We start from the raw sequence: 40,768 nt of genomic DNA on the forward strand, positions 1-40,768 counted from the left end.
CAACAACTGCGGGATCGACGACTTCGGACTGGGCATCCTGCTGGCCGGCGGCCAGATCAAGAAGATGATCTCCAGCTATGTGGGCGAGAACAAGCTGTTCGCCGAGCTTTACCTCTCCGGCAAGCTGGAGCTGGAGTTCAACCCCCAGGGCACCCTGGCCGAGCGCATCCGGGCCGGCGGGGCGGGCATCCCGGCCTTCTTCACCAAGACCGGGGTCGGCACCCTGGTGGCCGAGGGCAAGGAAGTCCGCGAATTCGACGGCGAAATGTATGTGATGGAGCGCGGGCTGACCGCCGACCTTGCCATCGTCAAGGCGTGGATGGGCGATCACGAGGGCAACCTCGTCTATCGCCGCACGGCGCGGAACTTCAACCCGATGATGGCCACCGCCGCCAAGGTCACCGTCGTCGAGGTCGAGGAGCTGGTGGTCACCGGCCAGCTCGACAAGGACAACATCCACACCCCCGGCATCTATGTGGATCAGATCTTCAAGGGCGCGCATTTCGAAAAACGCATCGAACAGGCCACCACCCGGCCGCGCGAAAAGGCCAACACCTGATGTGGACCCGCGAACAGATCGCCGCGCGCGCCGCGATGGAGCTGCGCGACGGCTTCTACGTGAACCTGGGGATCGGCATCCCCACGCTGGTGGCCAACTACATACCCGCAGGCGTGCAGGTGACCCTGCAGAGCGAGAACGGCATGCTGGGCATGGGGCCGTTCCCCTATGAGGACGAGATCGACGCCGACCTGGTCAATGCCGGCAAGCAGACGATCACCGAGCTGGCGTCCTCGTCCTATTTCTCCAGCGCCGACAGCTTCGCGATGATCCGCGGCGGGCACATCGACCTCAGCGTTCTGGGCGCCATGCAGGTGGCGGCCAACGGCGACCTGGCCAACTGGATGGTGCCCGGCAAGATGGTCAAGGGCATGGGCGGGGCCATGGACCTGGTAGCCGGCGTCAAGCGCGTGGTGGTGGTGATGGAGCACACCGAGAAATCGGGAGCCTCCAAGCTGGTTGCGGCCTGCACGCTGCCGCTCACCGGGTTGGCGGTGGTCGACCTGGTGGTCACCGAACTGGGCGTCTTCGACGTCGCCCGCGGCAAGGCGCCGCTCAGATTGCTGGAGATGGCGCCCGGCGTCACCCTCGACGAGGTCAAGGCCAAGACCGAGGCGACCTTCGAGGTCGCGCTCGCCTAGGTTGGCGGCTTCCAATGCTCGTCATCACCCGGCTTGTCCGGGTGACCCATGATCTCGGCGGTGACGATCAGAGCGCCCCGGCGCCTCCGGATTCCGATCCTTCCAGCACGGAGATCATGGCTGGCCCGGACGAGCCGGCCATGACGTCACAAGAAAAGGGATTGCGCACAGCGCGCCGCGCTTCGATGGCCTTGTAACCGCTCGCGTCTAGGCATCGTATATGAGGCTGATCCACCTCCCTGGCCACCTGCACGAGAACGCCATGAAAACCCGTCTCTTCGCGACCATCGCCGTCACGGCCATGCTGATCGCCAACGCCGCGCCGGCCGCCGCGGGCGCCCTTAAGACCGCGGTCTTCGCTGGGGGCTGTTTCTGGTCGGCCCAGCACGACATCGAGCACACGCCCGGCGTCAGGGACGTGGTGGTGGGCTATGCCGGCGGCACGGGCAGGACCCCGTCCTACGAGAACCACGAGGGCTACCTGGAATCCATCCGGGTGACCTATGACCCGGCTGTGATCAGCTATCCGCAGCTGGTCAACGCCTTCTTCCACCACATCGACCCGACCGACCCGAACGGCCAGATCTGCGACCAGGGGCCCTCCTATCGCACGGCGGTGTTCGCCGCCGACGCCGCCGAGAAAGCCCAGGCCGAGCAGGTCAAGGCGCAGATCGGCAAGCAGCTGGGAACCAACGTCAGGACTCTGGTCCTGGGTCCGACGACCTTCTGGATGGGTGAGACCTATCACCAGCACTACGCCGACAAGAACCCAGTGAACTATATGGCCTATCGCGTCGGCTGCGGGCGTGACCGGGCGCTGCGGACGATCTGGGGCAAGGGCTGAGGCGCGGCCCTCGCGGCCTCCTCAGATCCCTTCCGGCGCCCGGCGCAATGGCGCCGGCGCCACACCTTGCGGCGTCCGCGCCCGACCGGGCCTGCGCGTAGCAAAACCGTCACCCAAACCGGCGATTTCCACGCTATAGGGCGAAATCAAGGCAGCGGCGCCGTCCGGGCGACGGTCCGGGCGCCACCAGAGGGGATCTATCATGACGGGAACAACGAGGCTGACCGCCGGCGCATCGCTGGCGGTCCTGATGCTGGCGAGCGCGGCGCACGCGCAGGAAACCACCTCGGCCGTCCACGGCACGGTCACCGTTGGCGGAAAGCCCGTGGCCGGCGCCTCGGTCGTGCTGCTGCACACCCCCTCCGGGACGCGCGCCATAACGGCGACCGAAGCCGGCGGCGGATTCGACGCCCGCGGCCTGCGGATCGGCGGTCCCTACACGGTGACCGCCACCAGCAAGGGCCTGCCGCCGCGCGTGTTGAACGGCGTGTTCCTCGAGGTCGGCAAGACCACCGACATCAATATCGACATGACTGGCGCCAACGAGGTCGAGGAAGTCGTCATCACCGCCGCCGGCATCAAGGACTCAGACCAGGGTCCGAAGACCGTGCTCAATCGGCTGGCCATCCAGGAGGTGGTCAGCGTCAACCGCGACCCCCGCGACCTGGCCCGGCGCGACATGCTGGTGGCCGCGGACCTGAACAGCGGGGCGCGGCTTGGCGTCAACGGCGGCGGCATCTCCATCGCCGGCTCCAATCCCCGCTACAATCGGATCGCCGTTGACGGCGTGTCGGCGCAGGATCAGTTCGGCCTGAACCAAGGGGGCCTGACCACCGCCCGCGGCCCGATAAACCTCGACGCCATCGAACAGTTCGCGGTGGCCGCGGTGCCGACCGACGTCGAAAATGGCGATTTTGTCGGCGGCGCCCTGAACCTGGCGCTGCGCTCCGGCGGAAACACCTTCCACGGGGCGATCTTCGACAACTACCTGAACGACGGCCTAGTCGGCACCAAGATCGAGGGCAACCGGATCAAATCCCCGATCTCGCAGACCAACTACGGCGCCTTTCTCTCGGGGCCGATCTGGCGCGATCACGTGTTCTTCGCCGCGTCGTATGAGACCTACACCACCTCCGACGTGACCCAGTTCGGCGTTGCCGGTTCCGGCGCGCCGAACACGTTCCTCAACAACGGCACCCAGGCCACGCTGGATTCCGTCGTCAACGCCTACAATTCCAGATACGCCAGCAAGTTCAATCCGGGCGGCGTGTCGGCCACCACACCGGTCCTGGACAAGAAATATTCGATCAAGCTGGACTGGAACATCACCGACGGCCAGCGGGCCAGCCTGAGCTATCGCTACGCGGAATCCTCCAACGTCCTGCGCCCGGCGCTCGGCATTACGACGATCCAGCTGGACTCGCAGAACTACACAAAATTCGACAGCGACAAGGCCGCGACGTTCGAGCTGCATTCCAAATGGACGGATCGCTTCTCGACCTTCTTCAAGGCCACGACCCGGACCTTCGTCGATATGCAGACGCCGCCGAGCGGCCAGAACTACGCCGATGTGCGGGTCTGCACCGCACCGACCTCGGACTCCACGCCGCTGAGCTGCCCGAGCAGCTTTGATCAGGTCAATTTCGGGCCCGACCAGTTCCGCCACGCCAATTCGCTCGGCGAAAAGGAGCTGCGGTTCCAGCTGACCGGCGAGTATTCGATGTCGCAGCACCTGTTCAAGTTCGGGGTCCAGGCCCGCCGGGCGCAGCCGCTCGACCTGTTCGTCAACCAGTCGCACGGCATCTATTATTTCGACTCCCTGGCCGATTTCACCGCCGGCCGGGCCAGCGAACTGCAATATCAGAATTCGATTACCGGCAATCCGAAGGACGCGGGCTTCGCCACCACCTATTGGGTCTATTCCGGCTTCGCCCAGGACACCTTGCAGGTCACCGACGACCTCAAGGTCGCGGCCGGGGTGCGGATCGATTCCTATGACTATCCTGACAAGCCGCTCACCAACCCCAACTTCGTCGCGCGGCAGGGTTTTTCAAACAACAAGACCATCGATGGCCTGCACGTGGTCATGCCGCGCGTCTCGGCGGAATGGCGGGCGACGCCCAACCTGAAGATCAGCGGCGGCCTTGGCCTGTTTTCGGGGGGCACGCCCGACGTGCTGACCGGCTCTCCCTTCTACAACACCGGCTACAAGACCACCCAGATCGACATCCGGCGCGGGGCGGGCGCGGCGGGCTTTACCGACAACTTCAACACGCCCGGCTTCAGCCAGGCCATCGGTTCGGCCGCGCTGGACAATCTCGCCAGCGACCCGAATTTCGGCTACCAGATTCCAAGCCTCGTCCAGCAGCTGCAGCAGGGCACGCTGACGGGCGCGCCGCAGATCTCACCGACGGGATCGGTGATCGCCCTGTCGCCGACCTATCAGATGCCCGCTCAGTGGAAGGCCTTCCTGTCGGGCCAATGGGAAGTCTGGGACGGGTGGCGTCTGGCGGCCGACCTGGTCGCCACCAAGGTGCAGCACGATCTCACCTTCTACGATGCGCGAGCCCAGCAGCTGATCATCAATGGCGTCCCGCAGTTCCTGCCGGACGGGCGGATCCGCTACGATGGCCTCGGCGCGGTTCCCGGCAAGAATTCCAATGGCGGCGCCACCCCCAACGGCGGCAACGACATCATCGAGGGAACCAGCAGCAAGGGGCGGTCCTACACCGCATCTGTCTCGATCTCGAAGTCCTGGGACTGGGGCGGAGATTTCAGCTTCGGCTACGCTCGCCAGCAGGTCCGCGACCTGACGGCCGGCCTGTTCTTCGGCACGACCGCCGGCTCGCTCTACAACTCGGTTCCCGCGGGTCTCGATCCAAACCACGACTTCCTGGGTCGCTCGGTCTACGAAATCCCCAACCGCTACAAGGCCGAGTTCGGCTACCACCACAACTTCTTCGGGGACAATGAAACCCGCGTCGCGCTGTTCGCGGAACGCCAGGACGGGCGGCCTTACGGCTTCACCATGTCCGACGCGGCCAGCGGGCGCAGCCAGGTCTTCGGGGTGACCCGAACCGCGCAGGCGCTCTACGTCCCGGACTTCAACGCCCCGATCAATCCGGCGAACCCGCTGAGAGTGGGGATCGTGACCTTCTCGAGCCAGGCGAACCTGGACAATTTCAAGCGCCACGTGACCAATTTCAAACTGCCCGTCGGCCTGGTTGATAAGTATTCGAACGACAACGCGGCTGTTAATCGCCTGGATCTGTCGATCAGTCAGCAACTCCCGAGCTTTATATCGGGTCACAAGTTCCGCATTCAGGCCGATATTCGCAACGTTCTGAACCTGCTCAACAGCAACTGGGGTCAGGTCGCCGAGTACGTCGACCCGGCGGGGACCTCGAATATCCAGCTCGCCCGGGTGCAATGCACCGACGCCGCCGGGGTTGCGACCACCTCCACCTCGGCGCCAAGCGCCAATCCGGTCTGCGCGGGATATCTCTACTCCAATGTGCCGACCTCGGTTTCCAAGGCGCGCAACTCCGGCCTGTCGCTCTGGTACGCGCAGATCAGCCTGCGCTACGAGTTCTGATCGCGGGCGCTGACTAGGACAGGGGCGGCCCGGCGACGGGCCGCCCCTTTGCTTGGGCGCTTGACGCAGGAACAGGCCGGCCCCATCTGGCGCGGCTCTTCGTTTCGAGGTTGCGATGCGCTTTTCCGTTCCCGCCGAATGGGCGGCCCACCGGGCGATGTGGCTGGGCTTCCCCAGCCATGCTGACCTCTGGGAGGACAATCTCGCGCCAGCCCAGGCCGAGGTCGCGGCCCTGGCGCGCGCGCTGGCCGGACCGGGCGCGGAGCGTGTGCGGCTGATGACCGGCTCGGTGCGGGGCGAGGCGGACGCGCGGGCCTTGCTCGGCGACGTGGCGGGGGTGGAGATCGTCGCGGGGGCCTTCGGCGACATCTGGCTGCGCGACACCGGCCCGATCTTCACGTCGGACGGGCGCGCGCAAGGCTTCCGGTTCAACGGCTGGGGCGGCAAGTACGCGCTGGAGCACGATGACACGGTGGCCGGTCAGATCGCCGCGGCGGCCGGCGCGCCCCGGGTCGCCCACGACTTCATCCTCGAAGGCGGGGCGGTCGATCACGACGGTGAGGGCACGGTGCTGACCACCGGTCAGTGCCTGCTGAACCCCAATCGCAACCCCGGCTGGACGGAAGCGCTGGCCGAGGCGGCGCTGGCCGAGGCGCTGGGCGCGCGCAAGGTGCTGTGGCTGGGGGAGGGCCTGGCCCATGACCACACGGACGGTCATGTGGACAACCTGGCGCGGTTCGTGGCGCCCGGCGTCGTCGCCTGCCCGGTGGCCTGGGGGCGCGGCGATCCGAACGCCCAGGCCTATGACGACGCCGCGCGCCGGCTGGCGGCGATGACCGATGCGGCGGGCAGGCGGCTGCGGGTCGTGCGCATTGCCTCGCCCGGCTGGATCGACGACGGCCAGGGCGCCGCGGCCCCGGCCAGCCACATGAACTTCCTGATCGCCAACGGGGCTGTCATCGCGCCGATCTACGAGGACCGCCCGGGGGCCTTCGCGGTGCAGGCGCTGGAGCAGCTGTTCCCCGGCCGCACCGTGATCGGCCTGCCCTCGACCGCGATCCTCAGCGGCGGGGGTTCGTTCCACTGCATCACCCAGCAGGAGCCCGCCGGATGAGCCGCAAGGTCACCGTCGCCGCGCTGCAGGCGCCCTTTAGCCTCGACCTGGCGGCCAACATCGCCCGCGTGGCCGAGCTGATCCGCGAGGCCGCGGGCCGGGGCGCCCAGGTGATCCTGCCGCCGGAGCTGTTCCAGGGTCCCTATTTCTGCGTCGCCCAGGAGGAGCGGTGGTTCCGCCAGGCCCATCCGTGGCGCGAGCATCCGTGCGTCACCGCGCTGGCGCCGCTGGCTCAGGAGCTGGGTGTCGTCCTGCCGATCTCGATCTTCGAGCGCGAGGGGCCGCACTATTTCAACAGCCTGGTGATGGCCGACGCCGACGGGAGCCTGCTCGGCGTCTATCGCAAGAGCCATATCCCCGACGGGCCGGGCTATATGGAAAAGTACTATTTCCGCCCCGGCGACACCGGGTTCCGGGTCTGGGACACGCGGTTCGGCCGGCTGGGCGTCGGCATCTGCTGGGACCAGTGGTATCCCGAATGCGCGCGGGCGATGGCGCTGATGGGGGCCGAGGTGCTGCTCTATCCCACCGCGATCGGCTCGGAGCCGCACGACGCGACGCTGGACACCGCCGCGCCCTGGCGGCGCGCGATGCAGGGCCACGCGGTCTCCAACGTGATCCCCGTCGTGGGCGCCAACCGCACGGGGTTCGAGCCCTGGGAGGGCTATCCGAACGGCGGCCAGCAGTTCTATGGCTCCAGCTTCATCGCCGACCATCGGGGCGACCTGGTCGCCGCGTTCGGACGCGAGGACGAAGGCGCGCTGGTGGCCGCGTTCGATCTGGACTTCCTTAGCGTCCACCGCGCCGCCTGGGGCTTCTTCCGCGACCGCCGGCCGGATCTGTATGGCGCGCTGACTGAGGGCCGGCCCGCTTGATCGAGACCGAGCGTCTCATCCTGCGGCCTCCGGAGGATCGCGACCGCATGGCATTGGCAGCGATGAATGGCGATCGACGGGTGGGCGATTGGCTGGGATCGACCCTGACGTCAGAGCAAAACGACGCGATGATCGACCGCGTTCTGGCCCACATCACCGAGCATGGCTTCGGGTTCTGGACGGTCGAACGCAAGGCGGACGGCGTGATCGTCGGCATGGCCGGATTGCTCGCCATGTCGGCGGACATGCCGCCGGGACCGGCCGTCGAGGTCGGCTGGCGTCTGTCACCGGCGAACTGGGGCCACGGCTATGCGAGCGAGGCGGCGCAAGGCGCGGTGGACTGGGCTTTCGCCGAGCTGAAGCCGCCCGAGGTAGTGGCGATCACTGCGCTTACGAACCTCAGGTCCCAGGCCGTCATGCGGCGCATCGGGATGACGCCTGAGCCGTGGCGCGACTTCAATCATCCGAGGCTTGCCGCCGACCATCCGCTGCGGCGGCACGTGGTCTATGCGCTCCGGCGTTAGACTCAACACCCTTACAGGATATTGAATTCATTATGGAACGTCATCGCCCGGCTCGTCCGGGCGACCCATGGTCTCCGCGATGAAGATTGAACGGGACGCCGCCGCCGGCTCCTTACTGATCGAGGCGGAGATCATAGGTGGCCCGGACAAGCCGGGCCATGACGAGCAAAGGGATATGGGTCCTCAACCTAGGCGGACGGGCAGTCGCGCGGTTGCGGCGCCTTCGCCAGCTCAAGCTTCGCCGCCCTGAGGTCGGCCTGGAAGGCGCGGTCGGCGTGCAGGCGGGCGACCATGGCGGCGCCCAGGTCGCGGCCGGCGGCGACGTCGCTGGGGAAATGCACCCCGCAGACCACCCGGCTCTGCCCGATCTCGCGGCCGGCGACCATCAGGGCGCTGGCCTTGGCGGGCGCGATCTCCGCCAGGATCAGCGCCCAGGCCCAGCCGGTCATGGCATGGCCGGAGGGGTAGGAGGCGTTGGTCTGCAGCCAGGGACCGCGGGGCACGCAGAGCGGCTGGCTGTCGCCGATCGGTGGGCGCAGGCGGCCATAGAAGTCCTTGGGCGGCGTGCCGACGGTGTGCACGTCAAGCTCGACCCGGTGCAGCAGCCGTCGCGTCCCGGCCAGGCTCCTGGCGGCCAGATCGCGTCCCATGGCGCAGGTGAGCCGCCGCTGCGCGCCGCCGGTCCACAGGTCGTTGTCCTGCTGGGCCTGTTTCCACCGGGGGGAGCCCTCCAGCGCACGGGTCGCCTGATAGGCCGCCCGGTCGGCCTTGTCTTCGGGGCTGTCGATCGCCGGCGGCGGGCCCAGGATGGTCTTGCCGTCCAGGGCGTCGGGTCGCAGATAGCCGGTCAGCCGCGTGGCGACCGGATGGGCCAGGGACGGATCGGCCACGGGCGCAAGCGGCGCCGCGCCGAGCGTCAGCACAGCCGCGGCGGCGGCAAAGGCGACGGGCCGGGTCAAAGGGCCTCCGGGGGCGTCAGGCGCGCAGGACGGTCTTGCCGTTCCTGATCACCTTGGCGTCCCGCGCCTTGACCCGGGCCTCGAAGGAGATGACGCCGCGGTCTTTCCAGAGGTCCACGGTGATGGTGTCGCCCGGAAACACCGGCGCCGAGAAGCGCGCCTGGTGGCTGAGGATCTGGTCGGGATCAAAGCCGGTTATCGCCTGCAGCACCGCGCGACAGGTGATGCCGTAGGTGCACAGGCCATGCAGGATCGGCCGCGGGAAGCCCGACCGCCTGGCCGAGTCCGGGTCGGAATGCAGCGGGTTGCGATCGCCGTTCAACCGGTAGAGCAGGGCCTGGTCCTCCCGCGTCGGTATATCCACCGACAGGTCGGGCTTGCGGTCGGGAATCGCATGCGGCTCGGGCTGGCCCTCGGACGGGCCGCCGAACCCCCCGTCGCCGCGCGCGAAGGTCGAGCCGGTCAGGGTGGCGACCTTCTCGCCGGCCTCGTCGGTCCAGACGGTCTCGTTGACGATCACCGCGCCCTTGTCCTTGCCCTTGTCGTAGGCGCCGATCGTGCGGCCCTGGGCGGTGAAGGTTCCCGAGGTCGGCAGTGGCCTGTGCAGCTCGACCTTCTGCTCGCCGTGCACCACCATCAGGTAGTTGATCACGCTTTGGCGATGCCCCGGTTTCTGGGCGGCCGGCTCGGCGCCGCGCGCCGGGCGGCCCAGGCCCGAGGCGAGCACCGTGGCCGCGGTGGGGATCACCTTGAGGTCCTTTTCGTAGGTGAACGCCAGTTCGCGCTCGTCCATCGGATCGTGGCTCATGCCGACGCCCAGCGCATAGAGCATCACGTCCTTGTCGCCATAGGTGAAGGTTCGCGCCGCGGTGGTCTGGTCCAGGATGTCCGGATAGAAGATGGGCAAGAGGCGTCCTCCGAAATGCGGGTGGCTCTGGCGGCCGGTCGATTATGCGGCGGATTGAAGCGCCTCGCCGAGGCTGGCGCAAGGGTTTGCAGGGCGCCTTCGGGGCCCAGTTTGCGGGGTGGGGCCTGATCGGCTAGAAGCGGCGACTTCTCGCGCGGACCGCTTTCCGCGCCGCCACCCTCCTCGTTCCTCGAAGGCGCTCCATGACGACCATCGGCCAGCCGGGCATCACCGGCAACGTCCTCTTCTACTCCAAGCCCGAGCCGCTCTCGCCGGAAATGCACGGCAAGCTGGGCGTCAAGCGCATGGACGGCCCGTTCGGCTTCGCCAGGGCCGGCCACGCCGTGCCGCTGACCGTGGGCGAGTTCCCGCTGGCCGCGGTGACCGGGCCGATCATCTTCGTCGGCGACGACAGGATGCCGATCGCCGTGATGGGCCTGAACGCCGGGGAAAACATGTTCCTGCGCGCCGACGGCCTGTTCGAGCCGGGCGTCTATGTCCCGGCCTATATCCGCCGCTACCCCTTCGTGTTCGCCAACGACGAAGCCAGCAAGCAGATGGTTCTGTGCATCGACCGCGCGGCCGAGTTCATCGTCGAGGGCGGCGACATGCCGTTCTTCGAGGGAACCGAGCCCAGCGCCTACACCAAGGGCTGCATCGATTTCTGCAACAACTTCGAGATCGAGCGGCAGCGCACCATGAGCTTTGTTCAGCTGCTCAAGGACCTGGATCTGTTCGAGGCCAAGACCGCCCACTTCACCCCGATGAATGCCGACGGCGCGGCGGGCGAGCCGCAGCAGATCGCCGAATATTTCGGGGTCTCCGAGGAAAAGCTCAACAAGCTGCCCGCCGACAAGCTGGTGGAGATCCGCGACAACGGCGCGCTCGCCCAGATCTATGCCCACCTGCTGTCGCTGGTCGGCTGGGACCGGCTGGTGGCCGTGGCCCTGACCCGAGCCCAACAACAGGCCCCGGTCGCGGCGAACAGCTAGAGCCCTTCCCGCTCAGGTTGGCTCGACCTGAGTGGAGGAGAAGGGCTCCAGATATAAGCGACGACCCTGTTCCTTCCCGGCTGACTTGATCCAAGTCAGCCGGGACAGGGTCTAGGCGCGCGCGAAGACGCTTCGCGTCAGGCAGGAAAAGACCAGCCGGCCGGCCTCATCGAGGAGGTCGTGCTGGGCGATGATGATGCCCTTGCCCTCGCCGACCGGGTCCTTGGCCATCACCGTCATGCGGCCGCGCAGCAGTTCGCCGGCGGGTGGATTGCGCACCCAGCGCAGGGCGTCGACGCCCAGGCGCTTGGTCTGCGGCCAGTCGGTGTGGGCGATCGCGTCGAGCTTGGCCCAAATGGCGTAGACCATGGCGTCGGGCGCCCCGCGCTCCACGGCCCAGCCGGGGGCGAAGGCGGTGACGAACGCCAGCAGCGTCCCGGGCTCCACGGCCGCGGCGCCCAGCGAAACCACCTGGCCGATCTGGATGTCGTCGAATGGCGCTGGCACGATCAGGGATCCTCTTGGTCCGCGGGGGGGCGGACGGGCCGATGATGGCCGTGCGCCGCCGCACAAGTCGAGCCCGGCTTTGCGCGCTCGCCAAGGCGGGCCATATAGCGCCGCAGTGGGGTGGGCCGCTGGCGAGGCGATGATGCGATTTCTGGCAGGCCTGATCCTGACCCTGGCGATGAGCCTTGGGGCCACCGTTGTTGCGGGCGCGCAGCCGGCCCGCCACGTGGCCACCGAGCTGGTCGCCGACCGCCAGGGCGTCGCGCCCGGCGAGACCCTCCATGTCGCTCTGCATCAAAAGATCCAGAAAGGCTGGCACACCTACTGGCGCAATTCCGGCGACTCCGGCGAGCCGACGCGGATCACCTGGGATCTGCCGGCCGGCTGGCGGGCGGGCGAGATCATCTGGCCGGCGCCGCGCCGCATCCCGGTCGGACCCCTGATGAACTATGGCTACGAGGATGACGTCCTGCTGGCGACGCCGCTGACCGCGCCGGCCAACGCCAGGCCCGGCGAGAAGGTGACGCTGAGAGCCCAGGTCTCGCTGCTGGTCTGCGCCGAGGTCTGCGTGCCGGAGGACAGCACGCTCACCCTCGACCTGCCGGTGACGGCGACCGGCGCGGCGGAGGACCCCAGGTGGGGCCGGGCGATCGCCACAGCCCTGGCCGCGGCGCCAAGACCCGCCGGCCTGGCGGCCGTCTTCCAGGCGCGGCCGGCCGGAGTCTCGCTGGCGGTCACCGGCCCGGGCCTCAAAGGCGCGGATATGGCCGGAGCCTATTTCTATCCGTTCGACTCCACGGTGATCGATCACGCCAGGCCTCAGGTCATCGAGCGCGGGCCTGAGGGGCTGACCCTGACGCTGGCGCCCGGTTACGCCTTCCAGGGCGGCAAGACGCCGGCCAGCCTGGCGGGCGTGCTGGCGGTGGGTGGCCATGCCTACGAGATCGCCGCCACCGCGGGAACGCTCCCGCCTGGCGCGTCTGGGCTCGGTCCGCCGCCCGCCCGGTCCGCCGGGGCGACGGATCTGGGGCTCGCCGCGGCGGCGCTCTTCGCCTTCCTGGGCGGTCTGATCCTCAATCTGATGCCCTGCGTCTTCCCGATCCTGGCGATGAAGGCCGCATCCCTGGTCGGCCATGGCGGCAGCGAGCGGACCGTAGCCCACCGGCACGGCCTGGCCTTCGGGGCAGGCGCTGTCGCCACCTTCCTGGCGCTGGCCGGCGGGCTGATCGCCTTGAAGGCCGCCGGCTCGGCGGTCGGCTGGGGGTTCCAGCTGCAGTCGCCGCCGGTGGTGGCGGTGCTGGCGCTGCTCATGCTGGCGGTGGCGCTGAACCTGTCGGGCCTGTTCGAGCTGGGGACGTCGTTGCAGGGCGCCGGCGCGGGCCTGGCCAGCCGGGGCGGGTTGGCCGGGGCCTTCTTCACCGGCGCGCTCGCCGTGATCGTCGCGGCCCCCTGCACCGCGCCGTTCATGGGTCCGGCGCTCGGCTGGGCCCTGACCCAGACGCCGGTCGCCGCCCTGACGGTCTTCCTGGCGCTGGGCGTCGGCTTTGCGCTGCCGTTTGTGCTGGTGGCCTTTGCGCCCGGCCTGCTGTCGCGGCTGCCGCGTCCGGGGCCGTGGATGGAGCTGTTCCGCAAGGCGCTGGCCTTCCCGATGTACGCCGCGGCGGCCTGGCTCGCCTGGGTGCTGGCCCAGCAGGCCGGCGCCGAGGACCTGGCCAGGCTGTTCGCCGGGGCGGTGCTGGTGGGCCTGGCCGCCTGGCTCGCGGGCCTCGCCCAGCGCCGCGCGGCGGCGGGCGACAAGGCGCTGTCCCTGACCCTGGCCGCGGGCCTCGCCGCGGGCCTGGCCCTGGCGCTGGTCGTCTGGCCGCAGAACAAGGCCGCCGAGCTGCGATCGGAGCCCTACAGCCCCGCGCGGCTGGAGGCGCTGCGAGCCGAGGGGCGGCCGGTGTTCGTCAACTATACGGCGGCGTGGTGCGTCTCCTGCCAGGTCAATGACAAGGTGGCGCTGTCCACGCACCAGGTCGCCAGCGCCTTCGCCCGCCACAAGGTCGCCTATCTGAAGGCCGACTGGACCAAGCGCGACGCGACCATCGCCGCGGACCTGGCCAGCCACGGCCGGGCCGGCGTGCCGCTCTATCTGGTCTATGGCTCGGGCCGGGGAGAGGGCGCTATCCTGCCCTCGATCCTGACGCCGGATATCGTGGTCAAGGCGGTGGAGGCCGCCGACAAGAGGTAGGAGAACGCTCCGTTGACCGCCATTTCGCGCCGCCTGGTTCTCGCCGCAGCGCTTGCGCTGGGCGGCGCAACGCGGGCGCGCGCCGCGGCGGTGCTGGGGGCGCCGGCGCCGGCTTTTCGGACCCTGGACGCCGACGGCCATGAACGCACGCTGGCCGAGTTCGCCGGCAAGATCGTGGTGCTGGAGTGGACCTCCAGCGACTGTCCCTACAGCCGCAAGCACTATGGGTCGGGAACCATGCAGGCGCTGCAGAAGGCGGCGGTGCGGGACGGCGTCGTCTGGCTGACCGTGTCGTCCTCGGCGAAGGGCCGCGAGGGCTATTTCACGCCGGCCTTGGCGCGCGCCTGGCGCGTCAGGGTGGGTTCGCACGCCACGGCGATCCTGCTCGACGGCGCAGGCACGATCGGTCGGACCTATGGCGCGAGGACCACGCCGCACATGTTCGTCGTCGATCGGGCGGGCCGCATCGCCTACATGGGCGGCATCGACGACCGGCCCTATGCCGATCCCGCGAGCCTGAAGGGCGCCAAGGCCTACGTGGCCGCCGCGCTGGCCGACCTGAAGGCCGGGCGGTCGGTGGCCGAACCGGTCAGCGCGCCCTATGGCTGCAGCGTGCGGTATGCTTCCGCGACCGCCGTACCTTAGGAGACGCAGCGCTTGTCAGGGATCGAAGCGGCCTGGGGCCGGCTGACCGCGGCGGGCGCCGCCGCCCAGGGCCGCCGCATCGCGGGCCTGTTCGGGTCCGAGCCCGACCGGCTTTCGCGGCTCTGCGTCGCCGCCGCGGGCCTCGACCTGGACCTGAGCAAACAGCCTTGGTCCCTGGACGACCTGGCCGTCTGCCTCGACCTTGCGCGCCGGGGCGGCGTCGAGGCCGCGCGCGACCGGCAGTTCGCCGGCGCCGTCGTCAACCGTTCGGAAGGCCGCGCCGCCCTGCACATGGCGCTGCGCGCGCCCAAGGGATCCGACTTCAGGGCTGAGGGCGCGCCGGTGTCGGCCGAGATCGACGCCATGCGCGACAGGATGGCGGCTTTCGCCGAGGCCATCCGGTCCGGCGCGCTGCGGGGCGCGACGGGACAGCCCTATCGCTCGGTGCTCCACATCGGCATCGGCGGGTCGGACTTCGGCCCCCGGCTGGTCTGGGAGGCGCTGCGGCCGGTGGCGCCGACCATCGACCTGCGCTTCGTGGCCAATGTCGATCCCGCGGAGATCACGTTCGCCCTGGCCGGCCTCGACCCCGCCGAGACCCTGGTGGTCGTGGTCTCCAAGACCTTCACCACCCAGGAGACCATGACCAACGCCCAGGCGGCGCGGGCCTGGCTGCGCGCCAGCCTGGGCGGGGGCGGCGACGCCCATCTGGTGGCGGTCTCGGCGGCGCCGGACGCCGCCCGCGCCTTCGGGGTTCCGCAAGACCGGGTGTTCGGCTTCCGCGACTGGGTCGGCGGGCGCTATTCGCTGTGGTCGGCGGTGGGGCTGTCCAGCGCGATCGGCCTGGGCGGCGCGGCGTTCGAGGCCCTGCTGGCCGGCGCGGCGGCCATGGACGACCATTTCCGCTCCGCGCCGCTGGCGGCAAATGCGCCGGTGCTGCTGGCGCTGGCGCATATCTTCAACCGCAACGGCATGGGCCGGCCGGTGCGCGCGATGGTGCCCTATGCCCAGCGCCTGCGTCTGCTCGCCAACTTCCTCCAGCAGCTGGAGATGGAGTCGAACGGCAAGCGGGTGACGGCCGACGGCCGCCCCGTCGCCCATCCCACGGCCGCGGCGGTGTTCGGCGACGCGGGGACCAACGTCCAGCACGCCTTCTTCCAGCTGATGCACCAAGGGACCGAGATCATCCCCGCCGACATCATCGCCGTCCGCGACGCCTCCGAAGGCGACCCCGCGGCGCAGTCCATCCTGCTGGCCAACGCCGTGGCCCAGGCCGAGGCGCTGATGGTGGGCCGCGCCGAGAGCGAGGTGCGCGCCGAGCTTGCCAGCAAGGGACTAGCCCCCGCCGAGATCGACGCCCAGGCGGCGCAGCGCACCTTTCCCGGCGACCGGCCCTCGGCCTTCATCCTGATCGACCGGCTGACCCCGGAACGCCTGGGAGCCTTGCTGGCGCTCTACGAGCACAAGACCTTCGTCGAGGGCGTACTCTGGGGGATCAACAGCTTCGACCAGTGGGGCGTCGAGCTGGGCAAGAGCCTGGCGGCCCGGGTGCTGGGCGAGCTTGAGGGCGGACCCGCGAGCGCGCACGATCCCTCGACAGCGAACCTCATCGCCAAGCTGAAAGATAGATCATGACCGTCCTCGTCACCGGCGGAACCAAGGGCATAGGCCTGGCGATCGCCAAGCGGCTGGCGTCGCGCCATGGGCGGATCGTGCTGGCCTATCACAGCGACGCCGCCGCCGCCGAAGCCGCCATCGCCGAGGTTTCCGTGGCCGGCGGGGACGCCACGGCGATCAAGGCCGACGTCGGGACTCTGGAGGGCTCGGCCGCGCTGATCGCCGGCATTGTGCGGCAGGGTCACGGGCTGACCCACATCGTCCATTCGGCCGCGATGATCTATCCGACCACCCTGCTGGGCGCGGACCTGACGAAGTTCCGCCAGGCGGTGGAGACCAACGGGCTGTCGCTGCTCTATCTGGTGCATGCCGCCCAGCACCTGCTGAGCCGGGGCTCCGGCGTGGTGTTCATTACCAGCATGGGCGCGCGGATCCCCTCGCCGAACTATGGCGCGCTCGGGGTCGGCAAGGCGCTGGCCGAGGCCATCGTCCGCTACCTGGTGGCCGAGCTCGCGCCGCGCGGGGTGCGGATCAACGGCGTGGCGCCGGGCCTGGTGCACACCACCTCGGTGGCCTCGATGCTGGGCAGCGAAGAGGCGGCGACCGCGGCGGTGGAGCGCGCGGCGCGGTCCAACCCCTCCGGCCGCCCCAGCCGCGACAGCGACTACGCCTCCCTGGTGGAATATCTGCTGAGCCCCGAGGCCGAGTTCATCCAGGGCCAGGTGATCGCCGCCACCGGCGGGACGGGGGTCATCGGCTAGGGCTAGCTGAGCGCCCACGCTCCATCTGCTGTGGTTTTGTTGGCAGAGCTCGTCTATAGGCCCCTCCCCATGAGCGGTTTCGCGCATCACCGCAGCCCTCACCATCCGACCTTCGCGGGTTCGGCTTGGGATCGCTTGGCCTAGCGCACCCTCTCCGAGCCCCGCTTCCAGCGGACGGGGCTCAACCGATTTCAGCTCCGTCCGTCGCCTCCCTTCTCCAAGGACGTAGACGATGGACACCCTTCCTCCCTTGAGCGCCCCTGCTTCCTTGAGTAAGGGGGCGGCAACCGCTAAGCGCGAGCCCATGACCGACGCGCCCCGCCCCGACGCCCGATCCCCGCGCGGTTTCATCGACCGACGCGCCCGCGACCTGACCGCCGAGCGGAAGATCCTGGCCGCCGTCGCCGAGGTCTATGAGCGCTACGGCTTCGAAGCGCTGGACACCGGGGCGTTCGAATATGCCGACGCGCTGGGCAAGTTCCTGCCGGACGCGGATCGTCCGAACGAGGGCGTCTTCGCGCTCACCGACGATGACGAGCAGTGGATGGCGCTGCGCTACGACCTGACCGCCCCGCTCGCCCGCTTCGCCGCGCAGAACTGGGCGACCCTGCCAAAGCCCTTCCGCCGCTACGCGTTCGGGCCGGTGTGGCGCAATGAGAAGCCGGGGCCCGGGCGTTACCGCGAATTTGTCCAGTGCGACGCTGACACGGTGGGCTCGGCCCGCCCCGAGGCCGACGCCGAGATCATCGCCATGGCGGTCGAGGGCCTCCAGGCCGCGGGGCTGCCGGCCGGGGCGGCGGTGGTGAAGATCAACAATCGCAAGCTGCTGAACGGCCTGATGACCGCCGCCGGCGTCACCAGCGAGGGCCAGAAACTGGCGGTGCTGCGCGCCGTCGACAAGCTGGACCGACTGGGGCCCGACGGCGTGCGCCTGTTGCTGGGTGAGGGCCGCAAGGACGAGTCCGGCGATTTCACCAAGGGCGCCGGGTTGACCGGATCGGCGGCGGAACGGGTGCTGGCCTTCACCGGCGCGGCGGCAGGCGGGCGCGGCGAGACACTGGACAGGCTATCGTCCGTGATCGGAGGGTCGGCCGAGGGCGATGAAGGGCTTGCCGAGCTGTCCGCCATCGACGCCGCGCTGACCGGCCTCGGCGTCGGCGCCGAGCGGGCGGCGTTCGATCCGTCGGTGGTCCGGGGCCTGGAATACTATACCGGCGCGGTCTTCGAGGCCGACCTGTTGCTGCCAACGACGGATGACCGGGGCCAGACCGTCCGGTTCGGCTCGATCGGCGGCGGTGGGCGCTATGACGACCTGGTGGCGCGGTTCACCGGCGAGCGGACCCCGGCCACGGGGTTCTCGTTCGGAGTGACCCGTCTGGCGGCGGCGCTGAGGGCGGCCGGGCGCGACCTGGCGGCCGATGCGCGCGGGCCGGTGGTGGTGCTGGTGCTCGACCAGACGCGGATGGCTGACTATTTCGCGGTGGTCGGAGACCTGCGCGCCGCCGGGATCGCCGCGGAGGTCTATCTCGGGACCTCGGGCATGCGGCCACAGATGAAATACGCCGACCGCCGGCTGTCGCCTGTCGCGGTGATCATCGGCGGCGAGGAGTTCGCCGCCGGCACGGTGACACTGAAGGACCTGGACCTGGGCCGCGAGCTCGCCTCCGGTGTGGTCGACAACGCCGCCTGGCGGGCCGAGCGTCCAGGCCAGATGACCGTGCCAAAGGCCGAGCTGGTGGCGGCGGTCCGCAGGATCGTCGAGACGCCGCCGGCCGGAGCCGGGGCGTGAGGGTCGAGCCGCCGGTTCCGGCCCAGGCGCTGGCCGCGATCCGTGGCGCTCTGGCCACGGCGGGCGCCGAGCCGGTCGACGCGCCGATCCTGCAGCCCCTGAACCTGCTGCTCGACCTGGCGGGCGAGGCGATGCGGGCCAGGCTCTTTGTGGTGCAGGCCGACGGCGGGGAGGAGGCGTGCCTGCGGCCCGACTTCACGGTCGCCGTCGCCCGCCGACACGTCGCGCGCGGCGCCGGGGCGGGGCGCTACAGCTACGAGGGCCCGGCGTTCCGCGCCTCGCCGGGCGGCGACCGGCCGGAGGAATTCGTCCAGCTGGGCGTCGAATTGTTCGCGCCCCCGGGCGGGCCGACGGCGCAGGCCGACGGCGAGATCGCCAGCCTGGCCTGGCGCGCGGCTGCGGCCGGCGGCCGCGACGACCTGACGCTGTGGCTGGGCGACATCGGCTTGTTTTCGGCCTTCGTTGAATCGTTGGCGCTGCCCGCGACCCTGGCGGCGCGGCTGAAGCGCGTGGCGGGCCGGCCGCGGCTGCTGAACGCCGAGCTGGCGCGGGCCGGCGAGAGCGTGGCGCCGACGCAGGGCGGACAGCTCGCGACGACTTTGGCCGGGCTCTCGCAATCCCAGGCCGCGGCGATGCTGGAAGAGGTCTGGGTGCTGGCGGGCGTCGAGCCGGTCGGTGGGCGCGGACCCGGCGAGATCGCCCAGCGCCTGGTGCGGCGCGCGCAGGCGGCCAGCGCACCGGCCCTGACGCACGCGCAGGCCGCGGCGATCCACGCCTTTCTGGCGATTTGCGATGCGCCGGCGGCGGGCCTGAGACAGGTGCGCGCGCTGGCCGGCAAGACCCGGGCGCGGAATGGGACGCTGGAGGGGGCGCTGGCCGACTGGGACGCCCGGCTGGCGCGGTTGGCGGAGGTCCCGGCGGAGCGGATGCGGTTCTCGCCGGCGCTTGGCCACGCCTTCGACTACTACGACGGACTGACCTTCGAGGTGCGCAGCGCCGCGCTCGGCGCGGACCGGCCGGTGGCCTCGGGCGGGCGATATGACGGGCTTCTGGCGCGGTTGGGCGGCGCGGCGGCGGCTGGAGCCGTGGGCTGTGTCGTGCGGCCCTGGCGCGCCTTTGCGGGAGGCGAGGCATGAGCGGCGACCTGATCATCGCCGTGCCGTCGAAGGGGCGGTTGAAGGAGCAGGTCGAGGCCTGGTTGGCCGACTGCGGGCTGGACCTGGCGGTCAGCGGCGGCGCACGGGGGTATCTGGCGAGCCTGAAGAGCCTGCCGGGCGCTCAGGTGCGGTTGCTCTCGGCCGCCGACATCGCCGACGCCCTGGGGTCAGGCCAGGCGCACCTGGGCGTCACCGGCGAGGACCTGCTGCGCGAGGGCGGACACCTGGAGAGCCGGGTGCTGTTGCTGCGACCCCTGGGCTTCGGCCGCGCCGATCTGGTGGTGGCGGCGCCCAGGAGCTGGCTCGATGTGGAGACCATGGCCGACCTGGAGGACGTCGCGCACGACTACCTGGCGCGCACCGGCCGGCGCCTGCGCGTGGCGACCAAATATCTGGTGCAGACGCGCGGGTTCTTCGCCCGCCATGGGGTCGCGGACTACCGGATCACCGAATCGGGCGGGGCCACCGAGGGCGCGCCTGCGGCGGGGGCGGCGGAACTGGTGGTCGACATCACCACCACCGGCGCGACCCTGGCGGCCAACGGGTTGAAGGTGCTGTCCGACGGCCTGATCCTGAAAAGCCAGGCGCAACTGGCTGCAAGCCTCACGGCCGGCTGGAGCCCGGCGCAGCTGGCGGCGGCGGAGCGGTTGCTGCGCGCAGTGGAAGCGCGCGCCGCGGCGCTGACCAGCGCGACCTTGTCCTGGCCCGCCGCTGGAACCTCCGCCGAGGCGGAGGTCCTGGATGCGCTCACTGCGGCCGGCGCCTCGCGCCACCCACACGGCCTGCTGATCGACGCCGACCACGCCGCCGCGGCCGCCGAGGCCCTGACGCGCGCCGGCCTGGGCCCGGTGACCGTCGCCCATCCCAGATTCGTCTTCGACGTGGTGTGCCCAGCCTTTGCGGCGTTGAAACACCACGTTCTCTGACGAGTGCGTCAAAAGACGGTGTAAATTTTCCCGTGATCGCGGAAAACTGATCGCACCATGCCGAGAAACGCCCGGCGAGGCGTTGACTTGGGCAGAAAATTCCAGTTTCTTCCCGTCGCGAGAGATACAACGGCGCAAGTCCGGAGGTCTCCGGCGTTTCGGGGAGGAAACGCCCGCTCTTACCAGAGCGACTGCTCAAAAATAGGCCCGCTGCGACTATCCCCCGCAGCGGGCTAATTTTTTGCCCGATGATAATTTAGACGGGACTGACAAAAATATCGGGCGCCGCCGCGGCGGCCGCGGACAGATGATCCGTCGGCTCAGTGTGGCGTGTGATCCATGCCGGGCATGGCGGGCATGGCGCGACCTGACATGGCCTGATCGTGGTCGGGCAGGGGACCGACGCCGACCTTGAAGGCGACCTTGAGCCGGGCGCCGCTGGCGAAGCTGAGGGTCGCCGGGATCACGTCGCCGACCACCAGCGTCCGGTTCACGCCGACCAGCATCAGGTGATAGGCGCCGGGGGCGAAGCTTGCCTGGCCGCCGGCGGGAATGGCGATCCGGTCCAGCTTGCGCATCGACATGACGCCGCCGCTCATGGACGAGGCATGGATCTCGACGCGGACGGCCAGCGGGCTGTCCACCCGCACCAGGGCGTCGGCGGCCCGGCCATGGTTCGCCAGGGTCATATAACCCACCGCGTTGGCGCCGGCGACGGTCGGGCGGCTCCAGGGCTGCCCGACCTGAAGGGTCGGCGCGCTGTGGGCGGCCGCAGCGAGCGGCGCGGCGATGATCGCCAAGGCGATCCATGCGACAGGGGAACAGCGCGTCATGGCGGGAGATCCTCGGCGTCGCGGCCGGATTCTGCGCGGGGCCGCCGCTCTCATAGTCCCATCCGGCGATTTCTCAAGCCGGCGCGGCGGCGCCATAGTCGTCGTCCCGTTGTGGAGATCCAATGGAAGCCAACGTCCAGCCCGGCGCCTACAAGGACGTGGTCCTGTTCCTGGCCACCGCCGGCGTGGTCGTGCCGCTGTTCCGCCGCTGGAAGCTTTCGCCGATCCTGGGGTTCCTCAGCGCGGGGGTGCTGCTGGGCCCCTTCGGCCTGGGCAAGCTGGCGCGCGCGACGCCCTGGCTGTCGGCCCTGACCATCGACAATCCCGCCGAGGTCGCACAACTGGCCGAGTTCGGGGTGGTGTTCCTGCTGTTCATGATCGGGCTGGAGCTCTCCTGGGAGCGGCTGCGCGCGATGCGCCGATATGTCTTCGGCCTGGGCGCCGCCCAGGTGACCGCCAGCCTGGCGATCACCGCCGGCGCGGCGGTGGCGCTGGGCCAGCCCGCGGGCGCCGCAATCGCCATCGGCGCGGCCCTGGCGCTGTCCTCGACCGCCATCGTCATGCCGATCCTGACCGAGCAGAAGCGGCAGCACGCGCTCGCGGGGCGGACAACCTTCTCGGTGCTGCTGTTCCAGGACCTGGCGGTGGCGCCGATCCTGATCACCCTGACCCTGCTGGGCCGTCCGCTTCCCAGGATCGGGGGCGTGGCCCGGCTCACCCCGGATCTCTTGTGGGCGCTGGCGCCGGCGGTGCTGGGGATCGTCGCCCTGTTCGTCGCCGGCCGGCTGGTGCTGCGTCCGATGCTGCGTTCGGTGGCGCGCGCCAAGAGCGAGGAGTTGTTCGTCGCCGCCTGTCTGCTGGTGGTGATCGGCGCCGGCCTGGTCAGCGCGCTCATCGGCCTTTCCATGGCGCTTGGCGCCTTCATCGCCGGCCTGCTGCTGGCCGAGACCGAGTTCCGGCATGAGGTCGAGATCACCATCGAACCGTTCAAGGGCCTGCTGCTCGGATTGTTCTTCGTCTCCGTCGGCATCGGCCTGAACGTGCCCCTGCTGCTGGCCAGGCCGGTGCTGGTGCTGGGGGCGGCCTGCGGCCTGACGGCCGTCAACGGCGCGGTGGTCTTCGCCCTGGCCCTCATCTTTCGCCTGCGGGCGCGCGTGGCCGCCGAGACCGCCCTGCTGCTCGCCGGCGCGGGGGAGTTCGCCTTTGTCATTCTAGGTCAGGCCATGGACCAGCGGCTGGTGGATCGCACCACCGGCCAGGCGTTGCTGGTGGCGGTGACCCTTTCGATGACCGCCATACCGCTGCTGGCGGCCCTTGGCGCCAGGATCGGGGGCCGGAACCTATCGCCCGCCGACCTCGCCGAGTCCGAGGGGGCCGCGCCCCTTGAGCCGCGGGTGCTCATCGCCGGCTATGGGCGGGTCGGCCATTTGGTTGGCGAGATGCTGCGCCGCCACGAGATCGCCTGGGTGGCCGTCGAACAGGACGCGAGGCTGGTTCAGACCGGCCGGCGCGAGGGCGAGACCCTGTTCTATGGCGACGCGGGGCGATCTGACTTCCTGGCGCGATGCGGCCTCGGCGAGGCCCTGGCCCTGGTGGTCACCATGGATGATCCGGACGGCGCCGAGGCGATCGTCGCCGCCGCCCGCAGTCTGCGCCCGGATCTCACCATCGTCGCGCGCGCCCGCGACGCCCGTCACGCCCAGCGACTCTACGACCTGGGCGCCACCGACGCGGTGCCGGAGACCGTCGAAGCCAGCCTGCAGCTTTCCGAGGCGCTGCTGGTCGAAATCGGCGTGCCGATGGGACTGGTGATCGCCTCGATTCATGAGCGGCGCGACCAATTCCGCCGGGCGCTGATCCGGCCCAATGCGCCGGTCGGGCGCACCCGGGCGCGGCGCGGCGGCGGCGGGGCCTGAACCGGGTCGGAAAGGTGTCAGAAAAATGCGCCGCGGGCGGTCTTTTTGGGAACCTACGCCGCACGGCCACGTTGGAGGCTTGAGCGCATCGGGGCGCAGGTGAGGGAGGCGGGGATGTCGCGGAATGCCAGTGCGTCGGCAAGCGATCGCCCTGCCCGGAGCGGGACGCGCGGAGCGACCCTTGACCTTTCCATCGCCGAACCGGTTTTGCGAGACTTTGCAATCTCTTCGGCGGCGTTGAACATCGAGGCAATAATCATATAGCGTTGAGACGAAGGTTCGTGCGGCTGACGACATTGCGAGTGAAGTGTGGCTTCGGTGACACTGACGCGGTGGCCCGGGGTCGCTATAGGAATAGCTGGGTCGCTTGGCCGCAGCGCTAAGGGCAATGAGAGGGTTGTGAATATGAAATTCAAACTTCTGGCAGGGGCCGCGATGGCCGCGGTTTTCACCGCGTCTGGCGCATCCGCGCAGGTCGGCTGGTATGGGGCCGTCGATCTTGGCTACCATTGGCCCCAGAGCATGGAGACCGATTCTTCGAACCTTGCCGCCGACGGCAAGAAGTACGTTTGGAACTTCAACCAAAAGGCCGACTGGGCGGGCTTTGCCCGTCTGGGCTACCAGCTGACCGACCACTGGCGCGTTGAGCTGGAAGCCGGCTACCGCCCCGGTGACCTCGACAGCGTTCGCGGCGGGGCGTCCCAGGCCATTGCCGGTCTCTGCACCACCGGCGTCGTCCGCACCGCGGCGGCTCCGAACTGCGGCAGCCCCTCGGGCAGGATCGAAACCTGGACCGTGATGGGCAATGTTCTCTATGATATTCTGCCCGGCGCGCAGTTCGACCCGTTTGTCGGCGCCGGCATCGGCATCAACCACCTGACCATGAGCGCCGATGGCCAGTTCTCGAATGTCACGGGTGTGGTCGTCAACGCGCCCGGCAGCACCAACCCGCCGATCCAGAACCTGCACATCGACGACAGCGACACGGTTTTCGCCTACCAGTTGATCGCAGGCGTGGCCTGGAAGGCGACGGATCGGCTGAACGTCGATCTGACCTACCGCTACCTCGGCGGGTCGGACGCGTCGTTCAACTCGGTGGGCACGCACGCGCTTCAGCCCGGCGCCTTCTCGGGCCGGTATGAGGACAATTCGCTGACGGTCGGCCTGCGCTACTCGTTCGCACCGCCGCCGCCGCCGCCTCCCCCGCCGCCCCCGCCCCCGCCCCCGCCGCCGCCCCCTCCGCCGCCGCCCCCTCCGCCTCCGCCTCCGCCGCCTCCGGCCTATGAGGCCAAGCAGTTCATCGTCTACTTCCCGTTCGATCAGTACGTCCTGACGCCGGAAGCCCAGACGGTGGTGCAGGAAGCGGCGAACTACTCCTCGGCTGGCCATGCGACCAAGGTCGTGGTGGTCGGGTACACCGACACCTCAGGCTCGGCGGCCTACAACCTCCGCCTGTCTGAACGTCGCGCCAAGGCCGTGGCTGACGCGCTGGTCGGAATGGGCGTCGCCCAGACCGCCCTGTCGGTCGACTGGAAGGGTAAAACCAACCTGGCGGTCGCCACTGGCGACGGCGTGAAGGAACCGCTGAACCGCCGCTCGACGATCGACATCAACTTCTGATTTCGACCATCAAGCGATCGGTATGAGATGCGGGAGCCCGGCCGAAAGGCCGGGCTCCTTGCGTTTGACCCGTCTCCCCGGCCTCTGCCCCTCCCTTCGCGGGCGCGAGCAGGTGAGCGTTAGGCCATGGTTCCCGAGGTCGATTCCGCTGAGGACGCCTATCCGCCGTCAGACCGGCAGGCGTGTGGTCGACTTGACCTCTTCCAGCACCGCATAGGTCCGCGTCTCGCGCACGCCGGGGATCCGCACCAGCACCTCGCCAAGGAACTTGCGGTACTCGGCGAAGTCGCGAACCCGGGCCTTGATGAGATAGTCGAAGCCGCCGGCCACCATGTGGCACTCCAGGACATCAGGCGCGCGCCGCGCCGCGGCGGCGAAGGTGTCGAACACCTCTGGCGTCGTCCGATCCAGCACCACCTCGACGAAGATCAGCAGGGCGCGTCCGACCTTCTCGGGATCGAGCAACGCGGCGAAGCCGGTGATATAGCCGTTCTCCCGCAGGCGCCGGACCCGGTCGGAGCAGGCCGAGGCCGACAAGCTGCAGCGTTCGGCCAGCTCGCCGTTGCTGATGCGTCCTTCGGCCTGAAGCACGCGCAGGAGCCGCCGATCCGTATCGTCGAGCCGTAGGATATTCGCCATATTCGTAATATTCCGATGTTCCGGGGCAATAAATCGACCAAAGCCGTAGCACATTCAATCAATGGGCCTATATTCCGGACACCATGTTGAAGGAAACCCGACATGGCGTTTGATCACCTCGATGCAGCCAAATTTACGGACGAGCGGCAGGCCGTGGCCGCCGCCAGGGCCGCCCGCCCGCTGAGCCTGGAGGACCGCGACGCGGTGCGTCAGGAGGCGGTCGCCCTGGTGCGCTCGGCCCGGCGCGGCGCGCGACGGCAGGGCGTGGTCGAAAGCTTCCTGCAGGAATTCAGCCTGTCGACCCGTGAGGGTCTGGCGCTGATGTGCCTGGCCGAGGCGCTGCTGCGCACCCCCGACGAGCAGACCCGCGACAGGCTGATCGCCGAGAAGATCGCCTCGGCCGACTGGGCGAGCCACGCGGGAAACTCCGACTCCCTGCTGGTCAACGCCTCGACCTGGAGCCTGATGTTGACCGGCAAGCTGATCGATCCGGACGAAGAGGCCGGCGCCGACCTCTCCGGCTTCGTCCGCAGGCTGGCCGGGCGGCTAGGCGAGCCGGTGATCCGCCGCGCCGTCGGCGCGGCGGTGCGGATCATGGGCGAGCAGTTCGTGCTGGGCGCGACCATCGACAAGGCGATCCGCCGCGCCGCCCAGGACGGCTTCGTCTGTTCCTTCGACATGCTGGGCGAAGGCGCCCGGACGCGGGCCGACGCCGACCGGTATGAGGCGGCCTACGCCTCGGCGCTGCAGGTCGTGGCCAGGCATGCGGGCGGCCCCGGTCGCCATCCAGGTCCGGAGGCCGGCCATGGGATCTCGGTGAAACTCTCGGCGCTGTCGCCGCGCTATGACGTGCGCCAGCCCGAGAGGGTCTGGGGCGAGCTCTATCCGCGGATCCTTCGCCTGGCGACGCTCGCCGCGCAGGGCGACATCAATCTGACGCTCGACGCCGAAGAGGCCGACCGCCTGGTAATCTCGCTGGAGATCCTCGAGCGGCTGGCGGGCGAGGCGCAACTGGGCGGCTGGACCGGGCTGGGTCTGGCCGTCCAGGCCTATCAGAAGCGCGGGCCGCAGGTGATCGAGGCCGTCGCCGGGATCGCCCGGACCACCGGCCGGCGGCTGATGGTGCGGCTGGTCAAGGGCGCCTATTGGGATAGTGAGATCAAGCGCGCCCAGGTGGCGGGCCTGCCGGGCTATCCCGTCTATACGACCAAGGCCGCCACCGACCTGTCCTATCTTGTGTGCGCACGCGCCCTGCTGGCCGCCGCACCGGCGCTCTACGGCCAGTTCGCCACCCACAATGCCCACACGCTGGCCGCCGTCCGGGTGATGGCCCGGCAGGCGGGGCTTTCGCCGGAGTACCAGCGGCTGCACGGGATGGGCGAGGGGCTCTACGCCGGCGCGCGCGACCGCTATGGCGACTTCCCGCTCAGGGTCTACGCGCCGGTGGGAAGCCACGAGGACCTGTTGCCCTATCTGGTCCGCCGGCTGCTGGAAAACGGCGCCAACACCTCCTTCGTGCACGCCCTGCTGGACGAGCGGATGCCGGTCGAAAAGGTCGTTTCAGACCCCATCTCCGACCTCGAGGCCGCCGGTGGCGCGCCACACCCGCGCATTCCCCTGCCGGTTGATCTCTATGGACCCAGCCGCACAAACTCCGGCGGCATGGACCTGTCGGTGGCGGCGGACCGCGACGCGCTGGCGGCCGCGGTCGCCGGCCTGCCCTTGCTGGACGCCGGGCCGATCGTCGGCGGCGCGTCCGTGGCCGGCGCGGGACCACGGGTCTCGCCGTCCGACCTGGCGCGGACCATCGGCAAGGCCGCCGACGCCACGCCCGCCCAGGTGGACGCCGCCTATGGCCTCGCCCGGCAGGCCCAGCCCGCGTGGGACGCGCTCGGCGGCGAGGGCCGCGCGCCGGTGCTGCGCGCCATGGCCGATGCGCTGGAGGCCAACCGCGAGCGGCTGATCGCCATCTGCGCGGTCGAGGCCGGCAAGACCTTGTCCGACGGCGTCGCCGAGGTGCGCGAGGCCGCCGACTTCTGCCGCTACTACGCCAGCCTCGCCGAGCGCCAGTTCGCGGCGCCGGAGACCCTGCGCGGGCCGGTGGGCGAGACCAACCAGCTGTCGATGCATGGGCGCGGGGTGTTCGCCTGCATCAGCCCCTGGAACTTCCCGCTGGCGATCTTCACGGGTCAGATCGCCGCGGCGCTGGCGGCCGGTAACGCGGTGCTGGCCAAGCCCGCCGAACAGACGCCCTTGATCGCCGCGGCGGCGGTGCGGCTGTTCCACGCCGCCGGGCTCAGCCCCGACCTGCTGCACCTCTTGCCAGGCGAAGGCGCGACCATCGGCCAGGCGCTGGTGGCGCACCCGTCCTGCGCGGGCGTGGCCTTCACCGGCGGCACGGACACCGCCTGGGCGATCAACCGGACGCTCGCGGCGCGACCCGGACCGATCCTGCCCTTCATCGCCGAGACCGGCGGGCTCAACGCCATGTTCGTCGACACGACGGCGCTGCGCGAACAGGTGATCGACGATGTGCTGGCCTCGGCCTTCGGGTCGGCGGGCCAGCGCTGTTCGGCGCTGAGGATCCTGTTTGTCCCGCGCGAGACCGCCGACGCCCTGATCGAGGGGCTGGCCGGGGCCATGGACGCGCTGGTGCTCGGCGATCCGGCCGATCCGCGCACCGACCTGGGGCCGGTGATCGACGCCGACGCCCTGGGCGCGCTGATCGCCCACCGCGAACGGCTGGGTCGCGAGGCCAGCGTTCTGCACGAGCTTCCGGCTCCGGATGGCGGGCACTTCTTCGGCCCCGTGCTGGCGGAGATTCCGTCCGCGGCCTTCCTGCCGCACGAGGTGTTCGGGCCGATCCTGCATGTGGTGCGCTATGACCCCAACGATCTGGCCCCGGCGGCCGCCCCGCTGGCGGCGGCGGGCTATGGCCTGACGCTCGGCGTGCACAGCCGCATCGAAGCCTTCGCCGCGAAGGTTCGCCGCGCGGTCCCCGCCGGCAACGCCTATGTCAATCGCTCGATGATCGGCGCGGTGGTGGGCGTCCAGCCGTTCGGCGGCGAGGGCCTGTCCGGCACCGGCCCCAAGGCCGGCGGTCCCCACGCGCTGCTGCGCTATGCGGTCGAGCGCGCCGTCAGCGTCAACATCGCCGCCCAGGGGGGCGACCCGGCGCTGCTCAACCTCAATCCCTGAAGCCGCGCGAGGCTTGACGGCGGCGCCCGGAACGCCGCCATTTCGGTCTGAGCGGCCAGCCCTCGCGCAAGACGAAGGCGGCGCCGGCGAGGGAGACGGCCATGAGCTTAAGCGGCGTCGATTGGGGGGTGATCGCCCTCTATCTGGTCTTCGTGCTGGGCATCGGCATCGCCGCGGCGCGCCGGGCCAAGAGCGGCGACGACTTCTTCCTGGCGGGCCGGGCGATTCCGGCCTGGGTCTGCGGCCTGGCCTTCATCTCGGCCAACCTCGGCGCGCAGGAGGTGATCGGCATGGGCGCCTCGGGCGCCAAGTACGGCATCGCCACTGCGCACTTCTACTGGATCGGCGCTATCCCGGCGATGGTGTTCATCGGCGTCTTCATGATGCCGTTCTACTACGGCTCGAGGGCGCGTTCGGGGCCGGAATATCTGCGCCTGCGGTTCGACGAAAAGACCCGCGCGCTGAATGCGCTGAGCTTCGCGGTGATGACCATCATCTCCTCGGGCGTCTCGATGTATGCGCTGGCCAAGCTGATCCAGGCCCTGCACGTCTTCGACGCGCCCTTCGCCCACCTGGGTCTGCCGCAGGCGTGGATCTTCCACGGGGCCATCCTGACCTCTGCCATCGTGGTGCTGGTCTATATCTATGCCGGCGGCCTCAGAGGCGCGATCTACAACGAGGTGCTGCAGTTCTTCCTGATCGTCGCGGGCTTTGCGCCGCTGGTCTGGCTGGGGCTGAAGCAGGTGGGCGGCTGGCAGGGCCTGCAGGCCAGCCTCGGGCCGACCTACACCCACGCCTGGGCCGGCATGGGCCACGCCGCCACCAACCGGCTGGGGGTCGACTGGTTCGGGCTTTCCATGGGCCTGGGGTTCGTCCTGTCCTTCGGCTACTGGTGCACCGACTTCCTGGTGGTCCAGCGGGCCATGGCGGCCAATTCCATGTCGGCGGCCCGGCGTACGCCGCTGATCGCCGCGGGCGTGAAGATGTTCGTGCCGTTCCTGGTGATCCTGCCCGGCCTGATCGCCATCGCCCTGACCTCGGCGCCCGACAAGGCCGGCGCGGCCAGCCACCCGGTCGCGGTGGCGGGCGCCATCCAGCAGCACGATCGCGGCGTCATTCCGATCAAGCTCGACGCTGCCACCGGACGGCCGATGCTGGACGCGCGCGGACAGCCGCAACTCGACTACGATCTGGCCACGCCCAACCTGCTGCTGCGCTACTTCCCGACGGGCATGCTGGGCGTGGGCCTGACGGCGCTGCTGGCCAGCTTCATGTCGGGCATGGCCGGCAACGTCACCGCGTTCAACACGGTCTTCACCTATGACATCTACCAGGCCTACATCCGACCGAAGGCGGACGACCGGCACTATCTGAGGGTCGGGCGCTACACGACCGCGGTCGGCATCGCCGCGTCGGTGGCCACGGCCTATATGGCCAGCCAGTTCAACAACATCATGGACCTGATGCAGCTGGTGCTGGCGTTCGTCAACGCCCCGGTGTTCGCGACCTTCCTCTTGGGCATGTTCTGGAAGCGGACGACCGGCCACGGCGCCTTCATCGGGCTCGCCACCGGCATCTCGGTGGCGGCGCTGCACCATGGCCTGACCCTGCCGCTGGACAATCTGGTGGGGATCAAGGGCGGCTGGATCGCAGTGACCCACACCTATCCCAGTGAGATGGCGCAGAACTTCTGGACCGCGATCTGGGCCTGGAGCGCCGGCTTCGCGGTGACCGTCGCGGTCAGCCTCGTGACCAAGCCGAAGCCCCAGGAAGACCTGGTGGGGCTGGTCTATTCCATGACGCCGAAGGTCCAGCACACGCACGGCGCCTGGTACATGCGCCCGGTGACGCTGGGCGTGATCATGATCGTCGGCGTCGTGGTCCTCGACATCGTCTTCCGCTAGGAGCTTAGGCCATGACCTTTGACGTGCGCCTGCCCATCGGGCTGCTGTTCCTGGCCATCGGCGCCCTGGTGGCGGCCTATGGTCTCACCGCCGATCAGGCCGCGATGTCGGCGCATTCGGCCGGCCTCAACATCGACCTTGTCTGGGGCCTGGTCATGGCCGGCTTCGGCGCGGTGATGCTGGTGCTGGTGTGGCTGGCGCGGAAAGGCGACCTGCCGCCGCCCAGCGAGGGTTAGGTGATGAGTCGGTCAACACGTTGAAATTAAATCAAAAGACCGTCATGGCCGGGCTTGTCCCGGCCACCCATGATCTCCGTGAGTGCGGTTGAAGCGCGGCGGCGCTGTTCGCGCCAGAACCTCAGTCGCCTGAGATCATGGGTCGCCGGGACAAGCCCGGGGATGACGGTTCTAAAATGATTGAGTCACACGCTCGGTCCAACGCCGCCAAGCGGACGTCCGGAACTTCGGGAACGGGTGGGGAGCGGGCTTTCAGGTCAGCCACAATCGAGGCGCGACACGTTCACGGACGCCCGAGAAACCTGAAGTAGAAAGCTACAAACACCAAGACGACGCCGACATTCACCGCAAGTCGCTCCCAGAACCAGGTTCGGCTTCTGAAGAAACTCAAATCTACACCGACTATGATGGCAATCATCGCCACCACGAAAAGGGCCGCAGCGACCTGCCTGCTCATGCCGGCGGAAAATATCATTTTGAGTTCTCTATCACCTGATCCGCCACCCCAACCGATTGGCTCACTCGCCTGGCAACGTAAGCGTATTCAGGAGGTTCCGCCATGGGTCGAGGACCGACATCACAACGCGGCCCAGGAGGAGACCATCCGCGATTTCGAACGGCTCAGCCTTGACACCGGACTCGTTATGTTCTATCTTTGTTCTCAATCATGACCAGCCCCGATCCCCGCAGCCGACAGCTCTCCGACATGGCCGATTGCGCCTATCGGCTGGGCGTGGCGTTCGGGGCGGCGGCGGAGGCGGCGCTGGGCACGGACCGGTGGCTGCCCTTCTTCAACGCCTTTGATCGCTGCTTCTTCTCAATCCGGGTTTCGACGGCGCTGGAGCGGCGCCTGCGCCGCGCGTCGGCGGAGGCGCGCGAGGCCGCCTCGGACCGCGAAGAGCTGATTGAGCGGCCGGAAGCCACCACCGAAGCCGAAGGCCGCGACCGCGATTCCGACGAGCGCGAACGCGACCGTGACCGCGAGACCGAACGCGCCAGCCTGCCGATCCTGCTGCGCGCGCTGGAAGGCGTGGTCGCCGACGCCGCGGCCCTGCCGGACCCGAAGCCGGCGGAACTCCTCACCCTGCGCGAACTGCTCGCCCACGCGAAAGCCAAGCCCGGCCCGACGCGCGCCACCCCAAGCTCAGCCCAGAGTCTGCGCGCCCGGCTGACCGGGTCCGTGGCCGCCACGGCGCCGCCTCCGGCACGCCATCCGGCGTCCAATGTCGGGCAGGTGCTGGCGGCGCGCCGCGCCACCGGCCCGCCGCGCCGCTGAGCGCGAAGGCCCCGTTCCGAACCGCCAAGATCGCAAAGTGAAACGCCGAGATCGGTCCGACCGTCGGCCGCCTCCGCGCGTCTCCGCGGTCTCCGCGGCCCAATCCTCGGGCCGTCGGCCCGCTCCGGCGTCGGCCGATCGACCGCTACCCAACCCGCAACAGCACCACGCCGTGCCCGGGCACGAGCACCCGGTAGCGCGTCAGCTTGCCCAGGTCCTTGGCCGCCCAGATGTCGCGGGTCCTGGCCGGCCCCTTTTGGCCCAGCCGTGGGTAGTCGATCTCCACATAGTTCGGGAAGTCTGCGGTGTTGAACAGGCCCACGGCGCGGGCGCCGCCCTTCAGCGGCTTGGCCCAGACCTCCAGCGGGCCCTCGGCGGTCACCCGGTCGCCCTGGCGGCCCAGCGGGTCCTGGTCGATGGCGATGACCTCCCGATTGGTGAGGATGGCGAGCGTGTCGGGCGACATCTTGGTCAGGTCGTTACCGGCGAGCAGCGGCGCGGCGAGGATCGCCCACAGGCTCATGTGCGTGCGGTACTCGGCGCCGTTCATGCCGCCGTTGCCGACCTCCAGCATGTCCGGGTCGTTCCAGTGGCCGGGCGCGGCATACTTCGACAGGCCCGCCTGGCCGAGGCCGATCTGCATCATCCGCGCGTATTTGTCGGTGATGTCGCCGGTCGTGCGCCAGGCGTTGCCGCCGACCGAGGCGCCCCAGCGCCAGACGCTCGCCACGCCGTATTGGCACAGGCTGTAGACGATCGGCCGGCCCGTGGCCTTCAGCGCCGCCTGCATGGTCTCGTAGGCCGCGAGCTCCATCTCGTGAGCCTTGTCCAGCCCGCCGGCGGTGCGCATCCGGTCGCCCAGGCTGCAGAGGTCGTACTTCAGGTAGTCGATGCCCCAGCCGGCGTAGGTCTGGGCGTCCTGGACCTCGTGGCCCAGGCTGCCGGCATAGCCGGCGCAGGTCTTGGGACCCGGCGAGGAATAGATGCCGAGCTTGAGGCCCTTGGCATGGACGTAGTCGGCCAGAGCCTTCATGTCCGGGAACTTGGCGTTGGCATGGATGACGCCGGCGGCGTCGCGCTCGCCCTCCCAGGTGTCGTCGATATTGATGTAGCGGTAGCCGGCGTCGCGCAGGCCGCTGGCCACCATGGCGTCGGCCTGCGCCCTGACCGTGGCGTCGTCGATCTTGTCGGCGAAGTGGTTCCAGCTGTTCCAGCCCATCGGCGGCGTCGCGGCAAGCGGCGGCGGGGCCGCCAAGGCGGCTGGACCACTCAGGGCGAGCAACACCGCGGCGGCGGTCGCCAGCGCCTGGCGGCTGGAGGTCTTGGTGTTCATCTGTGGCGTCTCCCGCGGATTCGCCCCGACTGTACGCAATCGCGGGTCAGCGCGCGCGGCTCGCCTCGATTTGGCCGCCAAGGACGGGAGGTCGCGCTCCGCGGCCGTCGATTCGGGACCGATCGCGGCGTTCTCACAGTCTCGTGAGCGGCGGTGCGGCGATGGCCGACAAGTGCTTGATCTGCCGAGGGGCGGGAGGAACTGTTAACCTTTCGTTGACGAAAAAAGCTGGGCGCCAAAGGCCGCCGTCATTGACGAGTCATTAGGACGGGTGCCCCATATGTAGGTTGTTCGGGCGTCGCGCCCACAACATGTGGGGGACGGGACAATGCCTTTTGACGGTATTGTTCCATGAGGGGCATGGGTCAGGGACGATGAGTGAAGCGGCGAAAGTTGGGATTGCCGAGGCGATTGAACGGGTTGCGGAGGCTCACGCGCGCCCGCAGCTGCAGCTGGTCCGCAAGGTCGAGGTCGATCGCTCACGCGACGCGCTGCTGACCGATTTCGGCAAGACCACGCTGGAGGACCGCTATCTCCTGGCCGGCGAATCCTATCAGGACATGTTCGCCCGCGTGGCCACCGCCTATGCCGACGACGCCGATCACGCCCAGCGGGTCTATGACTATATTTCCAGGCTCTGGTTCATGCCCTCGACGCCGGTGCTGTCGAACGGCGGGGCGGGGCGCGGCCTGCCGATCTCGTGTTTCCTCAACGCGGTGCCCGACAGCCTGGAAGGCATCCAGAGCGTCTGGAACGAGAACGTCCACCTGGCCTCCAACGGCGGCGGCATCGGCACCTACTGGGGTGGCGTGCGCTCCATCGGCGAGAAGGTGAAGGGCGCGGGCCAGACCAGCGGCATCATCCCCTTCATCCGGGTGATGGACTCGCTGACCCTGGCGATCAGCCAGGGGTCGCTGCGCCGCGGCTCGGCGGCGGTCTACCTCGACATCCACCATCCGGAGATCGAGGAGTTCCTGGAGATCCGCAAACCCTCCGGCGATTTCAACCGCAAGTCGCTCAACCTGCACCACGGCATCTCGATCAGCGACGCCTTCATGGAAGCCGTGCGCGACGGGGCGATGTTCGGCCTGCGCTCGCCGAAGACCCAGGAGGTCGTGCGCGAGGTCGATGCGCGCTCGCTGTGGCAGAAGATCCTCGAGATCCGCCTGCAGACCGGCGAGCCCTACCTGATCTTCTCCGACACCGTGAACCGCTCGATGCCGCTGCATCAGCGCGAGCTGGGGCTCTCGGTGCGCCAGTCCAACCTGTGCTCGGAGATCATGCTGCACACCGGCAAGGATCACCTGGGCAAGGAACGCACCGCGGTCTGCTGCCTGTCCAGCGTCAATGCCGAGACCTTCCTGGAATGGCGCGACCACCCGACCTTCATCGAGGACGTCATGCGCTTCCTCGACAATGTGCTGCAGGACTTCATCGACCGCGCCCCGCCGGAGATGGCCAACGCCGTCTATGCCGCCAGGCGCGAACGCTCGGTGGGCCTGGGGCTGATGGGCTTCCACACCTTCCTGCAGGCGCAGAACGTGCCGTTCGAGAGCGCGCTGGCCAAGAGCTGGAACATGCGCCTCTTCAAGACGCTGCGCCGCCAGTGCGACGCGGCCTCGCGCACGCTGGCCGCCGAGCGCGGGCCCTGCCCCGACGCCGAGGAGCGCGGCATGATGGAGCGGTTTTCCCACAAGCTGGCGATCGCGCCGACCGCCTCGATCTCGATCATCTGCGGCGGGACCTCGGCCGGCATCGAGCCGATCCCCGCCAATATCTACAGCCACAAGACGCTCTCGGGCACCTTCGCGGTCAAGAACCCCTACCTGGAGCGTCTGCTCGACCAGACGGGCCACAATACGCCGGCGATCTGGGACGGGATCTTAGAGAACGAAGGCTCGGTCCAGCACCTGGATTTCCTCAGCCAGGACGAGAAGGACGTCTACAAGACCGCCTTCGAGATCGACCAGCGCTGGATCGTGGAGCTGGCGGCGGATCGGACACCGGATATCTGCCAGTCCCAGTCGATCAACATCTTCCTGGCGGGCGACGTAGATAAGTGGGATCTGCACATGCTCCATTGGCAGGCGTGGGAGCGGGGCTGCAAGTCGCTGTATTATTTGCGGTCCAAGTCGGTGCAGCGGGCGAGCCACGCGGGCGGCGAGGCCCACGAGGCGGTCGACATGTCGGGCGCGGTCAGGACCGACTATGAGGAATGCCTCGCCTGCCAGTAGGCGGCTGTTCCGCACCCCGTAGAGACGGGGCGAAATCGGCTGAACGGTGAAATTCCCGGTTATCTTCCACGCCGTGGCACGGGTTATGCTTGTCGATATATGACTCGCTTCGGCGTATGCGCGTGCCTACGCTGATGCAGGGGAACCGCTCTTCGGGTTGCGGCGTTCGCTATGCAGGAACCGCGTAGCAAAGACCGCGGCCGGACAAGAACAGGCGGTCTTGGGAGATGACGATGCGGCCGCTGGCGCTTTTGGCCACCGTCCTGACCTGCGCCACGGCGAGCGCCGCCGGCGCCCAATCCCTGATGCTCAAGACCGCACCCGCCGTCGGCGACGCCCAGGCCCTGGCGCGGGCCGCATTCGCCCCTTGGGCGCTGAGCGCCTCGGTCGATCCGATCAGCGCGCTCATCGACCGCGAGACCTATCAGCCCGGCGCGGGGCCGGTGCGCTGGTCCACCGGCGAGGCGCCGCTGTCGCGGTCCGGCGACACGGCGCTGCGCGTCAGCGTCGGCGGCGCCCTGCGCACGCCGGGCGGGCTGCCGCTCAATCTCGCCCACGGCCAGTACGACGCTGAGGCCTATGAGGTGGCCGTGGTCCACGACTGGCCCGCGGTCTTCGGGTTCGACACCCGCGCCTTCGCCGTGGACCTGACCCCGCACGCCGGGGTGGGCGTCACCAACCTGGGCGGGTCGGCCGAGGCCGGCGCGACCCTGCGACTTTCCCAGCGGGTCAGCGACGGCGCCGTGCGCCGGCTGAGGGCCCTGGGCGTCGGCGACGGCGCAACCTTCGGCGACCGGGGACGCTGGTACGTGTTCGCGGCCGCCAGCGGCCGGGCCGTCGGCCTCAACATGCTGCATGGCGAGGCCGGCTGGAACCGCGCCGGCTGGACCACCGACGCCACCTCGACCCTGATCGGCGACGCCCAGGTGGGCGTGGGCTGGCGGCGCGGCGCCCTGCAGACTTCGCTCGGCTATATCCACCGCGAGGTGAAGGGCCAGCACATGCTCTGGGGCCAGGACACCCGCCAGGACTCCATGGTGGCCTTCTCGCTGTCGATCAAGCCGAAGCGCTAGACTCAACTCCCATGTCATCCCGGAAGCCGCGTAAGCGGCTGTCCGGGCCCCATGAACACAATCGATTCAGAATGCGCGCGGCGTGGCCGCTTGTCAGTTTCCATGCGCCGCACCGCCTGCCCATCCCACGCCGCCATCCCCGTTGTCTGAGCTTGTTCACAACATCTTGGGTCCGCGGCGCAACTTGGCGCTAGATATGGTTCCTGATCGGTGGCTAACTTCGTCATCAGCCTTCGCCAGCGTTCGGGAATCCGCCACCGTGACCGCCTCCAACATCCGCGCCCTGCCGGGCCTGCTCACTCCCTCGGCCGCCTACAAGCCGTTCCGCTATCCGTGGGCCTACGAATTCTGGAAGAAGCAGCAGCAGGTCCACTGGATGCCCGAGGAGGTGCCGCTGGGCGAGGACTGCAAGGACTGGGCGACCAAGCTCAATGACCGAGAGCGCAACCTGCTGACCCAGATCTTCCGGTTCTTCACGCAAAGCGATGTCGAGGTGAACGACAACTATATGGAGCGCTACGCCCGGGTGTTCAAACCCACCGAGATCAAGATGATGCTGGCGGCCTTCTCCAACATGGAGACCATCCACATCGCCGCCTACGCGCTGCTGCTCGAGACCATCGGCATGCCGGATTCGGAGTTCACGGCCTTCCTCGACTACCAGGCCATGCGCGACAAGCACGACTATATGCAGCAGTTCGGCGTCGAATCGAATGCCGACATCGCCAGAACGCTGGCCATGTTCGGCGGATTCACCGAGGGGCTGCAGCTGTTCGCCAGCTTCGCCATGCTGATGAACTTCCCGCGCCACAACAAGATGAAGGGCATGGGCCAGATCGTCAGCTGGAGCGTGCGCGACGAGAGCCTGCACTGCGAGGGGATGATCAAGGTCTTCCACGCCTTCAAGGCCGAGACCGGCTGCGTCACCAAGGCCGTGGCCGACGACATCGTCGACTGCTGCAAGACGGTGGTCGGCCTGGAGGACAAGTTCATCGACCTGGCCTTCGAGGCCGGCGAGGTGGCCGGCATGACGCCCGACGACATCAAGCGCTACATCCGCTTCATCGCCGACTGGCGCCTGCGCCAACTGCACCTGCCGGAAGTCTATGGCGTGAAGGAAAACCCGCTGCCCTGGCTGCAGTCGATGCTGAGCGGGGTGGAACACGCCAATTTCTTCGAGGCGCGGAGCACGGAGTATTCGAAGGCGGCCACGCGGGGGCAGTGGCACGGGGGTGAGGGGGTGTGGTCGGCGTTCGATGCGATGCAGGCGAAGAAGGTCGGGGCGGAGGGGATGCCGGCGGAGTGAGGGGGAGGTTTGACGCCCGCGCCACCTCGCGCATTCTCATCGCCTGGGGGCGCCGTTGGCGGACGACGACAAGATCGGCACGGTTTGGACGGATGCAGAGCTTGACCTCATCGTGGCGGACTATTTCGCCATGCTGGCGGCCGAACAGGCCGGCCGGGCCTATGTGAAATCGCAGCACCGGGCGCGTCTGGTTGAGCAGATCGGCCGGCCGGCCGGATCGGTTGAGTTCAAACACATGAACATCTCCGCGGTGCTTGAGGAACTCGGTGAGCCGATCATTCGCGGCTATCGGCCGATGCAACACTTTCAGCGGTCGATCCTGGACGCGATAGAGCGGCATCTGCTGACGCGGCCTCGGTTCTGGGTTCCGGTGGCGGGTGACCATGTGGCCGAGCCGGCGCTTCCGTTCCTTGAGTCCGCGCCGGCGCTACTGGCGCCGCGAGAGAGGCCTCACGAACTGGAGCGGCTGGTGCGGAAGTTCGACGCCAGCGAGCGCGACTTCCGCAACCGGGAGCTCGGCAAGGCCGGCGAGAAGGCGGTGTTCGAGTTCGAGCGCCAACGCCTGCAGGCAGAGGAGCGCCCCGACCTGGCGCGCAAGGTTCGGTGGGTCGCGCAGGAAGACGGCGACGGCGCCGGCTACGATATCCTGTCGTTCGACCGGACGGGAGGTGAACGGCTGGTCGAGGTGAAGACCACGTTGGGGAACCGCATGACGCCTTTCTTCCTTACACGGAACGAATATGCCCTGGCCGAGGAGCGGGTCGACGCTTTCAAGCTGATGCGGCTTCATTCGTTCGCGCGAGAACCTCGAATGTTCGAGATCGAGCCACCATTGGCTGAGGCGGTTCGACTCTCGCCGCACACCTTCCAAGCCAATTTCTCATAGCGGCAAACGCGATCACGGCGCTGCCGGCGGCAGATGAACATTGGCTGGACTGAGATACGCTATTGGCGTATTTGTGGTGCATGGAGTTGTTCCGAACCTCCTCCTACAAGGCCGGCCTGAAGCGCCTGAGGAAGCTGGGCGCGTCTGACGCGGACATCACGGTCATGGAGAACATGATCGCCGCCGAACCCGGAATCGGCGACGTGATCCCCGGCTCCGGCGGCATGCGGAAGGTGCGGTTCGGCTATGCGGGCACGGGTGACCGTGGCGGCGGCCGGACGATCTATTACGTCGTTCTGCATGCGGATACGACCTACCTGCTGGTCGCCTATCCCAAAGTGGACAAGGACGACCTGACCGCCAAGGAACTGAAGCTGTTCAAGACCCTCGTGAAGGACCTAACCCATGGCTGACGACCGCACCGAACTCGGGCGTGAGATCGAGGCCGGGCTGCGCGAGGCGATCGCGCATCGCCGGGGCGAGGTCGCCCTGGAAGGCCGCGTGGTCAATCCGATGTCGGCCGACCGGGTAAAGGCGATCCGCAAGGGCGTGGCCAAGAGCCCGAAGGAATTCGAGCGACGCTTTGGCGTGCCGGCGCGGACGCTGGAGGGCTGGGAGCAGGGCAAACGCCTGACCACGGCCGAGCGGGTGCTGCTGCGGGTGATCGAGCGTGACCCGATGGCCGTGGAGCAAGCGTTGGCCGGGGCGGCGGTGGAGTAGGCGAGCCGCGCGTCATCGACGGAGCTGACTTTATTGCCGCGACACGGTACGAATTAGCTGGCCCTGGCCGTCCGCGGACAGCTTCGGCTTCGGGCCGCGCTTGGCCGGCGCGAGGCTTCGCGCGGTGGCGCCTCAGGCTCCTGGGCGGACCTATGCCGCTTCGGCTGTAAAACGCCAAGGGGACCGCGTCAGGACGACCGTCACCGTAACGCCCACCGCAATTCAAGCTCCGGCGCCATTTTGCTTGACAGTCGGCGGGACATGTGTTCCTGTTTTGTTCATGTCCACACGCAAGTCGGAACAGATGCTGGATGAGCTGGCGGAGATGAGCCGCGCCTTGGCCCGCTCGCTGCGCGAGCGCCAAGCCGGCGCGGCGAACGCGCGCGACGCCGGCCGGATGGCCCGCCTGGCCGACGATATAGAGCGCGGGGCGGTGCGTGCGCTTGCGCTCAAAGCCCTCATCGAGGCGCGGCGACGGCGGCGCGCGTTCGGGCTGGCGGGCCTGCGCCGCGCACGCCCGCCGACGCCCACGCATCACTAGGGTTTGCCTCGGGACTACCCCTACGAGGCGGCCGTGGCGGGGGCGTTCGCGGCGCGGGTGGCGGCGGGTGAGGCCATCAACGACCTGCTGGACAGGCCCGGCATGCCCAGCCAGCGGGCCTATCGCCATTGGCGGCGGACCCACGCGGGGTTCCAGGCGCGGTTGGCGGGGCTGCGGGCGCGTCGCTACGCCGGGCACTCAGACCACCCGCGCTGGCGCTGGTTCGACCGGGCCATCGCCGACCGGATGCTGGTGCGGGTGGCGAAGGGCGAGCCGTGGCGGCGGATGCTGGAGGGCGATCCGACCATGCCCAGCCGGGTGGTGGTCTATCGCTGGCGGGTCGAGCGGCCGGCGTGGGACGCGGCGCTGAAGATCGCCTTCAGGGCCGGACGGCTGGCGCGGGAGCGG

37 protein-coding genes are annotated in these 40,768 nt (G+C 69.0%); 30 read left to right on the top strand and 7 right to left on the bottom strand.

Going from position 1 to position 40,768, the window contains the following annotated elements:
• The 8 genes from RMN86_RS03300 to RMN86_RS03335 all read left to right on the top strand — a co-directional run.
• Nucleotides 1-559: CoA transferase subunit A (locus tag RMN86_RS03300; protein ID WP_309604403.1), on the top strand; the 559-nt coding region annotated here is incomplete at its 5' end.
• Entirely contained in the window at nucleotides 556-1,200 is a 645-nt protein-coding gene (locus RMN86_RS03305; protein ID WP_309604440.1) for a 3-oxoacid CoA-transferase subunit B, read from the top strand. The genes RMN86_RS03300 and RMN86_RS03305, both read left to right, overlap by 4 nt.
• Nucleotides 1,201-1,214: 14 nt before the next feature.
• Nucleotides 1,215-1,397: a hypothetical protein gene (locus tag RMN86_RS03310; protein WP_309604404.1), complete on the top strand. Its 183-nt coding sequence runs from the start codon at nucleotides 1,215-1,217 to the stop codon at nucleotides 1,395-1,397.
• A 65-nt stretch (nucleotides 1,398-1,462) separates the two neighbouring features.
• Nucleotides 1,463-2,044 carry a peptide-methionine (S)-S-oxide reductase MsrA gene (msrA, locus tag RMN86_RS03315; protein WP_309604405.1) on the top strand — a complete coding sequence of 194 codons (582 nt, stop codon included), beginning with the start codon at nucleotides 1,463-1,465 and terminating at the stop codon, nucleotides 2,042-2,044.
• A 202-nt stretch (nucleotides 2,045-2,246) separates the two neighbouring features.
• Nucleotides 2,247-5,639: a TonB-dependent receptor domain-containing protein gene (locus RMN86_RS03320; RefSeq protein WP_309604407.1), complete on the top strand. Its 3,393-nt coding sequence runs from the start codon at nucleotides 2,247-2,249 to the stop codon at nucleotides 5,637-5,639.
• 115 nt (nucleotides 5,640-5,754) lie between these two features.
• Nucleotides 5,755-6,753: an agmatine deiminase family protein gene (locus tag RMN86_RS03325; protein WP_309604408.1), complete on the top strand. Its 999-nt coding sequence runs from the start codon at nucleotides 5,755-5,757 to the stop codon at nucleotides 6,751-6,753.
• Nucleotides 6,750-7,628 carry an N-carbamoylputrescine amidase gene (gene aguB, locus RMN86_RS03330; RefSeq protein ID WP_309604409.1) on the top strand — a complete coding sequence of 293 codons (879 nt, stop codon included), beginning with the start codon at nucleotides 6,750-6,752 and terminating at the stop codon, nucleotides 7,626-7,628. Before RMN86_RS03325 ends, aguB begins: the two co-directional genes overlap by 4 nt.
• Nucleotides 7,625-8,152: a GNAT family N-acetyltransferase gene (locus tag RMN86_RS03335; RefSeq protein WP_309604410.1), complete on the top strand. Its 528-nt coding sequence runs from the start codon at nucleotides 7,625-7,627 to the stop codon at nucleotides 8,150-8,152. The genes aguB and RMN86_RS03335 overlap by 4 nt, the downstream gene beginning before the upstream one ends.
• 188 nt (nucleotides 8,153-8,340) lie before the next feature.
• Here RMN86_RS03335 and RMN86_RS03340 read toward each other — a convergent pair whose 3' ends face one another.
• Together RMN86_RS03340 and RMN86_RS03345 are read right to left on the bottom strand one after the other, a co-directional pair.
• Nucleotides 8,341-9,111, bottom strand: a complete 771-nt coding sequence (locus RMN86_RS03340; RefSeq protein ID WP_309604411.1) for a phosphatase PAP2 family protein — start codon at nucleotides 9,109-9,111, stop codon at nucleotides 8,341-8,343.
• A gap of 16 nt (nucleotides 9,112-9,127) precedes the next feature.
• Entirely contained in the window at nucleotides 9,128-10,018 is an 891-nt protein-coding gene (locus tag RMN86_RS03345) for a MaoC/PaaZ C-terminal domain-containing protein (RefSeq protein WP_309604412.1), read from the bottom strand.
• 203 nt (nucleotides 10,019-10,221) lie between these two features.
• On the opposite strand from RMN86_RS03345, the gene RMN86_RS03350 reads away from it, so the two are divergent.
• Nucleotides 10,222-11,010, top strand: a complete 789-nt coding sequence (locus tag RMN86_RS03350) for a SapC family protein (protein ID WP_309604413.1) — start codon at nucleotides 10,222-10,224, stop codon at nucleotides 11,008-11,010.
• 111 nt (nucleotides 11,011-11,121) lie between these two features.
• Here the strand turns inward: RMN86_RS03350 and RMN86_RS03355 are convergent, their stop codons facing one another.
• Nucleotides 11,122-11,517, bottom strand: a complete 396-nt coding sequence (locus tag RMN86_RS03355) for an acyl dehydratase (RefSeq protein ID WP_309604414.1) — start codon at nucleotides 11,515-11,517, stop codon at nucleotides 11,122-11,124.
• Between the two features lie 139 nt (nucleotides 11,518-11,656).
• Here RMN86_RS03355 and RMN86_RS03360 point away from each other — a divergent pair, with 139 nt between their 5' ends.
• The 7 genes from RMN86_RS03360 (at nucleotide 11,657) to hisG (ending at nucleotide 20,645) form a co-directional block, all read left to right on the top strand.
• Nucleotides 11,657-13,750, top strand: coding sequence for a protein-disulfide reductase DsbD domain-containing protein (locus RMN86_RS03360; protein WP_309604415.1), 2,094 nt, complete (start codon nucleotides 11,657-11,659; stop codon nucleotides 13,748-13,750).
• 12 nt (nucleotides 13,751-13,762) lie between these two features.
• Nucleotides 13,763-14,395: a redoxin family protein gene (locus tag RMN86_RS03365; protein WP_309604416.1), complete on the top strand. Its 633-nt coding sequence runs from the start codon at nucleotides 13,763-13,765 to the stop codon at nucleotides 14,393-14,395.
• Between the two features lie 12 nt (nucleotides 14,396-14,407).
• Complete coding sequence (gene pgi, locus RMN86_RS03370) at nucleotides 14,408-16,030, top strand: glucose-6-phosphate isomerase (protein WP_309604417.1); 1,623 nt, start codon at nucleotides 14,408-14,410, stop codon at nucleotides 16,028-16,030.
• Entirely contained in the window at nucleotides 16,027-16,773 is a 747-nt protein-coding gene (locus RMN86_RS03375) for an SDR family oxidoreductase (RefSeq protein WP_309604418.1), read from the top strand. The genes pgi and RMN86_RS03375 overlap by 4 nt, the downstream gene beginning before the upstream one ends.
• Nucleotides 16,774-17,077: 304 nt before the next feature.
• Nucleotides 17,078-18,562 (top strand): histidine--tRNA ligase, encoded by a 1,485-nt coding sequence (gene hisS, locus RMN86_RS03380; RefSeq protein WP_309604419.1) that lies wholly within the window; start codon nucleotides 17,078-17,080, stop codon nucleotides 18,560-18,562.
• Nucleotides 18,559-19,698: an ATP phosphoribosyltransferase regulatory subunit gene (locus RMN86_RS03385; protein WP_309604420.1), complete on the top strand. Its 1,140-nt coding sequence runs from the start codon at nucleotides 18,559-18,561 to the stop codon at nucleotides 19,696-19,698. Before hisS ends, RMN86_RS03385 begins: the two co-directional genes overlap by 4 nt.
• A complete protein-coding gene (gene hisG, locus RMN86_RS03390; protein ID WP_309604421.1) occupies nucleotides 19,695-20,645 on the top strand; it encodes an ATP phosphoribosyltransferase in 951 nt (316 codons plus the stop codon). Before RMN86_RS03385 ends, hisG begins: the two co-directional genes overlap by 4 nt.
• Before the next feature lie 320 nt (nucleotides 20,646-20,965).
• Here hisG and RMN86_RS03395 read toward each other — a convergent pair whose 3' ends face one another.
• Entirely contained in the window at nucleotides 20,966-21,478 is a 513-nt protein-coding gene (locus RMN86_RS03395; RefSeq protein ID WP_309604422.1) for a copper chaperone PCu(A)C, read from the bottom strand.
• A 122-nt stretch (nucleotides 21,479-21,600) separates the two neighbouring features.
• On the opposite strand from RMN86_RS03395, the gene RMN86_RS03400 reads away from it, so the two are divergent.
• Both RMN86_RS03400 and RMN86_RS03405 read left to right on the top strand, forming a co-directional pair.
• Complete coding sequence (locus RMN86_RS03400; protein WP_309604423.1) at nucleotides 21,601-23,394, top strand: cation:proton antiporter; 1,794 nt, start codon at nucleotides 21,601-21,603, stop codon at nucleotides 23,392-23,394.
• 405 nt (nucleotides 23,395-23,799) lie between these two features.
• Nucleotides 23,800-25,014 (top strand): OmpA family protein, encoded by a 1,215-nt coding sequence (locus tag RMN86_RS03405; protein ID WP_309604424.1) that lies wholly within the window; start codon nucleotides 23,800-23,802, stop codon nucleotides 25,012-25,014.
• A gap of 168 nt (nucleotides 25,015-25,182) precedes the next feature.
• On the opposite strand, the gene RMN86_RS03410 is transcribed toward RMN86_RS03405, so the two are convergent.
• Complete coding sequence (locus tag RMN86_RS03410) at nucleotides 25,183-25,653, bottom strand: Lrp/AsnC ligand binding domain-containing protein (protein ID WP_309604425.1); 471 nt, start codon at nucleotides 25,651-25,653, stop codon at nucleotides 25,183-25,185.
• A gap of 102 nt (nucleotides 25,654-25,755) precedes the next feature.
• Here RMN86_RS03410 and putA point away from each other — a divergent pair, with 102 nt between their 5' ends.
• From putA to RMN86_RS03425, 3 genes are all read left to right on the top strand, one after another.
• On the top strand, nucleotides 25,756-28,851 hold the full coding sequence (gene putA / locus RMN86_RS03415; protein WP_309604426.1) for a bifunctional proline dehydrogenase/L-glutamate gamma-semialdehyde dehydrogenase PutA: 3,096 nt from the start codon (nucleotides 25,756-25,758) through the stop codon (nucleotides 28,849-28,851).
• Between the two features lie 101 nt (nucleotides 28,852-28,952).
• Nucleotides 28,953-30,755 (top strand): sodium:solute symporter family protein, encoded by a 1,803-nt coding sequence (locus RMN86_RS03420; protein ID WP_309604427.1) that lies wholly within the window; start codon nucleotides 28,953-28,955, stop codon nucleotides 30,753-30,755.
• Between the two features lie 11 nt (nucleotides 30,756-30,766).
• Nucleotides 30,767-30,991, top strand: coding sequence for a hypothetical protein (locus RMN86_RS03425; RefSeq protein WP_309604428.1), 225 nt, complete (start codon nucleotides 30,767-30,769; stop codon nucleotides 30,989-30,991).
• A gap of 283 nt (nucleotides 30,992-31,274) precedes the next feature.
• On the opposite strand, the gene RMN86_RS03430 is transcribed toward RMN86_RS03425, so the two are convergent.
• Nucleotides 31,275-31,466: a hypothetical protein gene (locus tag RMN86_RS03430; RefSeq protein WP_309604429.1), complete on the bottom strand. Its 192-nt coding sequence runs from the start codon at nucleotides 31,464-31,466 to the stop codon at nucleotides 31,275-31,277.
• Between the two features lie 192 nt (nucleotides 31,467-31,658).
• On the opposite strand from RMN86_RS03430, the gene RMN86_RS03435 reads away from it, so the two are divergent.
• Nucleotides 31,659-32,267 carry a hypothetical protein gene (locus tag RMN86_RS03435; protein WP_309604430.1) on the top strand — a complete coding sequence of 203 codons (609 nt, stop codon included), beginning with the start codon at nucleotides 31,659-31,661 and terminating at the stop codon, nucleotides 32,265-32,267.
• Between the two features lie 145 nt (nucleotides 32,268-32,412).
• Here RMN86_RS03435 and RMN86_RS03440 read toward each other — a convergent pair whose 3' ends face one another.
• Nucleotides 32,413-33,600 carry a glycoside hydrolase family 27 protein gene (locus RMN86_RS03440; RefSeq protein WP_309604431.1) on the bottom strand — a complete coding sequence of 396 codons (1,188 nt, stop codon included), beginning with the start codon at nucleotides 33,598-33,600 and terminating at the stop codon, nucleotides 32,413-32,415.
• 374 nt (nucleotides 33,601-33,974) lie between these two features.
• Here RMN86_RS03440 and RMN86_RS03445 point away from each other — a divergent pair, with 374 nt between their 5' ends.
• The 8 genes from RMN86_RS03445 to RMN86_RS03480 all read left to right on the top strand — a co-directional run.
• Nucleotides 33,975-35,834 carry a ribonucleoside-diphosphate reductase subunit alpha gene (locus tag RMN86_RS03445; RefSeq protein ID WP_309604432.1) on the top strand — a complete coding sequence of 620 codons (1,860 nt, stop codon included), beginning with the start codon at nucleotides 33,975-33,977 and terminating at the stop codon, nucleotides 35,832-35,834.
• Between the two features lie 233 nt (nucleotides 35,835-36,067).
• Nucleotides 36,068-36,907: a lipid A-modifier LpxR family protein gene (locus RMN86_RS03450; RefSeq protein WP_309604433.1), complete on the top strand. Its 840-nt coding sequence runs from the start codon at nucleotides 36,068-36,070 to the stop codon at nucleotides 36,905-36,907.
• A gap of 259 nt (nucleotides 36,908-37,166) precedes the next feature.
• Nucleotides 37,167-38,213 (top strand): ribonucleotide-diphosphate reductase subunit beta, encoded by a 1,047-nt coding sequence (locus RMN86_RS03455; RefSeq protein ID WP_309604434.1) that lies wholly within the window; start codon nucleotides 37,167-37,169, stop codon nucleotides 38,211-38,213.
• 55 nt (nucleotides 38,214-38,268) lie between these two features.
• A complete protein-coding gene (locus RMN86_RS03460; RefSeq protein WP_309604435.1) occupies nucleotides 38,269-39,099 on the top strand; it encodes a DUF3883 domain-containing protein in 831 nt (276 codons plus the stop codon).
• Between the two features lie 80 nt (nucleotides 39,100-39,179).
• On the top strand, nucleotides 39,180-39,512 hold the full coding sequence (locus tag RMN86_RS03465; RefSeq protein ID WP_309604436.1) for a type II toxin-antitoxin system RelE/ParE family toxin: 333 nt from the start codon (nucleotides 39,180-39,182) through the stop codon (nucleotides 39,510-39,512).
• Nucleotides 39,505-39,819 carry a transcriptional regulator gene (locus tag RMN86_RS03470; RefSeq protein WP_309604437.1) on the top strand — a complete coding sequence of 105 codons (315 nt, stop codon included), beginning with the start codon at nucleotides 39,505-39,507 and terminating at the stop codon, nucleotides 39,817-39,819. The genes RMN86_RS03465 and RMN86_RS03470 overlap by 8 nt, the downstream gene beginning before the upstream one ends.
• Before the next feature lie 304 nt (nucleotides 39,820-40,123).
• Nucleotides 40,124-40,360, top strand: a complete 237-nt coding sequence (locus RMN86_RS03475; RefSeq protein ID WP_309604438.1) for a hypothetical protein — start codon at nucleotides 40,124-40,126, stop codon at nucleotides 40,358-40,360.
• Between the two features lie 33 nt (nucleotides 40,361-40,393).
• A partial coding sequence (locus RMN86_RS03480; RefSeq protein ID WP_309604439.1) for a hypothetical protein occupies nucleotides 40,394-40,768 on the top strand: 375 nt, incomplete at its 3' end.

Source organism: Phenylobacterium sp., assembly GCF_031360265.1.
Lineage (GTDB): Bacteria > Pseudomonadota > Alphaproteobacteria > Caulobacterales > Caulobacteraceae > Phenylobacterium.

Excerpts from the sequence above, each read along its gene's own strand:
- aguB (WP_309604409.1), top strand. The coding sequence starts at position 6,750 with ATGAGCCGCAAGGTCACCGTCGCCGCGCTGCAGGCGCCCTTTAGCCTC.
- RMN86_RS03440 (WP_309604431.1), bottom strand. The coding sequence starts at position 33,600 with ATGAACACCAAGACCTCCAGCCGCCAGGCGCTGGCGACCGCCGCCGCG.
- hisG (WP_309604421.1), top strand. The coding sequence starts at position 19,695 with ATGAGCGGCGACCTGATCATCGCCGTGCCGTCGAAGGGGCGGTTGAAG.
- RMN86_RS03470 (WP_309604437.1), top strand. The coding sequence starts at position 39,505 with ATGGCTGACGACCGCACCGAACTCGGGCGTGAGATCGAGGCCGGGCTG.
- msrA (WP_309604405.1), top strand. The coding sequence starts at position 1,463 with ATGAAAACCCGTCTCTTCGCGACCATCGCCGTCACGGCCATGCTGATC.
- RMN86_RS03375 (WP_309604418.1), top strand. The coding sequence starts at position 16,027 with ATGACCGTCCTCGTCACCGGCGGAACCAAGGGCATAGGCCTGGCGATC.
- RMN86_RS03465 (WP_309604436.1), top strand. The coding sequence starts at position 39,180 with ATGGAGTTGTTCCGAACCTCCTCCTACAAGGCCGGCCTGAAGCGCCTG.
- RMN86_RS03420 (WP_309604427.1), top strand. The coding sequence starts at position 28,953 with ATGAGCTTAAGCGGCGTCGATTGGGGGGTGATCGCCCTCTATCTGGTC.
- RMN86_RS03435 (WP_309604430.1), top strand. The coding sequence starts at position 31,659 with ATGACCAGCCCCGATCCCCGCAGCCGACAGCTCTCCGACATGGCCGAT.
- RMN86_RS03350 (WP_309604413.1), top strand. The coding sequence starts at position 10,222 with ATGACGACCATCGGCCAGCCGGGCATCACCGGCAACGTCCTCTTCTAC.
- RMN86_RS03445 (WP_309604432.1), top strand. The coding sequence starts at position 33,975 with ATGAGTGAAGCGGCGAAAGTTGGGATTGCCGAGGCGATTGAACGGGTT.
- putA (WP_309604426.1), top strand. The coding sequence starts at position 25,756 with ATGGCGTTTGATCACCTCGATGCAGCCAAATTTACGGACGAGCGGCAG.
- RMN86_RS03405 (WP_309604424.1), top strand. The coding sequence starts at position 23,800 with ATGAAATTCAAACTTCTGGCAGGGGCCGCGATGGCCGCGGTTTTCACC.
- RMN86_RS03450 (WP_309604433.1), top strand. The coding sequence starts at position 36,068 with ATGCGGCCGCTGGCGCTTTTGGCCACCGTCCTGACCTGCGCCACGGCG.
- RMN86_RS03325 (WP_309604408.1), top strand. The coding sequence starts at position 5,755 with ATGCGCTTTTCCGTTCCCGCCGAATGGGCGGCCCACCGGGCGATGTGG.
- RMN86_RS03400 (WP_309604423.1), top strand. The coding sequence starts at position 21,601 with ATGGAAGCCAACGTCCAGCCCGGCGCCTACAAGGACGTGGTCCTGTTC.
- RMN86_RS03430 (WP_309604429.1), bottom strand. The coding sequence starts at position 31,466 with ATGATATTTTCCGCCGGCATGAGCAGGCAGGTCGCTGCGGCCCTTTTC.
- RMN86_RS03395 (WP_309604422.1), bottom strand. The coding sequence starts at position 21,478 with ATGACGCGCTGTTCCCCTGTCGCATGGATCGCCTTGGCGATCATCGCC.
- RMN86_RS03425 (WP_309604428.1), top strand. The coding sequence starts at position 30,767 with ATGACCTTTGACGTGCGCCTGCCCATCGGGCTGCTGTTCCTGGCCATC.
- RMN86_RS03360 (WP_309604415.1), top strand. The coding sequence starts at position 11,657 with ATGATGCGATTTCTGGCAGGCCTGATCCTGACCCTGGCGATGAGCCTT.
- RMN86_RS03310 (WP_309604404.1), top strand. The coding sequence starts at position 1,215 with ATGCTCGTCATCACCCGGCTTGTCCGGGTGACCCATGATCTCGGCGGT.
- RMN86_RS03475 (WP_309604438.1), top strand. The coding sequence starts at position 40,124 with ATGCTGGATGAGCTGGCGGAGATGAGCCGCGCCTTGGCCCGCTCGCTG.
- hisS (WP_309604419.1), top strand. The coding sequence starts at position 17,078 with ATGACCGACGCGCCCCGCCCCGACGCCCGATCCCCGCGCGGTTTCATC.
- RMN86_RS03410 (WP_309604425.1), bottom strand. The coding sequence starts at position 25,653 with ATGGCGAATATCCTACGGCTCGACGATACGGATCGGCGGCTCCTGCGC.
- RMN86_RS03320 (WP_309604407.1), top strand. The coding sequence starts at position 2,247 with ATGACGGGAACAACGAGGCTGACCGCCGGCGCATCGCTGGCGGTCCTG.